Source organism: Cellvibrio zantedeschiae, from assembly GCF_014652535.1.
Lineage (GTDB): Bacteria > Pseudomonadota > Gammaproteobacteria > Pseudomonadales > Cellvibrionaceae > Cellvibrio > Cellvibrio zantedeschiae.
The window spans coordinates 1-57,671 of record NZ_BMYZ01000002.1 but is presented as its reverse complement, the minus strand read 5'-3'; the positions used below and the strand labels follow the sequence as shown (position 1 = coordinate 57,671).

54 protein-coding genes and 1 tRNA gene (1 of these 55 running past the window's edge) are annotated in these 57,671 nt (G+C 45.1%); 28 read left to right on the top strand and 27 right to left on the bottom strand.

Annotated elements, in window-relative coordinates:
* The 3 genes from IE104_RS11065 to IE104_RS19030 form a co-directional block, all read right to left on the bottom strand.
* Nucleotides 1–4, bottom strand: partial view of a PilZ domain-containing protein gene (locus IE104_RS11065; RefSeq protein WP_189418553.1) — the 5' portion only. The gene continues 404 nt to the left of window position 1, outside the view; only the first 4 of its 408 coding nucleotides appear in the window; its start codon is at nt 2–4; its stop codon lies off the left edge, out of view.
* 171 nt (nt 5–175) lie between these two features.
* On the bottom strand, nt 176–1,324 hold the full coding sequence (locus IE104_RS11060) for a serine hydrolase domain-containing protein (RefSeq protein ID WP_189418551.1): 1,149 nt from the start codon (nt 1,322–1,324) through the stop codon (nt 176–178).
* Nucleotides 1,325–1,413: 89 nt separating this feature from the next.
* Entirely contained in the window at nt 1,414–1,929 is a 516-nt protein-coding gene (locus IE104_RS19030; RefSeq protein ID WP_268247523.1) for a YbhB/YbcL family Raf kinase inhibitor-like protein, read from the bottom strand.
* Here IE104_RS19030 and IE104_RS19025 point away from each other — a divergent pair.
* Complete coding sequence (locus tag IE104_RS19025) at nt 1,844–2,185, top strand: hypothetical protein (protein ID WP_229837845.1); 342 nt, start codon at nt 1,844–1,846, stop codon at nt 2,183–2,185. The two genes, IE104_RS19030 and IE104_RS19025, sit on opposite strands and share 86 nt — an antisense overlap.
* A gap of 137 nt (nt 2,186–2,322) precedes the next feature.
* Here the strand turns inward: IE104_RS19025 and IE104_RS11050 are convergent, their stop codons facing one another.
* The 4 genes from IE104_RS11050 to IE104_RS11035 all read right to left on the bottom strand — a co-directional run bounded on the left by IE104_RS11050 (nt 2,323) and on the right by IE104_RS11035 (nt 5,133).
* Complete coding sequence (locus IE104_RS11050) at nt 2,323–3,381, bottom strand: helix-turn-helix domain-containing protein (protein ID WP_189418548.1); 1,059 nt, start codon at nt 3,379–3,381, stop codon at nt 2,323–2,325.
* A 215-nt stretch (nt 3,382–3,596) separates the two neighbouring features.
* Complete coding sequence (locus IE104_RS11045; protein WP_189418546.1) at nt 3,597–4,043, bottom strand: GyrI-like domain-containing protein; 447 nt, start codon at nt 4,041–4,043, stop codon at nt 3,597–3,599.
* Between the two features lie 41 nt (nt 4,044–4,084).
* On the bottom strand, nt 4,085–4,495 hold the full coding sequence (locus IE104_RS11040) for a hypothetical protein (RefSeq protein ID WP_189418544.1): 411 nt from the start codon (nt 4,493–4,495) through the stop codon (nt 4,085–4,087).
* Between the two features lie 71 nt (nt 4,496–4,566).
* Nucleotides 4,567–5,133 carry an alpha/beta hydrolase gene (locus IE104_RS11035; RefSeq protein ID WP_229837943.1) on the bottom strand — a complete coding sequence of 189 codons (567 nt, stop codon included), beginning with the start codon at nt 5,131–5,133 and terminating at the stop codon, nt 4,567–4,569.
* A 169-nt stretch (nt 5,134–5,302) separates the two neighbouring features.
* Between IE104_RS11035 and IE104_RS11030 the strand changes: the two genes are divergently transcribed.
* Nucleotides 5,303–6,328: a TolB family protein gene (locus tag IE104_RS11030; protein WP_189418540.1), complete on the top strand. Its 1,026-nt coding sequence runs from the start codon at nt 5,303–5,305 to the stop codon at nt 6,326–6,328.
* Nucleotides 6,329–6,444: 116 nt separating this feature from the next.
* On the opposite strand, the gene IE104_RS11025 is transcribed toward IE104_RS11030, so the two are convergent.
* The 4 genes from IE104_RS11025 to IE104_RS11010 form a co-directional block, all read right to left on the bottom strand.
* A complete protein-coding gene (locus tag IE104_RS11025) occupies nt 6,445–7,443 on the bottom strand; it encodes an alpha/beta hydrolase (RefSeq protein WP_189418538.1) in 999 nt (332 codons plus the stop codon).
* 113 nt (nt 7,444–7,556) lie between these two features.
* Nucleotides 7,557–8,051, bottom strand: a complete 495-nt coding sequence (locus tag IE104_RS11020) for a YehS family protein (protein WP_189418537.1) — start codon at nt 8,049–8,051, stop codon at nt 7,557–7,559.
* A 110-nt stretch (nt 8,052–8,161) separates the two neighbouring features.
* Nucleotides 8,162–8,569: a VOC family protein gene (locus IE104_RS11015; RefSeq protein ID WP_189418535.1), complete on the bottom strand. Its 408-nt coding sequence runs from the start codon at nt 8,567–8,569 to the stop codon at nt 8,162–8,164.
* 161 nt (nt 8,570–8,730) lie between these two features.
* A complete protein-coding gene (locus IE104_RS11010; RefSeq protein ID WP_189418533.1) occupies nt 8,731–9,756 on the bottom strand; it encodes a GlxA family transcriptional regulator in 1,026 nt (341 codons plus the stop codon).
* 136 nt (nt 9,757–9,892) lie between these two features.
* Here IE104_RS11010 and IE104_RS11005 point away from each other — a divergent pair, with 136 nt between their 5' ends.
* Nucleotides 9,893–10,960 (top strand): class I SAM-dependent methyltransferase, encoded by a 1,068-nt coding sequence (locus IE104_RS11005; protein ID WP_189418531.1) that lies wholly within the window; start codon nt 9,893–9,895, stop codon nt 10,958–10,960.
* A 79-nt stretch (nt 10,961–11,039) separates the two neighbouring features.
* Here the strand turns inward: IE104_RS11005 and IE104_RS11000 are convergent, their stop codons facing one another.
* The 10 genes from IE104_RS11000 to IE104_RS10955 form a co-directional block, all read right to left on the bottom strand.
* The gene (locus IE104_RS11000; RefSeq protein ID WP_189418529.1) at nt 11,040–11,498 is read right to left on the bottom strand and encodes a hypothetical protein; all 459 of its coding nucleotides are present in this window, start codon (nt 11,496–11,498) and stop codon (nt 11,040–11,042) included.
* 63 nt (nt 11,499–11,561) lie between these two features.
* On the bottom strand, nt 11,562–11,927 hold the full coding sequence (locus IE104_RS10995) for a hypothetical protein (RefSeq protein WP_189418528.1): 366 nt from the start codon (nt 11,925–11,927) through the stop codon (nt 11,562–11,564).
* Between the two features lie 15 nt (nt 11,928–11,942).
* A complete protein-coding gene (locus IE104_RS10990) occupies nt 11,943–12,227 on the bottom strand; it encodes a hypothetical protein (protein ID WP_189419685.1) in 285 nt (94 codons plus the stop codon).
* A 99-nt stretch (nt 12,228–12,326) separates the two neighbouring features.
* On the bottom strand, nt 12,327–12,623 hold the full coding sequence (locus tag IE104_RS10985; RefSeq protein ID WP_189418526.1) for a hypothetical protein: 297 nt from the start codon (nt 12,621–12,623) through the stop codon (nt 12,327–12,329).
* Between the two features lie 95 nt (nt 12,624–12,718).
* A complete protein-coding gene (locus tag IE104_RS10980; protein ID WP_189418524.1) occupies nt 12,719–14,179 on the bottom strand; it encodes a hypothetical protein in 1,461 nt (486 codons plus the stop codon).
* Entirely contained in the window at nt 14,176–15,249 is a 1,074-nt protein-coding gene (locus IE104_RS10975; protein WP_189418522.1) for a nucleoid-associated protein, read from the bottom strand. The genes IE104_RS10980 and IE104_RS10975 overlap by 4 nt, the downstream gene beginning before the upstream one ends.
* A 244-nt stretch (nt 15,250–15,493) precedes the next feature.
* Nucleotides 15,494–15,569 (bottom strand) — tRNA-Phe (locus tag IE104_RS10970).
* Between the two features lie 161 nt (nt 15,570–15,730).
* Nucleotides 15,731–16,006 carry an oxidative damage protection protein gene (locus IE104_RS10965; protein WP_189418521.1) on the bottom strand — a complete coding sequence of 92 codons (276 nt, stop codon included), beginning with the start codon at nt 16,004–16,006 and terminating at the stop codon, nt 15,731–15,733.
* Between the two features lie 58 nt (nt 16,007–16,064).
* Nucleotides 16,065–17,120: an A/G-specific adenine glycosylase gene (mutY, locus tag IE104_RS10960; protein ID WP_189418519.1), complete on the bottom strand. Its 1,056-nt coding sequence runs from the start codon at nt 17,118–17,120 to the stop codon at nt 16,065–16,067.
* Nucleotides 17,120–19,297 carry an AsmA family protein gene (locus IE104_RS10955; RefSeq protein WP_189418517.1) on the bottom strand — a complete coding sequence of 726 codons (2,178 nt, stop codon included), beginning with the start codon at nt 19,295–19,297 and terminating at the stop codon, nt 17,120–17,122. The genes mutY and IE104_RS10955 overlap by 1 nt, the downstream gene beginning before the upstream one ends.
* A gap of 222 nt (nt 19,298–19,519) precedes the next feature.
* On the opposite strand from IE104_RS10955, the gene IE104_RS10950 reads away from it, so the two are divergent.
* The 3 genes from IE104_RS10950 (at nt 19,520) to gcvH (ending at nt 22,156) form a co-directional block, all read left to right on the top strand.
* Nucleotides 19,520–20,482, top strand: coding sequence for a transporter substrate-binding domain-containing protein (locus tag IE104_RS10950; protein ID WP_189418515.1), 963 nt, complete (start codon nt 19,520–19,522; stop codon nt 20,480–20,482).
* A 109-nt stretch (nt 20,483–20,591) separates the two neighbouring features.
* Nucleotides 20,592–21,695, top strand: coding sequence for a glycine cleavage system aminomethyltransferase GcvT (gene gcvT, locus IE104_RS10945; protein ID WP_189418514.1), 1,104 nt, complete (start codon nt 20,592–20,594; stop codon nt 21,693–21,695).
* Nucleotides 21,696–21,763: 68 nt separating this feature from the next.
* Nucleotides 21,764–22,156 (top strand): glycine cleavage system protein GcvH, encoded by a 393-nt coding sequence (gcvH, locus tag IE104_RS10940; RefSeq protein WP_189418512.1) that lies wholly within the window; start codon nt 21,764–21,766, stop codon nt 22,154–22,156.
* Between the two features lie 72 nt (nt 22,157–22,228).
* On the opposite strand, the gene IE104_RS10935 is transcribed toward gcvH, so the two are convergent.
* The 3 genes from IE104_RS10935 to IE104_RS10925 form a co-directional block, all read right to left on the bottom strand.
* The gene (locus tag IE104_RS10935) at nt 22,229–22,693 is read right to left on the bottom strand and encodes a hypothetical protein (RefSeq protein WP_189418510.1); all 465 of its coding nucleotides are present in this window, start codon (nt 22,691–22,693) and stop codon (nt 22,229–22,231) included.
* Between the two features lie 82 nt (nt 22,694–22,775).
* A complete protein-coding gene (gene tsaE / locus IE104_RS10930) occupies nt 22,776–23,186 on the bottom strand; it encodes a tRNA (adenosine(37)-N6)-threonylcarbamoyltransferase complex ATPase subunit type 1 TsaE (protein WP_189419607.1) in 411 nt (136 codons plus the stop codon).
* A 58-nt stretch (nt 23,187–23,244) separates the two neighbouring features.
* The gene (locus tag IE104_RS10925) at nt 23,245–24,744 is read right to left on the bottom strand and encodes an NAD(P)H-hydrate dehydratase (RefSeq protein WP_189418508.1); all 1,500 of its coding nucleotides are present in this window, start codon (nt 24,742–24,744) and stop codon (nt 23,245–23,247) included.
* Between the two features lie 244 nt (nt 24,745–24,988).
* Here IE104_RS10925 and IE104_RS10920 point away from each other — a divergent pair, with 244 nt between their 5' ends.
* From IE104_RS10920 to IE104_RS10910, 3 genes are all read left to right on the top strand, one after another.
* Nucleotides 24,989–26,764, top strand: a complete 1,776-nt coding sequence (locus tag IE104_RS10920) for a DUF1631 family protein (RefSeq protein ID WP_189418506.1) — start codon at nt 24,989–24,991, stop codon at nt 26,762–26,764.
* 31 nt (nt 26,765–26,795) lie between these two features.
* Nucleotides 26,796–27,152 carry a PilZ domain-containing protein gene (locus tag IE104_RS10915; RefSeq protein WP_189418504.1) on the top strand — a complete coding sequence of 119 codons (357 nt, stop codon included), beginning with the start codon at nt 26,796–26,798 and terminating at the stop codon, nt 27,150–27,152.
* A gap of 88 nt (nt 27,153–27,240) precedes the next feature.
* A complete protein-coding gene (locus tag IE104_RS10910) occupies nt 27,241–28,635 on the top strand; it encodes a serine/threonine-protein kinase (protein ID WP_189418502.1) in 1,395 nt (464 codons plus the stop codon).
* On the opposite strand, the gene IE104_RS10905 is transcribed toward IE104_RS10910, so the two are convergent.
* From IE104_RS10905 to IE104_RS10895, 3 genes are all read right to left on the bottom strand, one after another.
* A complete protein-coding gene (locus IE104_RS10905; RefSeq protein ID WP_189418500.1) occupies nt 28,632–32,027 on the bottom strand; it encodes an Ig-like domain-containing protein in 3,396 nt (1,131 codons plus the stop codon). The two genes, IE104_RS10910 and IE104_RS10905, sit on opposite strands and share 4 nt — an antisense overlap.
* 84 nt (nt 32,028–32,111) lie before the next feature.
* Nucleotides 32,112–33,608 (bottom strand): autotransporter outer membrane beta-barrel domain-containing protein, encoded by a 1,497-nt coding sequence (locus IE104_RS10900; protein ID WP_189418498.1) that lies wholly within the window; start codon nt 33,606–33,608, stop codon nt 32,112–32,114.
* A 25-nt stretch (nt 33,609–33,633) separates the two neighbouring features.
* Nucleotides 33,634–35,265 carry a caspase family protein gene (locus IE104_RS10895; RefSeq protein WP_189418497.1) on the bottom strand — a complete coding sequence of 544 codons (1,632 nt, stop codon included), beginning with the start codon at nt 35,263–35,265 and terminating at the stop codon, nt 33,634–33,636.
* A gap of 200 nt (nt 35,266–35,465) precedes the next feature.
* On the opposite strand from IE104_RS10895, the gene IE104_RS10890 reads away from it, so the two are divergent.
* The 19 genes from IE104_RS10890 to IE104_RS10800 all read left to right on the top strand — a co-directional run bounded on the left by IE104_RS10890 (nt 35,466) and on the right by IE104_RS10800 (nt 57,438).
* A complete protein-coding gene (locus IE104_RS10890; protein WP_189418495.1) occupies nt 35,466–36,269 on the top strand; it encodes an alpha/beta hydrolase in 804 nt (267 codons plus the stop codon).
* 135 nt (nt 36,270–36,404) lie between these two features.
* Nucleotides 36,405–37,301: an alpha/beta fold hydrolase gene (locus IE104_RS10885; RefSeq protein ID WP_189418493.1), complete on the top strand. Its 897-nt coding sequence runs from the start codon at nt 36,405–36,407 to the stop codon at nt 37,299–37,301.
* A 59-nt stretch (nt 37,302–37,360) separates the two neighbouring features.
* Complete coding sequence (locus tag IE104_RS10880; RefSeq protein ID WP_189418491.1) at nt 37,361–37,951, top strand: DUF7010 family protein; 591 nt, start codon at nt 37,361–37,363, stop codon at nt 37,949–37,951.
* 7 nt (nt 37,952–37,958) lie between these two features.
* Entirely contained in the window at nt 37,959–39,008 is a 1,050-nt protein-coding gene (locus IE104_RS10875; RefSeq protein ID WP_189418489.1) for a sensor histidine kinase, read from the top strand.
* Complete coding sequence (locus tag IE104_RS10870) at nt 39,005–39,724, top strand: LytR/AlgR family response regulator transcription factor (RefSeq protein WP_189418487.1); 720 nt, start codon at nt 39,005–39,007, stop codon at nt 39,722–39,724. Before IE104_RS10875 ends, IE104_RS10870 begins: the two co-directional genes overlap by 4 nt.
* Nucleotides 39,725–39,812: 88 nt before the next feature.
* Nucleotides 39,813–41,321: a sensor domain-containing diguanylate cyclase gene (locus IE104_RS10865; RefSeq protein WP_189418486.1), complete on the top strand. Its 1,509-nt coding sequence runs from the start codon at nt 39,813–39,815 to the stop codon at nt 41,319–41,321.
* Between the two features lie 157 nt (nt 41,322–41,478).
* Nucleotides 41,479–42,597 (top strand): tRNA epoxyqueuosine(34) reductase QueG, encoded by a 1,119-nt coding sequence (queG, locus tag IE104_RS10860; RefSeq protein WP_189418484.1) that lies wholly within the window; start codon nt 41,479–41,481, stop codon nt 42,595–42,597.
* A 267-nt stretch (nt 42,598–42,864) separates the two neighbouring features.
* Nucleotides 42,865–44,319 carry a decarboxylating NADP(+)-dependent phosphogluconate dehydrogenase gene (gnd, locus tag IE104_RS10855; RefSeq protein WP_189418482.1) on the top strand — a complete coding sequence of 485 codons (1,455 nt, stop codon included), beginning with the start codon at nt 42,865–42,867 and terminating at the stop codon, nt 44,317–44,319.
* Nucleotides 44,320–44,507: 188 nt separating this feature from the next.
* Complete coding sequence (locus IE104_RS10850) at nt 44,508–45,167, top strand: hypothetical protein (RefSeq protein ID WP_189418480.1); 660 nt, start codon at nt 44,508–44,510, stop codon at nt 45,165–45,167.
* A gap of 197 nt (nt 45,168–45,364) precedes the next feature.
* Nucleotides 45,365–46,960 (top strand): aldehyde dehydrogenase (NADP(+)), encoded by a 1,596-nt coding sequence (locus IE104_RS10845; RefSeq protein ID WP_189418479.1) that lies wholly within the window; start codon nt 45,365–45,367, stop codon nt 46,958–46,960.
* Nucleotides 46,961–47,052: 92 nt separating this feature from the next.
* Nucleotides 47,053–48,774, top strand: a complete 1,722-nt coding sequence (locus IE104_RS10840; RefSeq protein ID WP_189418477.1) for an IlvD/Edd family dehydratase — start codon at nt 47,053–47,055, stop codon at nt 48,772–48,774.
* A 206-nt stretch (nt 48,775–48,980) separates the two neighbouring features.
* Nucleotides 48,981–49,817, top strand: coding sequence for a fumarylacetoacetate hydrolase family protein (locus tag IE104_RS10835; RefSeq protein WP_189418475.1), 837 nt, complete (start codon nt 48,981–48,983; stop codon nt 49,815–49,817).
* A gap of 220 nt (nt 49,818–50,037) precedes the next feature.
* Nucleotides 50,038–51,348: a GntP family permease gene (locus IE104_RS10830; protein WP_189418469.1), complete on the top strand. Its 1,311-nt coding sequence runs from the start codon at nt 50,038–50,040 to the stop codon at nt 51,346–51,348.
* 714 nt (nt 51,349–52,062) lie between these two features.
* The gene (locus tag IE104_RS10825) at nt 52,063–52,671 is read left to right on the top strand and encodes a gluconate 2-dehydrogenase subunit 3 family protein (protein WP_189418468.1); all 609 of its coding nucleotides are present in this window, start codon (nt 52,063–52,065) and stop codon (nt 52,669–52,671) included.
* Between the two features lie 50 nt (nt 52,672–52,721).
* Nucleotides 52,722–54,458 (top strand): GMC oxidoreductase, encoded by a 1,737-nt coding sequence (locus IE104_RS10820; RefSeq protein WP_189418466.1) that lies wholly within the window; start codon nt 52,722–52,724, stop codon nt 54,456–54,458.
* Between the two features lie 52 nt (nt 54,459–54,510).
* Complete coding sequence (locus IE104_RS10815; protein WP_189418465.1) at nt 54,511–55,371, top strand: sugar phosphate isomerase/epimerase family protein; 861 nt, start codon at nt 54,511–54,513, stop codon at nt 55,369–55,371.
* Between the two features lie 265 nt (nt 55,372–55,636).
* Nucleotides 55,637–56,005 carry a membrane protein insertion efficiency factor YidD gene (yidD, locus tag IE104_RS10810; RefSeq protein ID WP_229837842.1) on the top strand — a complete coding sequence of 123 codons (369 nt, stop codon included), beginning with the start codon at nt 55,637–55,639 and terminating at the stop codon, nt 56,003–56,005.
* Nucleotides 56,006–56,229: 224 nt separating this feature from the next.
* Nucleotides 56,230–56,781 carry a hypothetical protein gene (locus IE104_RS10805; RefSeq protein ID WP_189418464.1) on the top strand — a complete coding sequence of 184 codons (552 nt, stop codon included), beginning with the start codon at nt 56,230–56,232 and terminating at the stop codon, nt 56,779–56,781.
* 252 nt (nt 56,782–57,033) lie between these two features.
* Nucleotides 57,034–57,438 (top strand): hypothetical protein, encoded by a 405-nt coding sequence (locus tag IE104_RS10800; RefSeq protein ID WP_189418463.1) that lies wholly within the window; start codon nt 57,034–57,036, stop codon nt 57,436–57,438.
* The last annotated feature ends 233 nt before the right edge of the window (nt 57,439–57,671 follow it).

Here is a 57,671-nt window from a genome sequence, read left to right as displayed (position 1 = left end):
GCATGGCGACCCCCTCGCCGCAAAGCTTATTTTAATTAGCTGATTAGCCTCTTAAATTCTAAACGCAGCTGGGGATTTCGCTTCGATCGCTTTGCAATCAAAAATAGAAATTAATAGAACGGAATAAACTAAATAAAATTTGCCAGACGACAAAAAACACGTTTAAGCGACACTATTAAAATGGTGTGGTTGAAATTATGGACTTTATAGCGGTGATATGTGCTCCACCAACCGAGCCTGAATTCGTCAATATGATGTAGGCTACATCCTGGGATTTAGTAATTGACAGATCAGTTTGAAAACCATCCCACAATCCTGAATGAACAGCATGATTTCTCGTCATGTAAAAGCCGTAGCCATAATTACCTACAGCACTAGGGCTCCACATTTTTTGCAGGGTTTCCGCAGAGACTAATTTGTTTTCTCGCATAGCGTTAAAAAAATGGAAGAAGTCATCCCTTGAACTGACTTGTGCCATGCTACCTTTAAGGTAAGTAACAATGCCGTAATAAGTACGCAGGCGTGCGTAATTAAGCGCATCACCATATTTAATCGCCTGACTTTCATCGTTGATATATGAGCCTTGCATATTTGCAGGACCAAATATGTTTTGCTGCATATATTCCGGAAAACCAAGACCAGTTTTTCGCTCTATGATTGACGCAAGCAATATGTAACCCGTATTGCTGTAATCATATCGAGTGCCTGGTTCAAACTCCAAATCGGAATGATTGGAAAGATATTTAATCAAGCTTCTCTGGGTCAAACCATTTAAAAAACTCGGCCGCCATTCATCATTAAAAATATCAAAAATTCCGGAACTGTGAGTAAGCAAATGCTCTATATTAATTTTTTTCCAGGATGGAGAAAGCTCTGGAATATAATCCAGTACAGAATCAGAAAGCTTTAATTCACCCCGCTCAACTAATTGCATAATAGCGATAGCTGTAAAAGGTTTACTCACTGACGCTAAACGAAAACCCGTATTGCTTGCAATAGCAACACCAGATGGAATATCTGCCATTCCTCTGCCGCCGCTATAAGCAATCTTGCCATTTTTAACAACTAGCACACTCACGCCAGGAAGATCGACCGCTTGGTTTTCAAGCAAATAAGCATCAATTTTTTTTGTGAGTTCTGATGCGTCTGATGCATTAGTGCTTGAGCTTAGGGATACACTTGAACTCGACGATGTCGATGTCGATGTCGATCTCGATGAGCTTAAGCTTGAAGCATCGCTCCCTGTGGAGTGGTGGGCAGTTCCATTGCCACCACACGCACATAACACGACGAGCGAAGATATAAGCCAAATTAAACGTAACATCTGAACCCCTTGTTACAAGATTACTGACCACACAATTCGATGCGGTCAGCTTGCACTTAGCGCCAATATTTAATAATTAAAAAGATGAATTAACGATAGAAATAGGAACCTGAAATTTCCGCCTTCTGGATAATTGATGCCGCATATTGAGTTTCAAACGCGCTACGTCTCATTGGGCTATTGGTATTGAATACCAAGTCAGATTTATTCAATGCATAAAGCGCAAAGAAATAGTGATGGGTTCCGGTACCTTCTGGTGGGCACGGGCCTGCGTATTGGCGTGTACCATCATCGTTAACGCCTTCTACACTGCCCGCAGGCATAGCGCGAAGTGTTGCGCCCTCGGCAATCTCACGGGTGTATGCCGGAATGTTGAAAATATCCCAATGCACATAGGGGTGACCCACCAATGCAATCGCATCGTAATCCTCCATAATCAGTACAAAACTTTTGATATCGGGCGAGCTAACTTCCCATTTCAAATGCGGGCTAGTCTGCGGACCAAAGCAAGAATATTTGATGGGAATCTTATCGCCTGAAACAAAACTGTTTGAGGTGAGTGTAAATGAAAGTGAAGAGCTGCTGGATTGCGCAGCAGACGACACTGCACTACTCGCAGCTGAAGAACTGACAATTGATGAACTAAGGCTCGAAGAACTGCTTTTACTCGACGATGAGCTCGAAGAAGAGCTAGGGGCTTCGCTACTAGCACTGGATGAGCTAGTTGAAACTGCCGTAGAGGATGCGCTACTCGTGGAAGGAATTGACGTTTTATCTGTACTGGCCCCGCCACCACCGCCGCATCCAACCAACATGACAGACAAAATTACAGACAACACTAACGACGGGAACAACGAATAAAAATCATGTCTCATAATGCAAACCTTGAATTGTCAGGATTCAGAGGCTTGCAGAATAGGGTTATTTGCGGTTACTAAAGTTCCAATTGATAAAAAAGGACTCGATAAATCTATTATTTAACGTGTTTTTTAATGCGATTAGGTTTCCATGGCTTGCGAAGATGTTACCGGCTTGGCTGCCAGTGCATTGTTTCTATATTGGTTGGGAGTAACCCCCAGGCTTTCTTTGAACACACGATAAAAAGAATTCTTGCTGTTGTAGCCCGCCTCAAAAGCAATATCTAAAATCCTTAAATGACAATCTGGATCGGCAAGTAAACTACACGCATATTTGAGACGGTAGCCATTAATGAAATCGTAAAAACTAATGCCGGAATGTACATTCAACAATTCGGACACCTGATGGACACTTATTCCCAAGTGGCCTGCCAAGTCGGGCAGGGACAACTCGTTTTGGCGATAAATGTGTTGTTCTTGCATCAACCGGGTTAATTGCTGAGCCAGGGTTTGTGCCAAACCCAAGTCCAGCTCAAGGTGTCTTTCCTTTTGGTCCAATTGCTCTTTTTGATCTACCTGCTCTTTTTGCTCCGACTGCTCTTTGTGATCCACATTTACGGCAGCCATGGTTTCGGCGATTACCGTATCAGTGCGAGCTTCCTCAGATGGTTCACGAAACAACAACTCGGGACGATAGACACTGAGGAAACCAATCGACAACACGTAAATTGAAAATGCCGGAAAAGCACAATAATCTAACAGGTTGTATGTGTGCATAACGCCAGAAGTCACCAGCGACATCACAATTAAATCAACAGTCACCAGCGTCATGGCTCCGCCAATGACATAAAGCAACCAGTAATAGGCCGAGTTCTGGAATCCGTGCCACACATCGACTAAATATGCCCGCATTTTTATCAAGCGCCACAGGGCGCAAATCAAGTACAGCGTCATGTGCGCCATACCCATAAATATACAGGTCATGGCGTACTGGGGAAAAATCAATGTTGTGACCAGTACGCAGAGCCAAGGCAAGAAGTGCAGAGCATTATTACGAAAACCAGTTTCCCTGCGGGTGAGTACCTTGATAAAAGTCCACACAAACGGCCCTTTCAACCACAAAAAGGTCGCGCCCACCAATGCGAGCTTAAATACACCACCGGGCACTACCTGATTTGCATAAAGATCCATTTGCGGCATAGTTAAAGCCACCAAAAAAGCCGCAAACCAACGGTTTAAAAGTTTATTACCCCGTTTATCCTGTAACAACAAAAACGCAGTCCACAGGGTAATGATGATTGTAGACAGGACAAAAATCTTGAAAGCTTCATGCATAAGGGCAACTCAGAAAAAATGGTGCAAGGCTGCGTTAAAATTGCGCTTCATCGCAAACACCTGTAATGATCCAGGCAGAATTATTTTATGCCAATATAAATTTCAATTTCATTTTGGCTTTTGTAAAACTCAAAATCCGTTAAGTAGGCACGGGTATGGCTGCAATTCGGGCTTGCAAAGTAAGTCCAAATTTTTCCCCAGGTTTCAATCACAATGTGCGGAACTTGCCCTTGGGCGGTAAACACCAAATAATTTCCTTCCTGTATTTTCACCTCAATCAATTCCACGGAAGATGAATCCACCTTATCCGCACCAACTAACACAGAATAGTTTCCCGATACGTCTGATTCATATTCGTGATAAACACTATAAACCCGAGCACCACCGCGGTAATCAACCTGAACATTTGCATCAAATTGATGAACCAAAGGCCCGATTTTTCCAGTACCCGGATTCATCTCATCTTTATTATTGGTGCGCGCACCTAAGCCGACGATTGTTTTTTCACTAACCTGAACAATATTCATATCAAGCTCTCCATGACACGGTTATTTTTGCAATGCTGATTTTATTTATATGCATAAATGCATGTAGTAATCACTACCAATAAGGCTACCACCGCAAACACCAACAGCCCCACTGAACGACCACCGGATTCGTTTGAATAGCCCAATGGCTGCCATTTAAGAGAGGTTTTCCATTCATCAGTTTCGTGCAAATAGCTGATAAATGCAGACAATACTTTTTGAAAACTTAGCGCTTCATCCGCGCACTCGTAATGCCCCTCTTCCTCTGTGCTCTCGCGGTACTCCAACACATAAGTTCCGTCACTGGCCTTACAGGTTTGCATATAGCCCATTGTATCTTTCGATAAAATAAGAAAGGAGTCATCATCACTCTTCAAGGTATTTAGCGAGCTGATAATTATTGCTTCATCGGGTTGTTGCGTAAGCTCAGTTCCGCTTAGTTCTAACTTCATATTCATCCTGATTTTTATACTATTTATTCTATTAGGCTCACTTAAAGCGGAGCAGGTGGAAACGGATATTATCAGTTACCCAATGAAGCTGAAAGTTTTTGAATATCCCTGGTTAACTCCGGCAGTCCTTTTTTAAAACTATGCTCACCGGTATCAAGCTCGCGGACTTCTGCTTGGGGAATTGCCTTCCGATAATAATCCAGGTGACTAAAGGGCACCATGTCGTCATCTTTGCTGTGGTACAAAAATATTTTAAGCGATTTAGGAAGTGATTTAGCAAAATCATCGCGCAATAAAAATTCATCCAGCGTCCAATTTTCACTTCCCCAAAATGGCGCGGCGACAATAAATAAACCTGATGCAGATATTTTATCCGGCAGTTCAGAAAGATATTTAAGTAAAACCGAGCCACCAAGCGAATGCCCTATAAGAATCTTAGGCGAACTTTCACCATGCAAAAGATTTTTCAGCTCGTACTTCCATCGTAAGTAAGACGGTTTGGAGGGAGCAGGCATAATGGGAAATGAGATCTTGTACGCCGCACCAAGATCACGACGAAGCTGTTCTACGAACGGAGCACTGCCCTGCCCTCCGATTTGCAAACCTGCACTGTGAACAAAGAGAAGATCGATTGTCATCAAATAACTCCTATTCCAATACTGATTGGCCCCGGTTTTAATTTTTATTTTTTCTCAAGGTTCATGTTTTTACGCTAAAACAAAAATTTTTGACGTAGCGCAAGTTTATGTAATTTTATTTCAACATAAAATCACTTAAATAGTTGGGGCATTAAGGAGGAATTTGATAATGAAAGTAAAATTACTACGCAAGATAGCAATATTCGGCGACATTAAAACGCGGCAGTTTTTATTTTACGCTGTGAGCTGCCTTTTGCTAAGCACAACTGCTGCCGCACAAACAAACTCCCAAAGCAATTTGCCCGGACGAATTTGGCATTCGTGGCTCGATTTAAATAATCCCGAAGGCACTTACGTGTTAAATCTCAACTCGGGAGTATCGGCTCGAGTGGACGCAAAAGATTGGGGCGCACCTTGGCCAGATGGTGCTCGCTTTGTGTATCGCAACTACACGTCTGACGGTTCAGTAGGTGATGAAACCAATATTGTTGTTAAGCAGGCGAGCGATGGAAAAATATTATCGGAGCAAACTATCGAAGGATACCTGGGTGAGCCTGTTCCTTCGCCTATTGGCGAAAACAAAATATTAGCCGCGTGGGGCGCGACGATTCTTGAACCCAGAGGCATGATCGTTTACGACCTCAACTTGCACAAACCTATTTTTGCAACACAACCCGGCAAAATGTCAGACGCTGTTTCATGGATGCCAGATGGAACTCTGTTGCGCGCAAAATATTCTGGTGAAATTACTCGCATCACTTTAGGAGGTAATGAGCAACCTATAGGAAAAATTAGCTGGCCCGAATCAAGATTCCCGCAAGCGATTTATGTAAGCCCCGATGGAAAAAAAGTATTGGTTCAGCTGGCGGCTTTCCGGGAGACGGGAACAATAAGCGGCGTTGATTTGTGGATGATGAATCTTGACGGTTCAAATCTAAAACGATTCACCAAAAATGATTTGATCGCTCGCGCCTATTGGTCACCCGATAGCAAATACGTTGCCTTCATAAAAGATACTGGCACAGTGTGCACTGAAGCAACTTGTCGCGGCAGTTGCACTGTGTGGTATGCCGAAGCCACGGCCGCAAATGTTGTAGCTGTTGCTGCATCCGAAGATGCCAAGCGATTCACTGTAACGCGACCAAACGGCGACGTGCGAAACCTAGGTTGCCCGGTTGTGGCCTGGAGCCGATAATTCGCTTAGCGCTTATTTAAATTTTATTTAGGAAAAATCGCCGTCGCGAGAACGCGCGGCGATATATGCAACCGTAACAAGTACAACCAAAGAAGTTAACCGACGAAGCATAAAAATTAATTCTTCTTCAAGTTAAGCCAACCATTCGTGGTAAGCCAATCGATGATGGGGCTTTGCCAACGGTCGCGTGGAAGCAGAAAAAAGCCGTGGTCTCCTTTTTCAAAGAGATGCGCTTCAACGGGAACTTTTTCTTTCTTGAGCGCCTCCAAAAATAGAATGGAATTTTTTACATCGACCAACTTGTCATCAACAGCATGCAACAACAATGTTGGCGGAGTATTAGCAGTTACTTGCAACTCATTGGAGAAATAATTAATACGTTCTTTAGACGGCTTTTCACCAAGCAAGGCTTTGCGTGAATCCACATGAGTGACTTTTGAATCCATGCTGATAACAGGATAAACAAGCACAAGAAAATCAGGACGCAAATTAATGTTGTCGGGATTTTCTATTTGAAGTTTATCGAAATGCGTCGCCAAGGTTGATGCCAAGTGACCGCCCGCCGAAAAACCAACTGCACCCATTCGATTCGCATCCAAGCCCCATTCGCTTGCATGTTGGCGAGCAAACTTCATCGCTTGTTGCGCATCCTGCAATGGTCCAATGGATTTGTCCAGCATCCAGGCATCATTTGGAATGCGATATTTAACAACAAATGCTGCAATCCCGTGGTCAACAAAATAGGTTGCTTGCTGAACACCTTCGTAATCAAAAGTTAAACCCCAATAAGCGCCACCCGGAAATATCACCACGCTTGCGCCTGTCGCTTTTACTTTTGCAGGCAAGTAAACCTGAATATAGGGTTGGGAGACTTTTTGTATCCAACCTTTATCCGCACCTATTTCTTCATCAGGCGCAGGTTTTGAATTTGGAATTGCAGCATCGCCGTATAACCTGAAGCTCTGCATTTTAGGAGGAAAAAAATAAGACGGATTATTGGCCGGCTTTTCTGTTTTTTGTTCATGTGCAGCTTTGGTATTTTTTTCTTCTGCAACAACAGATAAAGATACGCACGTCAAGCAAATTGCAATTGTTGTGGTTAGCCATTTGTTCATCGGATTCTCTCCAGATCATTTTTATTTAAAGATTATGTAAGAGTGTAGTTTAGCTATGCTGCCATCACTGAAATTTTGTAACATTAAAATAAGCTATTCGAGCCGCGACTGAATTAAGATTTTTCATCAGCCTGCTCAGGATCAGCTAGATTACCTCGCAGCTTGATTTGCAAGCCTTTCAAAAAATTACGCAAAATTTGCGTTTGGCACTCGCGATAATTGTGGTGATCCTGCCTGCGAAACAGCGCACTCAACTCGTGCTTACTGATAGCAAAACCTGCAAGCTGCATAACCTCTAAGATATTCTCTTCTTTAAAGTCCAATGCTATTTTTAATTTACGAAAAATAATATTGTTATTCAAACGATCTTCGGCCTCAGGTTGAACCCCGTCTTTTTTGCCGCGTCTCTTATTGATAAAGCCATTTAAAAAGGTCGCCAGTTGCTTATCACTCAGCTCTTTAAAGTCTGGCTTATCATCCGTTTTCAACCAGGCACTCACCTGCTCACGCGATGCTACAAAATCCGCCTTTGCGAAGGTATCGATCATTTGGGAATCACTTAAATCAAAAATAAATCGTATACGGCGGAGTATGTCGTTGTTAGTCACAGAAATTTCCAAATATTAAGGGTTAGCAAAAAAAGACACTATGGACTTCGGCTTTAAAAAGTTTCAAGTAGCTCGTAGGCATCATATCTACAAGCGTGGTAAAAGTAGATTTAATTTTTAGTTGCGTGAAACTTCCAACAAACTCCGAATTCATCTTTCAATGCACCGTAAAGCCCGAAGGATTGCTCCACCAGTGCATCTGTTATAACGGCATTGTTTGACAGCGCTGAAAAGATCCTTCCAGTTTCTTCGAAGCTACCGCCACTAATATAAAGCGACATGTTATTTCCCTGCACGTATTGCTCTGATGGCCGCAACCAGTCTGAAGCGGAAATATCAACCACTGCTGACTGCAAACGCGCATTTAACACTCTACTATGCATAAATTCGGGGAACATATCCTTCATTGGCGTTTCACCCACCAAAGAAATACCAAGCTCGCCGCCAAAAATGGATTTGTACAATTCCATTGCTTGTTTACAGTTTCCTTCGAACAACAAGTAGGTTGATAGATTCACTTCATTACTCCACATTATTTATTAAAGGATCAGGGATCGAGCAGGGTTTAGTAGACCGCACAAAATTAATCATATCCGTCTGGTTTGGCAGACTATAGTAACCTTGGTTAAAGCACTGCCTCAACCTTAACTTCATGAATATCGGGATGCTCAATTAACTACTAGCGCGCAAAGGTCGGAATACAAAAACGTTTGCGGTAAGCGCCGGGAGTAAGGCCTGTAGTTCGCTTGAATATACGCCGAAAAAATGCAGCATCTTCATAGCCGACTCGCCAACTAATTTCATCAATTGACGTATTGGTTCGCTCTAAACGACGCTTTGCGTCTTCAACTCTTAAGCGCTGAACATATTCAATCGGCGTTATACCTGTGGCCGCTGTAAAGCGACGCTTAAAAGTACGCTCGGCCAATGACGAATGCGTAATCATTTGATCAACCGCATTCGCCACCGAAAAATTCAACTGCAACCATTGTTGAGCGATTTGGATTTCTGCATCACCGTGATCAAATTTACCTTCAAATACAATATAAGGCGTGAGGCCATCTTGATGCCACTGCAAAGCAAATAAGCGCGCAACTTCTTGCGCAAGAGTAGCCCCCATAAATCGCGCAAATAGATACAACACCAAGTCGTGCCAGCTCATAGACGCGCCAGAAGAAATTAATTCTTCGTGCTGCCCCGAAACGACCAATACACGCTCAGGATAAATACTTACCTTGGGATAAGTAGCCGCAAAAATATCGGCGTAGTTAAAGTGCACAGTCGCGTCTTTATTATCAAGCAGACCAGTTTCAGCCAACAAAAAAACACCAGAACACGCAGAGCAAATAATCGCCCCGCTTGCATGCGTTGAACGCAGCCAGTTAATTAAACGGGGATAACGATTTTTCTCCCATGAACCGCTACTCAATAAAAATGACGGGACAATAACAATATCGGTTTCAGTGACGCTATCAATTGAGCGCTGCACATGAAAAGGAACACCACTCACCAAATCCAGCGGGCCAACCATTTCGCCTACTATGTCCACCTTAAATGTTGTAGCACTCGTGGCCGATTTGATAGCCATTAGACCAAGGCTGTTCATCACATCGTAAATACCCGCCACAGTAGAAATTACTGCATCCGGCAATACCAATAGACTGACGCGATAGACCTTTCCACCAGGCAATAGATCGTTGCTCATTCTTGAATCCTTAAATGCAAAAAAGTGGAAGTGGCACAAACGAACCGATTTTAGGTGATTCCAGCTCTTAATCCTACGCCGGGTTACAGAGATGATGGCTGGGAAATGTAAACCCTCAACTCAAGGAATCAATCTCATGAATGCACCTTCGCTAAGCCACACAAAACTGGAAGCCTTCGTTATGCGCGCGGTTAACGATTTATCGTCATCCTACGGCGGTGTTATGGTTAGTATCGGCAATAAGCTCGGGCTCTACAAATGCATGGCCAAAGCCGGGCCGCTTAGCGCGAGTGAAGTCGCTGCGCGTTCAAATTGTACAGAGCGTTATGTGCGCGAATGGTTAAATTCGCAAGCTGCCGGTGGTTATCTGGATTATCACGCTATAAGTGACACCTACGAACTTTCACCAGAACATGCGCTAGTGCTGGCAGACGAAAATAGCCCGGTATTTATACCTCACGCCTGGAATGCAGCCGCATCCTTATGGTTCGATGAAGACAAAACTATCAATGCATTTCAAACCGGCAAAGGTGTTGCGTGGGGTGAGCATGATGCACGCCTGCATTGCGGTGTAGCCGCGTTTTATCGCAATGGATACAGAGGTAGCCTGGTTGCACAATGGCTTCCGACACTGAACGGAATTGTAGAAAAACTACAAGCAGGAATTCGTGTGGCCGATATAGGTTGCGGCCACGGCCATTCAAGCATTTTAATGGCGCAAGCATTTCCGAAATCACAATTTTTTGGTTACGACGCACATCCAGCTTCCATTGAACAAGCACAAAAAAATGCACGCACTGCCGACGTCGAAGGGCAAGTCAGTTTTGATATTGCAACCGCTGTTAACTACCCTGATCAGCAATACCAACTGATTTGTTTTTTTGATTGTTTGCATGATATGGGCGATCCAATTGCAGCCGTTCAATATGCAGCAAAAACGCTTGCACCTGGTGGCACCATCATGTTGGTAGAACCTTTTGCAAAGGATCACCTCGAGGAAAATCTTTCACCAATCTCCCGCCTCTATTACGCCGGTTCAACAACCATTTGTTGCGCACATGCAATATCAGAGGGAGGAAAAATGGTACTCGGCGCACAAGCCGGTGAAGCGCGGTTAGCAGAGGTATTTCGCAAAGCAGGCTTTACACATTTTCGCCGCGCGACAGAAACACCTTTTAATCTGATATTTGAAATACGCCGCTAAAAAATTGTCAGCCATACCCCTCTCCCGCACAGGGAGAGGAGTAAACATTTAGCAGGAGTTATGAATCAACAAGGAGAGATTACTTACATTTTTCTTTTGGGTATTTGTTTGACGCCAACAATCCGTGGTTACATTCAACGGGGTAGTTTTCGCCTTTATCCACCATCCACACATTGGCTTGTCGTCCATCTTTAATTTCTACATCGGGAAAGTAGGTATGACCAACCTGCAAATTATGTTCGGTTTCTACATAGGCTTCTTTCCAACTCGATACGCGCAGATCATGCCATACGTAGTATTTCAGCTTATGTTTGCCGGGCTTTAACTGCACCTCGTATGTCATAAAGTTTGACGAGCCCGGTACTGGTTGACCGTCCACCTCGGTTAGGCGCAGCGACACTTTCTTTTCACCATAATTTCCAAATACGGAAACAACAGCTGTATCTTTACGCGGAAGTTTTTCACCACTATACATAACCGCGGCATTCATTGAACAGCCGGTTAATAGACAAACCATCATTAATATTATTTTTTTCATTTAATCCTCTTATTTATCTTTATTTTTAAAAATCCAATACGAGTGAATTGAACATATCCTTTGCTAATACTTCGATTTTTTCTTTAGCAAAATCCAGGAACCTACAAATAATAACAAGGGAATGGCGAAAGCCCAGATTATTTCATACTCCCTAAGAAAATTTTCAATCTCTCCCTGAAGCCATGGCCCAATGAATACAACAAGCCAAAGTGCGCCAACAACAATCGATTGCATAAAAGTAGCGAAGCGTTTTTTTACCGACGCAGTGTAAACAGACCAACCCAGATAAAAAAGGAACAGGGCCGCAAGTAATGGAAACCCGACAAATAGTAGAACCAAACCACCCCCATGAGCAAAAGCCGGGGCGGAAAGTAGAATTGCAGGAGCTGCAATTGCGATAGATTTTTGTAAGCAATTCAATTTATGCATTCTTAAATTTGAAATCTATTGTTCTTCAGTTATAACTGTAATTCCGAGCTCATTTATGCGGCAACACCACTTTGCGACAGGATTTGGCTGAAAGGTATTTAAGACTGCAACACCTTCTGCTAACAGATATTCCTTTTCACCATCGTCATAAAGATTGAATTCATATATTGATACGGGCTCTCCTTCACTTAGGTGAATTTTCCGACCTGCTGAATCCTCAACTGCATCTACTTTAGAGAGAAAAACTAAATCTGCTTCCAAAAGTTCATTGAAATCCACTCGAATTCGCGGCTTATCCATCCAAGTCCCCTAGAGTCGAACTCATCAATTTTTTAAGTGCGTATCAATGCTATTAAACTGCAAGATAGCTTTCAATGTTCAAACAAAGCGAGCGCCCAATTAATCTTTAGCAATATCCTCAACAAGATCCCAATTGATTATTTTATTTGTAAACGGCCAAGATTTAACGAGCTTATATTGCCAAGCTACATCTTGTAATAATGCACCCAGTAACACACCTGCGGCCACATAGAACAACACACAGGTTTGTGGATGTTTATTTGCAAGATATATAGAAACACAAATAGCGACCAACCGGAATAAATAGAGTTTCATATTAATTTTTAGAGCCTGACTTAAACTTAAACCGGATGCCCTAAATTTCAACAACGCTAAACTCTGTTGTTTTTCGTTCATATATGCTCCCTATCCGATAGTATAAAAACGCATAAAAGTAAAAACGATTCGTTTTTTACTCTGACCCTAATTTTACTATCGCTACAATTGAACGGTTAAAATTGTGCAAGTAATAGTTGAACAATAAATATTAAGTTCCAAGTAGCCAACGCTAAAATGCCATATAAGCCCCCACATAAACACATAGCAATATTTAATGTCTGTCTTCTTTTTTCCACAGGGATCAAGAAACGCTCATGGATATCATCAAGCGAAGTATAATTCTGCAATACCAAAACCCATTTTTTGCTTTCACCGTATGTTAGCGAAGAATCTCTCCAGCAACTAATCAACTGTAGAGCACAAGAAAATAATAAATAGATAGCTAGCACTTTGGTCAGCAAAGATAATTCGCGACTGTCTAACAACTGATCGATTTTGGCTTGATCAAACTTCCCTATAAACGAGAAGCCCATAAACACTAACACCCCCAAGATGTCTCTCGTAAGGCTACCTATGAGGTCTCTGACTTTTGATGCGTATATATCAGCTTGAGACTTCATATCCTTCATTAGCTCACGCATTTCCTTATGATATGCATCCTTTCTATCTAATATAACAAATGCGTAGGCATCTCGAGCTTGTTGCAGCGCAAATCTTAATGAATCAATCATTCCTGAAATTAACGAATTTCCAGGAGGAATATCTATAGACAATCTATCCATAACTAACTTAAGTCGTGTTTCAGGTCTCTCTGAATACACCCAAACAATCGTGTCCCTTAAAGTTTTTATAAAATCTTTATCTATTTCCTCGGTACCATTTGAAAGAGGTAAATTCAGCCTCTTTGTTCCATTTAACGATACCTCATACTTTTCATTAAAAAAGCGCAAATCGTGCACAAGACATGCTGCAAACACTTTCGAACTCAATGTCATAAATTTTCTTGCGATTTCCGAATCAAAATCACCCCAAGACAATTCATACCATCGAGGTGAAATGCAAATTGCTTTACTTGTTACAACATGAATTAGCTGATGCACATCTATAACATCAGGAAGATTTGTTTTTACGTCTTGACTATGAACCTCACCAATCGGAATAACCCAAGTCAGAGGTCCACCAAAAGGTTCAGACAGTCCATTTATTATAAATGTTGTAGGCGTGTATAAATCTATATAATTGTGATTTGGCTTTTCCAAAGGATCAAATTGATCCAACCATTTAAGAAATTCTTTTAACTTAAAAAAAATAACAGTTTTTTCACTAGTTCGTTTGATTAGCTTTTGAGAAATCTCCTCTTTCCCTAAAATAAATCGCCAGCCGTCTCCACTTAATAAATCGGGATCTGACAAGTCACCCTCCTCAACTACGTCTCCATCGCTGGTTAAAATAGTTGGGCCATTTAAGTTGTTTTCAGCTAAAATTCTTATTATCGCTTGAAGCTCCGCTGCCACACCCTTAGTGATTGAGTGTCCCTCTATTGTTAAACGCATGCATTCTTCTTCTAGACTCGATGAAAAATCACCAAGCCTATCAATATATGAGGCTAAGCTATATATCCAATTCGTACTCATGAACCAACATCCAGTCTGTTTGTCTCAATAATAATGCGTTTTTTTCCATTTCCTCGATCTTCAATACTAATGCCTGCTGCACTTCTTTCCCCTTCATATTCGATAGTAACTCCTTCGAAGGTTCTATAAACTTGTTTTTTATCTTTTCTCTTCAAAGAGTTTGGCTTCGGACTAAATAATTGTCCTGATATACCTGATGCATCCAAAGCGGCTCTCAAAGAACCAATTAATATCCTTTTTCTTTCTGGATCTTCATCGCGCACAACTGCATTGAGGTAGCCATCGGTATCAAAGGTATCATTATCCATTAGATAATTTAATGATCGACCTGAATATGTATTTGCATCCTCCTCTTCAGGTATTTCCGCACGAGACAATTTTTTAGCCCATCTTCTAACTGTGTCGTGCGCACTTTTTGTTAAAACTGAATCTTGAAACCTTTCTACAACCCCTAAGAATGCCTTAAAGTATTCGCCCAAAAGCGGTTTTTTGATTTTATCAAAGGCAAGAACATCCCAAGCAAACTGATTAGATGTATCAATTAATGCACTTTTTTGGATCGCATTTTTTGTTTCGTTTAAGGAATTTTTAACCTCTTCAACTACAGCTATTTTTCTACCGCTCTCTTCTCGATAGCTGTAGGTTATAGATGGCTGTTTATCCATCTTAACCAGGAAAATTAGCCTACCCCAATCATTCGCAGATATTAAATATTTAACGACCGAAACGATAAAGACACCCGCAGACATTTGACCTCGATGCCTACCTGAAAAATCTGCAGTAATTTGGCGTGAAATTTCCAAAAAATCACTTTCTGCAGACATTAGACTTATGCACTTGTCTTTCAAATGCACTGCATTTGGTTGAAATAGATACTGAGTTCCTTCAGCTGTTTCTCTCAACCGATCAAGAAAAAACGTCTTCTGATTCGGCTGTAATTGAACCTCGTCCAGATAAATAACCTTCTCTTCTTCATGCGCATCAGGAACAATAATGTGAAAAATAAAATCTTCAATTTCCAAACTTTGACGCTGAGCTTGCGTTAAGACACCTTCCAATGGAACTGGCATTGTCGTAAATCCTCTAATTATTAATTGTTAACTTTTCTGAACTCAACATTACTCGTACCCTCTCTCCTTGGTGATTACCTCCTCGATATCTTCAATAATAAAAGTTTCTTGATTTGACGCAATTTCACACAATTACACGGATTAATCAGAAAAGGAAGGCGGACGACAAACAGCTAATTGGACGGGATCAAGAAACCACAGACAATAAAAAACCCGATGTTCTTTCGAACATCGGGTTTAAATATGGTGCCCAGACCCGGAATCGAACCAGGGACACGAGGATTTTCAATCCACTGCTCTACCGACTGAGCTATCTGGGCGTGTCGTGCTTGCAGGCTAGGCTGCAAGAGGCGCGTATTAAACCCGCTTGGGGGTTTTGAGTCAATACTCGGTATGAAAAAAAGTCCTTTTTTATCAAGGGTTAATTAATTGCTGAACCGATTGGGTGTTTATTGCGCAACTCTTTATAAGAACTGAACCATTAGGCTTTTGGGGGCGGAACATAGCCATCGGCTTGGTCGTATTCGTCACCCGACAGGAACTTGAGCATTTGCTCGTTGAGGTATACGCGGGTACCCATGTCCATCATGTTCAGGCGTTTTTCGTTGATGAGCATGGTTTGGTGCGCCATCCATTCTTGCCAGGCTTTTTTGGAGACGTTGTCGAAAATATCCTGCCCTTTGGCGCCGGGGTATGGGGGCAAATCCAACCCTTCCAGTTCTTGTTTGTATTTTCGGCAAAAAATGAGTCGAGCCATGGGAATTCCTAGATAAATAATTGCTGGCTATTGTAGGGCGATTAGCGATTGATAGCGATCACCTTAACGGATCTAACTGGCTGAGTTTTTCCAGTAGCTTTTTCACGGGTGCGGCCAAGCCCAGGGCTTCTGGCTCATGCAGGCTGTACCAATGATGGCCGCCGCTGGCAACAGCGCGCGGGGCTTTGGCGAGTTGGATAAGTACGGGCGTGATATCCAAATGGTAGTGACTAAACGTATGGCGATAGCTGTTCCAAACTTCGGCATGCGCCACTTTGCCGAATTGGTCTTGCGCGTGGGTTTCGGCATCGGCATCTATGGCTAATTCGGGAAAGCTCCAGAGGCCGCCCCAAATGCCTTGCGGTGGGCGCTGTTGCAAATAAATTTCGCCATTGGGATTGCGGAACATTAATAGCTGGATAGATTTTTCGGGCAATTCTTTTTTCGGTTTTTTGCCAGGGTAACGCGTTTGCTCGCCTTGCGCGTAGGCGATGCAACCTGATTGCAGCGGGCACTGATCGCATTTGGGTTTGCTGCGCGTGCACACAGTTGCGCCCAAATCCATCATGGCTTGAGTGTAATGATTACTGCGTTTTGCGGGTGTGTATTCTTCGGCAATTTCCCATAACTGATTTAGCGTATCGGTTTGCCCCGGCCAGCCATCAATTGCGCGGTAACGTGCGAGCACGCGCTTGACGTTGCCGTCTAAAATTGCGGCGCGCTTTTGAAACGCGATGCTAACAATTGCACCTGCCGTTGAGCGACCAATACCAGTTAATTCTGCAAGCTCTTCTACAGTGCCGGGAAATTCACCGCCGTATTGTTCAACAACTGTTTTTGCGCAGCGATGCAAATTGCGCGCACGAGCGTAGTAGCCTAAACCGGTCCATAAATGTAAAACTTCATCAATAGGTGCCGCCGCGAGTTTTTGCACGGTGGGGAATTTTTTGGTGAAGCGTTCAAAATAGGGAATCACGGTCGCCACTTGCGTTTGTTGCAACATAATTTCTGACAACCACACGCGATATGGCGTGATGTCTTGCTGCCAGGGCAAATGTTTACGACCGTGTTTATCAAACCACTTTAAAACTGACTGCGAAAATTGAGTTGTCATTATTGAGTTTTGTCTTCTTTCTTTTTAAATAAATTTCTGAGTGTATCTTTGGCTTTTTGCGCTGCGCCTTCGCCGCCGAGTTTTTCATCCAGTTTTTTCATTAGCTCAGATTTCTTCTCTTCGATTTTTGCGCCGTGTTTTTCTTTTAACTTATAGGCAGCATAATCTTTGATTAAACCATTTAATTGGTCTTTATCCGGGCGGCAATCTTTCGCGGGATCCATTTGTGCGTAAGCACCTTTACAACGTAATAAGGTCAAGCTGCGCTCTACCCAATAGTTGCTGGTGACTTTACAGCCTTGCGCGCTGGTGATAATGCTTGTGGGCGTATCCTTTGCGTCGCGGTTCAATTTAAGTGGCAGCAAGAAATCATAACTACCGTTAGCCAAATTAATTGTACCTTTGGTGCCGAGCAATAATTTTTCCACATTAGCACTCACATCTTCCACGGTTACCACGCGTTTAGCGATGGTCGCTTTGCCCGATAACTTTTGTAACTCGGTAAAAGTGTTCCAGGTAGTTTGCGATAGGTCTTCCTGCGTTATCAAGGTTACCGCTTTACAAAATTGCTGCTCCACATTTAGCGGCGCTATGCGTACCTGGTCACCGGAGAAATTAAAATTGCCGGTAAGGGTTTCCAATATTTGATTGCGCGTGTTGCCAACCGATTGGCCGCTAGCGTTGGCGTGAATATGACCAGTAAGCTGCATTTTTTTATCAAAGCCTTTGGCTTTCATGAGCGGTGCAAGGTCAATGGATTTTACGATGGTTTCAAAACGCAGCTGTGCTTTATCGTTGCGTGCATCTACCGTATTTTTTGCGTGAATGCTGCCAGAATAAACATTGGCATTAGCGGTTTGCTGGATAAGCCCCTGCTTGGCATCCACATCATAGAGCACTTTTTCCAGTTGCATTTTTGCGAACACAACGCTGTTAAATGCGACTTTGGCTTGGCCGTTAAGCTTGCGCAATAATTCTACCGGCACCAAGGGTTCATCGCCCGTTACCGCTACGGCTGCAGGTGCCGGTGCATTGCCCGCTGCGTCGGGTACAACTGGTGGGAGCGGCGGTGCGAGGTAGTCATCCACATTTATGGTATCGCCTTGCAAATCTGCATCAATAGCCAGCGCGGTGAAATCGGTAACTGCCAAGCGACCATTAAGGTGGGTGTTATCCACTTTCAGTTTCACATTATTAAAGGCAATTTGTTTTTTTGTGCCAGAGAGTTCGGCTGCAAAATTTATATCTGTTAAAGCTTTTTCATTTGCGGTTTTGTAAGGCACACCAAAAGCTGCGATCAATTGTTTGGCATTTAGCGTGGGTATTTCCAGCTTGCCTTGATAGCTAAGATTATTTTTAAGGTCATTGGCTTTTAGTGAATATTGAATTTTAAGATTGGTGGAATCTTTTGCGCGAATCGCCAATTCCACTTCACCTTTATCCAACACCAATGAATTTAATCCTTCACCAACAGCCACACTGCTGCGCAATTTTGTGTTGATTTGCAGTGGATCTTTCGCCTGTTCATGGTTGGTTTTGGTTTGGTTAGTTTTTGTTTGAGTTAGGAGCGTATCCCACGCGGCATTTACTTCAAAGGGTGAACCTTTGAGATTGACATCTTTCATATCCACGTTGATATTTTTAAGCGCGAGTTGGCTGCCTTTGCCCAAATCTGTGTAAGTAACCTGACTATCGTGCAGGCTGATTTTTTCGATCGATAATTTGAGATCTTTTTTATCTGTTGTTGCTCCCGCAGTTTGCGGGGCGCCAGTGGATGCATCTTTTTTCTTGAGAATATTTTCCCAATTGCCCACGCCCTGTTCGTTAACAGAAAGATTTATCACGGCGCCATCAACCAGCACATGTTTGACTTGTAAATCGCCACCGATCAGTGGAACGAAAGCAACGAGGAAGCTGGCTTTTTTAACATCGGCCAAAATTGCCTGGGGAGTATCGCTATCGGCCACTGAAACTTCATTCACAGCCAAACCAATTGCTGGCCAAAAAGCCCAACGTAAATCACCGCGCATGTTGAGCACTACACCATGCTCAGCTGCAAGCGCTTGAATGCGCGGTTTAAATGTATTGGCGTCTACCACCAGCGCCAAAATAATAATGGTGCCAATTAAAAACGCAAATATAAATCCGGTTATTTTTAATACAGATTTCACTTTCATCTGTGCACTCCTTCATGGGTTGGATGACCGCAGTATACCTTTTTGTCGCTCCGCTTATAGCCTGCAACGCAGCTGCAGCGCTAAACGAAAAAAACGATTTCATTTATTCAATAAACAGACAACAACTACCAGGGTTTAGTGCCAAAACTGATTCGGCTAACATGTATACAAACAGGGGGCTATACTCCTATACACCTTAAAACATTGGTAGAACAATAAACCATGATAAATCCGCCAAGACCATTTTCTTATTTGCGCAGAAGCCTGCTGTTTGCAGCGCTGCTGTCGTGCGTGCTCGCGCTTCCCTGCGCGGCAGCAGACGTTATAGAAGTGGGTTATACCGGCACCGATTCTGTGGGCATTCAGGATGATCGCAACCTGTTCTTTATCGAGCTGCTAAAACAATCACTCGCCCGTTCCGGTAAGCCTTACAAAGCGGTGGTGCGGGTTCGTGGTGCAACTCATGCGCGCCAAATGCAAATGGTGGTTGATGGGTTAATCGACGTACTTTGGGACGCGCCGGGCCCGGAGGTGGACAAGCGTTTAATGGCGATTGAAATACCGATTGATAAGGGACTGATTGGCTGGCGGATTTTTTTCATCAATAAAGAAGACCAGCCGCTGTTTTCAAAAACTACCACTGAGGCCGAACTGAAAAAAATTCCCTTGGGGCAGGTGAAATATTGGCACGACACTTCAATTTTGCGCGCCAATCATTTTGATATAGTGGAGACGCCTACCTACAACGGCACCTTTAAAATGCTCATGTCCAAGCGTTTTAATTATTTCCCCCGCTCCATCTCCGAGATTTGGTCCGAGCAGAAAAACCAGCAATCCATGCTGAGTAATGTGGTGATTGAAAAAAACCTGGTACTGCATTACCCCATTGCCTATTTTTACCATGTCAGCCAAGCCAATAAAGTACTCGCACAAGACATTCAACATGGGCTTGAGGCTATGTTGCGCGACGGCAGTTTTGATAAGCTGTTTGAAGAGTTCAACGGCGAGTTGATTGCGAAAGCCAACTTAAAAAATCGCCATGTTATCCACATTAAGAACCCCTACATGAGCGATGAAACCTATCGCAAATTTGAGCACTTTTGGTTTAACCCCGAAACTTACGACTCAACGCACCCGGATTCCTCGACCTCCGATTCAAAGACTTCTTCGAGCGCGCCGCGATAGCATCCAACCTTGGGATTCTGCCGGATTCAACTGGCAGAAGACCCGCCGCGCCGTTAGAATAGCGGCCTTTTCCCCTCCCCTTCCTATTGAAATTGATATCGAGGCATTCATGGGTTTTAAAACCGCGCTTTACGCCACCCACCAAGCTATGGGCGGCAAGCTGGTCGACTTTGGCGGCTGGGATATGCCTTTGCATTACGGCTCACAAATCGAAGAACACAATCACGTGCGCCAAAACGCCGGGATGTTCGACGTATCCCACATGACCGTGGTGGATGTTAAAGGCGAGGACGCTAAAGCCTACCTGCAGTATTTGCTGGCGAATGACGTCGCCAAAATTGAAGCGATTCCTGGCAAGGCGCTCTACAGCGGTATGTTGAACCCCGATGGCGGCGTGATCGACGATTTGATCGTTTACAACATGCCCCAGAATGCATCGGGAGCTTGGTTTAGGACTGTGGTCAACTGCGGGACCCGCGAAAAAGACCTGGCCTGGATGACCAAAATCGCCGCCGATTTTGACGTTGAACTGACAGAGCGCGATGACTTGGCGATGGTTGCGATTCAAGGCCCAAAGGCCATTGAACTCACCAAAACCGTAGTATCACCAGCGCGCGCTGCGCTTATTGATAGCCTGAAAATTTTCCAGGGTTTGCCGGAAGGCGAATGGTTTATCGCCCGCACCGGCTATACCGGCGAAGACGGTTTGGAAATCATGCTCCCCAATGCAGAAGTCGAAACTTTCTGGAATTCGCTCAATAAAGCTGGCGTACCTGCCTGCGGTTTGGCCGCGCGTGACACCTTGCGCCTGGAAGCCGGCATGAACCTTTACGGCCATGAAATGGACGATAGCGTGTCGCCACTGGCTGCCAATATGGGCTGGACTCTCGCCTTGCAACCGGCTGAGCGCAACTTTATAGGCCGCAAGGCTATTGAAGCTCAAAAAAGTGCCGGTGCAGAGTTCAAATTAGTGGGATTGGTATTGCGCGAACGCGGCGTTATGCGCGCCGAGCAAGTGGTGTCTGTAGACGGCAGCGATCAAAAAGGCGTGATTACCAGCGGGACTTTTTCGCCGACTTTAGGCTATTCTATTGCCCTGGCCCGCGTACCCGCGAGTGTGGGTAGCCAATGCTATGTAGAGATGCGCGGCAAGCAAGTATTAGTGGATGTGGTTGCACCAAATTTTGTGCGCAACGGCAAAGCTCTTGTTTAACGATTCATTAAACTATTTAACGATCTAACGAACAGATCAGAACAATTTTAAAAGCACAGGAAAACATCATGAGCGACATCCGCAAAGAATTGAAATACCTCAGCAGCCACGAATGGGCACGCGTTGAAGAAGACGGAACCGTCACCATCGGCATTACCGACCACGCACAAGAAGCCTTGGGCGATGTGGTTTATGTAGAAACCCCGGAAGTTGGTAGCCGCGTTTCAATTGGCGAAGAAGCGGGTGTCGTGGAATCTGTTAAAGCAGCTTCTGACATTTACTCTTTGGTATCTGGCGAAGTTGTAGAAGTTAACGAAGCACTGCAAGATGCACCGGAAACCGTTAATGCATCACCTTACGACGACGGTTGGTTCTTCCGTGTTAAGCCAGACGATTTGGCCGAATTGGAAGAAGCCCTTGATGCTGCTGACTACCGCGAATTGATTGAAAGCGAAGAATAATTTTTTCGCTTTGCTAGAAACAAAAAACGCAGCCTCGGCTGCGTTTTTTATGTGCACTTATTCGATTAGAGCCTATTGCTCAACAATTGAAAAAGTTTTCAAATTCGCTGCCGCGCGACGCAACACACCCTGATCTTCTTCACCGCGCACACCGCTAAAGGCTACAATCAAGCGTTCGCCGCTCGCTGTTTTTGCTTCAAGCCCACCAAGCCAACCAATAAATTCCGGATGCGGAATTCCAAACTTTTCAGTATCCAGCTCGCCGTTATAAACCAACTTTTCGTAAGCGCCCGTTGCATAACCGGTTAACCAAACTTGCAGCGCCTTTTTTGTGGCGACCTGTGCAACCTGACGTTGGCGAATCGGGTTTGTGCCGTACATGCGCGTAACTGTATCACCCGCAGCATTCATCACGCACAGCACACAATTGCCGTTAGCGATTTGTAATTCTTCCGGAACTTCTAAAATTTTAGGCAGCAAGCGCCCAACTTCATCAGCAATGCTGTTCGCAAGAATTTGGAATTCAGAAATATTCATAGGAGAGCCTGGATTAAATGATTGTTGCGCAATTTATACAGAAGTACGGCGCGGCAGCACAGCAAGGAATTGTTTATATTGTTTAAGCTAACGCGAAATTAGTTTTAGCCTTAAGCTGAATTTTACGCCCCGCCCCTTGTACGCTTACATCAATCAAGAGATCGGATTCAGGTAAAATTCCCTTGCCACGTTCTGGCCATTCCATTAAACAAATACTGCCGTCAGAAAAATAATCGCGAATACCCATGTATTCCAATTCTTCCGGGTCACCTAAACGATACAAATCAAAATGATATACGCGGCGCTCGGCAAATTCGTAAATTTCTACCAAGGTATAGGTGGGACTTTTCACTGCGCCAGTGTGGCCGAATGCGCGCAAAATTCCGCGCGATAAAGTTGTTTTGCCCGCGCCCAAATCACCGTTTAAAAATACGCATTGGGATTTGGGTTGCGCGCGTAAACTGCGGCCAATGCGCTCGCCAAACGCGACCATATCGTTTTCGTTATCGATATAAAATTCTTGCGTAAATTCTTGGGAAGTCGATGACACTTTATTCGCTCAGCAATTGCGCCACATAAGGAATGATATCGGTTGCCAACAGACCGCGCTGGCCGGTTTGTTCTACCGCTAAATCTGCAGCACTCGCGTGTAGTACAGCGCCCAATTGCGCAGCTTCTTCTACCGATAAACCCTGCGCGATAAGCGCACCTAAAATGCCGCTCAATACATCGCCCATACCGCCGGTTGCCATGCCCGGGTTGCCCGCTGTGACTATGCCAGTAAGACCGGACTCGCCCAACACCAGGCTTCCTGCACCTTTTAAAATTACCGCACCACCGAGTTTTTGATGCAATTTGGTCACAGCAGAAAAACGGTCTTGGTTGATGATGGAATTGGTCGTGCCGAGCAAGCGCCCTGCTTCACCGGGGTGCGGCGTGTAGAGCCAATTTTCTTGCGGCGCTAAATTGGGAACGACCCGCCCTTCCGCCAGTATGTTAAGCGCGTCAGCATCTACCACCATAGGTAGGCCAGACTTGGCGGCCACTTGCAGCAACTGTTCAGACCAGGGTGAACGACCAAGACCGGGACCAATCACCAACACAGTGGCGCGCGCCAACAGGGGCTCCAGTTCCTGGCCAGACACTACACCGCGAGCAATAATTTCCGGGCAGCGCGTAAGAATTGCAGGCACATGTTCAGGGCGAGTCGCCACACTGACCAAACCAGCGCCGCTACGTGCGGCAGCTTCCGCAGCCATAATGACTGCACCGCCGTAGCCGTGATCACCACCAATTATCAACACATGACCAAAGTGGCCTTTATGGGCGTCGGCATCGCGGGGAGGGAGAGACTCCAACAAATCAATCAGATGTAATTGCTCAGTTTGAACAGCCTCTTGTTCGTAGATTTCGGCTGGAATCGCCAAATCGGACAGCACAATCTCACCGCACACGGCGGGGCCACGGCCTGTGAGCAAGCCACGCTTAATTCCAATAAAACTAATGGTGACGTCCGCATTAACCACTGCGCCGTGACTCGCACCTGTATCGCCATCAAGGCCAGAAGGAATATCCACGGCCAGAACCGGCAAACGGCTGGCATTGATTTGAGTGATGGCGGCAGCGAATTCGGGACGAACATCGCCTTGCACACCAATTCCCAGCAGGGCATCCACAATCACGCCGGAAGTTGGTGCAGCAACTTGCGCGAAGTTAAGGATAGAAACCTGTTCCTGTACCGCAAACTCGTATGCCGCGCGGGCTTCGCCCGTTAATTTATCGCCAGGGGTCAATTGAATAACCTGTACCGGAAACTTGCGCTGGGCAGCCAAGGCGGCCAATACATAGCCATCCCCACCGTTTTTGCCCGAGCCGCAGTAGACACTGATGAGTTCCGGCGCTGGAAAGCGCTCGGTCAACAAATCAAAGGCCGCACGGCCTGCGCGCTTCATCAACTGGATTCCGGGAATACCGCTGGCGATGGCAGCGGCGTCCAAAGCGTAAACCTGGGCAGTTGAATAAAGGCTGGAATTGGGCGCAGTAATTTTCATAGGGAACTCAAAAATAGCTAGCTCAAACAGAGCGGAGCTTAGGGACAATTGTGGCCGGCGATTATACGCAAGTTGGCGGTGCTATCGAAGCTGGAATTTAATCTCCCTAAAGTTCGCGGGGGGGACCAATTAAACCTATAGTTAGGCAATATGGTTAGGCAAATGCCTGGATCAGCTCACTACGGGGAGCCAACTTCAGCGGAGAGCCAACTTTAGCCCCTTCGACTTTGTGATACACGATTAAATGCAACCAAACTTTAGCATTCAAAACATTCTGCAGGGAAATGTTGCCGAGCTGGAACAACTACTTCGCTCAGCCGCTGCACCATCACCCGTAGCAAGCTTGCGCACTACCACCGCTGAAAAACTGTGTAGTTTTGTGTTGAAAGGCGATCAATTTGATTTGGAACTCAGCCATCAACTTATCGCACTGCAACACGCATTGAGCCCGCAAATTGCGCAGGACGATGCATTCTATTGCAATCCCGATCACCCTCTGCGAAGTGCCCTGCAACTTATCCTTAGCCGCGCCAATATTTGGTATGCGCGCGACTCTAAAATCAGCCAGCAATTTTTAGAAAAATTGTCGGAATTTATTCAAGTATGCGTACGCGGCGATCTGCATAACTTGCGTACTGCGCAACAGGAATTCCAACGCTGGCTCGATAGCGAAGATAAACGCGCCGCCATGCTGGAAACCCGCCTGTGCGAAACAGAAGTTAATCATTTTAAAATGATGAGCGCTGAAGCGCGCGTGCTGGATTTAATTAACGCATCGCTAGCATTTAAATTATTCCCGCAGGATTTGAGCGCAGGTATTGCAAACGTGCTCAAGAGCGAATTGTTGCACTCCTATTTCACCGCTGGTAGTGAAAACCCTTTCTGGAAAAAATGGCAGCGCTTGCTACCCATGTTGGGCAAAGTATTTGTCACGATTAATTTACAAGAGCGCAGCGAAGAAGATGAACAATCTCTATACCGCACAATTCCCGCGCTTTTAAACGAACTGGAAACCAGCCTTACACTTCCCACCAGCAACCCCGATACTTATCGCCAATGGGTTGAGGGGCTATCGGAACAATTGATGCTGGCGATTAAAAAGCAAAGCATTCAATGCGAAGCCTTTGTTGCCTTAAGTTATCCCGAAGGCCACAACAACTTGAACACGCGCGTCACATCCGATTTACTTCAACAAACGCATAATTTGGTGGAAGGTGACTGGATTTTATTTAGCGGCGAACACGGGCAAATGATTCGCTGCAAGCTCGCAATGAAAAGCACAGAGATAGATCAACTGCTATTTGTTGACCACACTGGCCGCAAGGTCATGAATAAAAGTGTTAAAGATTTTGCGGTTTGTCTTTCTACCGGCATCGCCAAAAAGTTAGCGCCAATTAGCATTGAAGAAACTATTGCAAAAATCCTGCAAGCACTGGTTGATCTTTTTCAACACAAACAAACCCAATTGCAAGCTCAGGAGCAAGCGCGACAAGCTAAAGAATTAGCCGATGCAGAACTGCAGCGGCAAGCAGAAGAAAAACGTAAGCAGGAAATAGAAGCCGAAACCAAACGCCAAATTGTTGCAAAACTCGCAGAGCGACAAGCCGCTGCCCAAAAAGCACTAGCGGAAGCCGCTGCATTGGCTGAAGAGCGCGCACGCCGCGCCGCAGAATTAAAGCTGGAACAGGAACGTGTACGCCTGCAGTTGGAAGCTGAGCAAGCAGCCGAACACTTACAACGTGTGCAATTGGCCAACATTAATATCAGTTCATTAAATTTAGGCGCAAGGGTAGAGTTAATTATTAATAACGAACCCGTGCGTTGCAAGCTGGCGGTAATTATTGCCGCCAGCGGAAAATATATTTTTGTCGATAATCTCGGCCGCAAAGTTGCTGAATTACAACGTGAGCATTTAGTGCAAGCGATTCTCGACAACCAATTAAGCTTGCTCAATAACGGCGACAGCTTTGATGATCAGCTAGTAAAAGTTATTCGCGGCTTACGTAAAGATATTTCCTAGTCACCACAATAACAAGCACAGAGAAATTCACATGACTAATGAAGAACAGCGCCAGGAATATCGTTTGGAAACGCAGCTCGTGGTTTTCCTTGAAGTAGGCGACGAACATGGCAACGAGCCTGTCATAGTAGTTAGCCGCAGCCTGGATATTTCAGCCAATGGCTTGCGTATTATTACCGACCGCGAACTCACACCGGGCAGCATTCTACGTAGCTGCATTCAAAACCAGGATGCCACCCAGCAATTCACGCTTATCACTGAAGTAAAATGGTTGCAGGCCTGGCAAAATCCCAACGAATATTTGGTCGGCCTGGCCCTGTTTGAATCAGAAGATTCCAATATCGTTGAGTGGAAAGAATTTATTGCGCGCGAATGCGGGGTTGAATAAAACTTGTTGGCAACGCGTTCCTTGCCGCTGGATAATTTAATGACAGGTGATTAAACTCTGCTCAAAATCACTAGCCCGTAAAACAATAATGACAAACGATCCTACCCTTATTAATAGCACGTCACCAGACGCAACCCTTGTTAATAACGCATCATCAGATGCGACTGTTATTAATTCTTCCGCGCCCAATATTGAAACTGGCAATGCGGCCGCAACGCATAACTACCACACAGACGTACAAACCCGCACAACAAATAATACTGAGAAAAGTCCAGACATTGGCGATGTTATTAAAGCGCGTTTTGTGCTGGACGAACTGCTAGGCAAAGGCGGTATGGGATCGGTCTATCGCGCGCTGGATTTACGCAAAAAAGAAGCGGGAGATAACAAACCTTACGTTGCACTAAAATTATTGGGTGACGAATTCAAGCATCACCCGCATGCACTGGTAACCCTTCAACGCGAAGCGCGCAAAACACAGGAGCTTGCACATCCGAATATAGTCACCGTGTATGATTTTGATCGGGATGGTGATTTAATTTACCTGACGATGGAAGAGCTCAAAGGCAAATCGCTCGACGAGTTTATTGAAAATTCGAATACTTCCCTGTCGCTCGCCCAAAAGTTGGATTTACTGCAACAAATTGCGCAGGGCCTCTCCTATGCACACAGCAAAGGTATTGTTCATTCAGATTTAAAGCCCGCCAACATTTTTGTCACTGACAAAAATACGGTAAAGATTTTGGATTTTGGTATCGCACGGGCAGCGAACAAAGAAATCTACGAAGACAATTTTGATGCGGGCCGCTTGGGTGCGGTAACTTTTGCGTATGGCAGTTTGGAAATGCTTAATTTCGATTCGCCTCATCCTAGCGATGATATCTATGCGCTAGGCATTATCGCTTGCGAATTAATTGGTAAACAGCACCCTTATCAGCGCCACAATGCGCAACAAGTCTTAGCCGATGCCATAGTTCCCGAGCTACCGCCGCTGAAAAATCCCTTGTTACGCAAATTATTACTGCGCAGCATTGCCGTAAAACGCACAAACAGAATCCAGACCGCGCGCGAATTCCTAAAACAATTAAAATTCGCACGGCGCGGCATTAAAACGCTTGGCAGCATTGCTGCTTTACTCATTGTTGCGCTCGCCGGCAACTTTGGTTACTGGCATTACTTTGGCAAACACGAAATAGCTTTTGCGGATTTACCTATTGCTTCGCAAACATCTTTTAACCAATACCTGCAAGAAGCAGAACTGGCAATGAGTTTTAACGATTTACAAGGCGCAGTGGTTAATATTGACCAGGCTTATAAAATTCATCAAACCCAAGCGCAAATGCTGAAACTGCGCGACAAAGTAGTTGCTATTATCAACGAGAATTTAGCAACAGCAAATAACGACGAGACGCGCAATTTTTATCAACAACAGCTGCAGCAATTACACGCCTACCCCGCTTTCGCAACCGTTAAGACGCGCTAATTATTTAGCCCGCCCTCTTCAACCCAGGTCAAAATTGTTTGACCAAAGCCATTCAATTGATCCACTGAGGAAGGCGACACACCACCCATATCGGAATTGCATAAACGATTGCCGCCTAAGTGATTAGGATCACCGCATGCATAGGCAAAAAACGATGAGCCCAATCCTCCAGCGCGTGATGAAAAGGTTGAATACAACCGCCAATTGGGACCAAGCGCACTGGTGTTAACGCGATGACACGCGGGGCAGCTTGAATCGATACTTGCGCTAATGGAGGAAAAATTAACTTTGGGGGTTACAGTTATTGAGACAGTACCCTCACTCATTTTTTTGGTAAAGGAATTGTCGCGAATGCGGTAATTAAAGGAATCTGTACCCACATAACCTGACGGAGGAGTATAGGAAATAAGTCCATTATTTACGCTCAGGGTTCCACCTTTTGCGGAGATGGGATCAACAGAATCTAATTTAAATACTAAACCTTTAGCCGCATAATCATTCGCAGTTGGATCAGGGCAATTGGCGGAATTAAACACAACAGGAAATTGTGCATTATTGACCGAAGTGCGCGCAGACAAGCTACATGTATCGGGTCCGCCAATCGTAGGCGCAGCAAGCGAATTGACAATGACACTCACTTTTTTAAATTCAGATTGATCACCAAAAGAATCTTTAATAGCCAAGGTAAATTCAGCATCGCCCGCCGTTTTTGCTTCGGTTGATTGGAAAGTAAGATTGCCACTTACCACATCCACATTTTTAATCACACCGTGCTTAACAGAATCACCAATTAGAATCGTCGGCGTTTTACCTTTTTGAATATCGCCAAACACATCGCGGCACGCCTTGTCATCAACAGCTGCATTGGGGCACAGCAATAAATACAAATTCATAGTAACTTCTGCACCTTCAATAACTGACTGCGTTGGCAGGTCGGCAATATTTGGTTTGTGGTCAGTCACTGCTATGCGCCTGATGGTAGCTGGGGATTCTCCATCGCTGCTCGCAACTTGCAAACTCAGCTTATGATTTTCGCCCGGAGTCTTGGCGATAAAATTATATTTTCGTGCAGTTCCAGCCGACCGATCATCCAGCATCCATTTATAGGTTTCACTAAATAGACTTGTAGTACCGTCGAAAGAAATTGTTTCATCAAAATCGATTTGCACATCGGCAGGCGCACTGGTATTTGCGTCAGGCAAAATGATAGCGACAGGAGCCCCAGGCACTAATTTTTCAGATACGTCATTCGCAGAACTGGCATCGCCATTTAAATGCTCACGTAATTTTTTTGCAGCGGAATCGCCACCGTTAAAATTTAGCCAAAACCTGTCCATTGTTAAACGCGACATGGGCATAAGGCCGCGCTCGTAAACATAATTTTTTAAGGAGGGATGATTTACAAACTCTGCATAGTTATCAAAATCGAATTTCACATTTGGCGTAAATAAATGACACATACGGCAGTTACGCTCATAGACATCCGTGTACAAAGCCTCTTGCGATTTATCGCCACGCCATGCGGCTGGAATATAGGAACCATCAAACTTTCCACCTGGCAAAGTTTTTAACTTTTGTTGCAGTGCAAACAAATCTTCCGCGGGTAAATTTTTGCTGTCACCACCAAAATTCAAAGCCTCTACTGCCGAGCGCTCAGCCGTATCGCCATACCATCCATGCAATTGTTTAATGGCTTGGGCGTGACGCAAAATGCGATTGGCGTTTTCAGTCATGGTGTGCAATACCATTTGGTTTTGCAGCTTGAATGAAGCCTCTTGATTTTCCCTGCTGTATTTATCTTGCTCTGCCGTTGCAATTCCAGCGCTTTTGGCAAAGGCCGCATAAGCGGGATCTACCAGTCGCGCATTGCCCGCCTTGGTGTATAAAAATGCATCCAGATCCCAGGGCATAAAGCCGGATTCCAGGTCAGCATTTTCGGCAGATATTTTCCCTAAGGAATTAAATTCTTTCGTGTGATTGTTACCAGAGTGGCAAGCGGTACACACACCAGGTAAATATTTTTCGCCGCGTCCGTCAAAATTCATGGACTCCGCACGAATATAATCGCCATTTTTTTGATCAGGGATATATGCATAAAATTTTACGATTTTTTTATCCGAACTTGCAGCACTTACATCGCCACATACACCTGAGGGTGCCGGGCTATACTCCATAACGACTATGGCAAACTCATTGCGATTGCTCAGCGTATTTTCCAGGGTATTGTAATTAGTCACATAAGAATAAATATTGCCGCTGGAATCCTTGCGCATGTGCATATCCCGGCCGAAGCCAAGATCATAATTGTTAATGTATTTGGTATTTACATCACCATCGTCTTTGCCGGTAAAACCAGCACTCGCCAGCCAACCAGAAAATGTTTTGGCTTTTTCTTGCGGATCTATACATTGATAATAATTGTTCGCGCTAAGCTTGGATTCCAAACCCAGTGCCTGGCGTAAATTTTCGACATCAACTAAAACCGGAGCAGCACCACCGACGGTGACGGGTTTAAACATTTTTTTGTTGGATGGATTTTCGGATAGCTTTTGCTTAACTGAGGACACGTCCAGCACCGCTGCGCCATCTATATCGGTTAAATAAACACTCAGCGTGGCGCCACCCGTCTGCTGCAACTGAATACTCAAGGCGATTTGCGCTTCTTGCAAGTGTTCAAATTCCAAACGAGCTAAACGCGACTCTCCCTTGAATTGTTTATTGATTTCATCGAGGTTGAGTTCTGGCAAGGGAATACTAAATGACAAATTATTGCTGCTATTAATCGCTTCTACTTTTCCGGCGGGAACAGTGCCGGAAAAACGTTTGCTCATTACAATAGCGTCATGGTTATTCCCGTCGCGTCCCGGCCACTTTGCAATAGCATCTACCTGCAAGACTACTGGAATATCACTAGCGATAAGATCATCTTTTTGCGTAGTGATGTATGCCTGGATTCTATTTTCAACACCGGGTACCGATAAAAAATGGTTGGAATCTTTAATTGATTGCACAAGCGTTTCAATTTCATTAGTCGCTTTAACACCATCGGCATCTGTAATCGTTAAACGAAATTTAAGTTTTACACCTTCGGTATTACTGAGCGGTATAGAGGGTGCTGTGAAAGCAACAGTGTTAGTTGCACGCTCGTAGAGTTCAACTTTAAAACCGGAGTTATCAATTTGCTGCCATTGATATTGTAAAATAGGATCATCAATACCTTTGCTATTGACTCCTGTTAGCACAACATCTGACCCAGAGCGAACATTAACAAGCCCGCCACTAAGACTTGCACCCAAAACTTCTGCTACTGCAACAGGTGCTGCATCTGCAGGCAATTCCGCTTTACCACTTCCTCCGCCGCCACAACTCCACAATACCAACACAGGAAACACTATTATCATCCTGGAAATTATTATTTTTATGCTCTTCATTGCCGACTCAAAACCTTTCAAATTATTTATCAATAAGGGTAAAAATTAAAATTCGTAACGTAAGCCGAGCTCAATAATATCGACCTTATAGTTATCAAGATTTTTTATCTGCTTGTATTGCACGAAACCTTGCACGCCACCAGCAACCACACCATCAACAGTTTTTTGATGCCCACCTACAAGCACAGCAGAAACACCAAATGTATTTATGTTGTAGGCATCGTCGATCACATCTGTAGGCACTGCAAACGTATTTGCCTGACTTGCTGCATTTACATAGCGGGCAGCTATGGTTCGTTGCTCATCCTGGCTTTGCTTAACCAATTCATAACTTAGGTAAGGCGTGATAACCGCAAAAGATGGGGTAAAGGTATAGCGTAAGCTCGCACCCAGGGTGCTTGTGGTTGTATTAATGCTTTGGTCCGCCACGACAAGATCAAATGCAGATTTTTTTACATCTCGCTCAACAAACCTGTCAATTTTTATTTGCGTTGCATTGATATTAACAAACGGCTCCAAACTAATATTTTTGTACGAAAAATTGTAGCCCGCGCTCAAAAATAACGAGGTGTTTTTAGCATCGGTTGACGCAACAGTTTCAGTATTTGGACTGGGAATATCAGGGTTTAATGACGGGTAGCGAATAGCGCGCAAGCTGTCAAAATTTAAAGCTTGATAACCTGCAGACGCACTCGCGTAAAAATACTCGCGCTGGTACATAACAAAAGGAAATACACTAAAACCAGAGGCTTCAACATTCCCCGACACTGTACTTTTGGAGCTATCAAAGTCTACACGCTGATCAAGATAACTGACCAAACTACCAACCACCCACCTGGAATTAATTCGGTAATCCAACCCGCCATTAAACTGATTACCTTTGAAACTAAAGGCATCTTCCAAACTCGTAGGCGCCTTGGCTCCTTTAGCAGCGGAATAATTTATAAAGCCGCCCCAGGGACTATAGGCTTCTACAGCATCACCTGCACCACCGCCTTCGATCATTCCATTATTTTGTGCAAAACGGGACTGATCATCGTAAAAGCCGATTGCATTCAAATGAAAACCTTGGGCACCAAAACGCAGGGCAGTTAACCGCGAACTTAAACTGGAAATTTGCCCACGCAAATAATCTCCGGATAAAGAACCGTGCGCGGAATACTCTTCTGCTGCATCCCAACGTAGCGCTAAACCTAAGCCGCGTTTATCCAAACCTAAACTAAATTGCGTGGGACCATCGTTCGTTAATTCGTTAGCGGTATGCACAATAGCGCGAACGTTTTTAAATAGTTGATAGCTTTGCCCCGTGCAGCTTGCTGTGGGTGTTGTATTACCATTGGCGCTGACGATTGCCGGAGCGCGCATTGCATCGAAACAACCGGCATTGGCAATAAGATCTTGATAGGTTTGCAAAGCAGCTCGCGCACTGCGGTTTTCAAGTTCGTTAGAAAAACTGTCAATTAATTGCGCTAATCCAGCATGGGCTGGTGCCGAACAAACCCCAACAGCGACGAGCGCCAAACCTTGTGTTATTTTTTTCATGGTAGTGAATTGTCTTTTTAGTTATTTATTTATGAACAAAGAAGAAATCGCCAACTTCGTGACCAGTGCCTTTAATCGCCTTAAATTCTGGCAACTGCACAAAATTGATCGCTTTGGCGCGTTCGCTGACCTGATCTTTTATTTTTAAAAATAATTCTGGTCCGCTCACAATGCCTTTGGTTGAATCCAGGGCATCGAGAAAGGCGCGCGCAAAAACTGAATGACCATTACCAGCATTGTCTAATACAGGTAAGTCACCACCAGAAGACAAAAGTAGACGAGATTTTTTAGGGAGCTTGTAGCGAATATAATCTTCAGTGAAGGCTTGTTTGTCGCCCATAAATAAATAACCGGGTTCAGAAGACAACAAACCGGCGTAGCAGGAATCGGCAACCACCAACACACGCTTGGCTTTTAAATGGGCGAGGTGACGATTTACAAATTCATTGGAAACCCAAAAGGTATCATCTGGCGGTGGCGTAGCATTACTGGGCAACCAATAACCAGTTTCTATTCCACCAGCTTGCACGCGGCTACCGTGGCCCGCGTAAAAAATTAGTAGATTATCGGTATCGCCTAATCGCGCATCCATATCATTAATTGCACGCATAACAGTGCTATTGTTTCCATCCAACACCATAGTGACTTCAAATCCATACTTGTCCTCTAAAATTTGTTTTGCGCGCTTGGCGTCTGCGTGGGGAGTTTTTAAACTATCTAGATGCTCATACTGCTGATTCGCAATAATCAATGCATAGTATTTTCCAAACTGTAAATTGCCTTTTTTGACTTCAGGTGCATTATTTTGGCTTGCTGTTATCGCAGCCTTATTAATTTGCGGTTCGCGAATTTGCGCCAAGGTATTTATTTCTTTTATAACCTTGTCGCGTTCACCATCAATACCGGTTATCCATTTTTTCAATTGCGCCATTTCCGCCTGACGTTTGGCTTCTTCATCGATTTTCTTATTGTTTGCGGCCAAAGTTTGCAGTTGTTTATTCAGCAAACCAATTTGCGTATTTTTTTCGTCGAGTGTTTTTTGCAGTTGCTCGCGCACTTCTGCCTGCGCGTTGTTGGCCGCAGATTGATAAATCAAATTATCCTGGGGAATGCCCCAAGCCTTGCGATACCAATTCAACGCCAATATTTTATCTTTAGCGACGCCAAGCCCCTGCTCGTAAAGCGTGCCCAAATTAAATTGCGCGCGGGCATTACCTTGATCAGCCGCTTTTTGATACCAAATCAACGCAGCAGCATAATTGGGCTCGCCACCTAAACCACGCTCGAAAATTTCACCAACGTTGGCTTGCGCTTCGGCATCGCCCTGCTCCGCAGTAGGCAACCAAACCTGCAGCGCAGTTTTGTAATTAGCCCTGTCATAAGCTACATATTCACCACCACGGATACGGCAATCGGCCGCCGTAGTTAATATGGGACGACGCGGTGTGAGGTAGGTACCGCCACCTAATTGCCGAACCTGACCGGGCAAGAGGCAATCCACAATATATAAATCAGCGGTAGTGGGTGCAGGGCTAGCTTTAGTAGAAACAGCTTTGATCGGCTGGTTTGAATTACAGGCAGCCATCGCAAAAACGGCTAAACATACTGTGATAACACAACCAAACCGAGCCCAAATTAGAGATAAAACGTGATCCATGGTAATACCTGTTAATGCTATTGTTATTTAAGAGCGAGGAGCTTCCTTGATATTGGCGCCTAAGACTTCATTATGATCAAATTTTACACACATGATGCCTTAAATGACAGCGCAGTCATTTTGACGTACGTCTAACTTTGGAAAAGAAACCCAGAGTTAATTTGGCTTTAAAGTGAAGAAAAAGGACGAACAATAAAAATATGATTCAACGCTATCTAATCCTAATCGCCAATATAGTCTTGCTTGCCGCCTGCCAGACCTTACCGCAACAACCGTTCACGGCCCCGCAGGGAGCCTCGGTTATCAACGCGAACTTCAAACATTTCGCCCTTAGCCAACCAGGCACTTCAACAAGATTGCATGTTTATATAGAAGGCGACGGCGTGCCCTTCCCAAGTCGATTCCAAATAGCCAAAGATCCAAGCCCATCAAATCCCATGATGCTTAAATTGATGGAACTCGACACTAGCAAAGGTTTGTATCTCGGCCGACCCTGCTATTTTTCCCGTTCTCTGCCGGCATTGACAGACGAACAGTGCGACTCGAAATTGTGGACAAGCGCGCGTTATTCAGAAGAGGTAGTGAGCAGCATGGTCCTGGCGCTGCGCCAGTATTTACGCGAACATCCGGCACAGGGAGTTAGTTTGATCGGCCACAGCGGTGGCGGTACTTTGGCAATGCTTATGGCCGCACGCATGGGCGAGGTGGACCAAATCGTTACCTTGGCAGGTAATTTGGATATAGATGCCTGGGCGCGCTTACATCACTACACGGCCTTAAAAGATTCGCTTAACCCGGTAGAGCTGCCGGTTAATGTGTTACCTCGCAAGCAGCTCCATTTCGGGGGCGACAAAGACGACAACATCCCTCCTGAAATCACCCAAGCCATGCTGGCGCGCAAGGGATTGCAGATCAAAATCATCAAAAATGCTGACCACAACTGCTGTTGGCTTGCGAATTGGGGGGAAATACTCGCGCAAATCAACCAACAGACCGCTCCTTAAAGCCGCCGCTCGCCAAAGACTTCCGCCACTCGCCATGGAATTCCGGCCATTCTCACGAATTATGAAACTCATTGCGAACCGCCGCTTTAATCTACAACCTCATTCAACACACCCACAGGGTAAAAGGAGCGCAACATGTTTTGTAAAAAGAATGGCGGTTTAATTGCAGTGATTATCGCGGTAGCGGTTTCTATGTCCGTGGCTAACAAATCCAACGCCGAAACTTTTGAAGGTCTTGATGCAAAAGTAGAAGGTAAAGGTGCAGCCGTAGTATTTATCCCCGGGCTTAACAGCGGCGCGAGTGTTTTCAACGATACATGTAACGCGATAAAAGCGACTAACCAATGCCACCTGCTGCAATTACCCGGCTTCGCCGGATTAGCGCCACTGCCAGCAAACGATAAAGATTTTTTAATCAACATGCGCGACCGTGTTGAACACTATTTGCAAACCAAAAAATTAAAAAAGGTAAGCCTGGTAGGACATAGCCTGGGTGGCACACTCAGTTTAATGATCGCGCAACATTCACCAGACCTGATTAGCAAAGTAGTGATTGTTGATGCACTGCCCTTTTATTCTGCAATTCAAAATCCGGCAGCGACTGCCGAACTTATGAAGCCGCAAGCAGAGCAAATGCGCAGCATGATGCTAAATCAACCACGCGAAGACTACCTGAAATACGGTGCGCAAAATCTTATGGGTATGAGCAACAATCCTGAACGCCTGCCTTTGCTTACCGAATGGTTAAAAACCAGCGACAGCGCTACAACGGCGAACGCAATGTATAGCATGATGGTGACTGACTTGCGCAAACCCATTGCCGACATCAAAGCGCCAACACTCGTGCTCGGTGCATGGGCAGCGTACAAATCTTTTGGAGCGACTAAAGAATCCACTAAAGCTATTTTTACAACGCAATATGCAGAATTAAAAAATGTTGATGTACGCATGTCTGAAGCGGGTTACCACTTTTTAATGTGGGACGATGCAACTTGGGTAAATCAACAAATCAAAGATTTTTTAAGCAAATAATTTCACCCAGCGCAAGGACGCGCACTTTCAAACTTCAAGTCGAACAGGAAATAAACTTCATGGACACGCCAACAATCACCCTTGACCAACACCGCGAAGAATTTTCACAACGTCGATATCTAGCTGTACCACTTGCAGGCACACTTTGCTGGCTCGTCGCTGGCATCATTAATATCTTTGTAACACCGCAAGTTGCAGCGCTGGTGTTGTTTATTGCAACCGGCAGTATTGTCTATATGGGCATGTTGTTATCTCGCGTTACCGGTGAGGATTTTTTCAGAAAATCCAAACCTAAAAACCCCTTTGATAATTTATTCTTACGCTGCGTAGCAATGGCTCTGCTCGTATACAGCATAGGAATTCCTTTTTTTATGGTTGACCCACGCTCGTTACCACTCAGCCTTGGCATTTTAACGGGTTTGATGTGGTTGCCTTTCTCGTGGATAATCCAACATTGGGTGGGCACTTTCCATGTACTAAGCCGTACCATTCTTATTGTCGCGGCATGGTACTTGTTTCCGCAGCACAGCTTTGTTGCAATTCCAGCGGTTATCATTGGTGTTTATGCTGTAACTATATTTATCCTGGAAAACCGCTGGCGGAAAATTAATAATTTGCAGGCCGCACATAAAATAATTACTAATGAATAGTAGAACTATGGAAAAGTTATCAACCCAATACATTCGCGCGCAAGTTTTATTCTGGAGCGCCTACCTTATTTTGAATCTGCTTTTTATGAGATTGTGGGGCGCACACTTAACGCCATTTTTGATCGGAATGTTTTTTGGGCTCTCCGTGGTGCTTGGGCTTATCAGCCACGGATTTCGGTACCTTTATAAAACTTACGCAAAAAATAGATCGCTGCTCAACATTAGTTTACATCTCATTTGGTTAATTCCCGTCGCAGCCCTGCTTGCTCAAATTATTGTTTCAGGCTCTATGTTTTTGATGGCCGAATTTACCCCGAAAATCATGTCGGGAGCACAACCCGTAAGCACAGGTGGACTTCTGGGTTTCACTATCAATTATTGCATTCTAATCGGCCTATGGTGCACCATTTATTTACTGCGTGCCGAATTCCAAAAGCGCCGCAACTCAGAAATAGCTCACTGGCAATTGCAAGCCCAACTTAAAGAAAACGAATTGCAATTTTTACGTAGCCAGATTAATTCTCACTTCTTGTTTAATGCCATCAATAATTTGCGAGCAATGGTAAGAGAAGATGCCGAACGCACACGTACGGGGCTTACAGATTTATCCATTCTTTTGCGCGGCTTGTTGCAAAACGACGGACAACAATTGGTCACCCTGCGCGATGAACTTGAATGGGTGCGCGGTTACCTCGCACTTGAAGCATTACAATTTGAAGACCGTTTGCAATTTACGATTAATGTAGATGAAACCCTGCTCACCGCCAAACTACCACCCATGATTTTACAAACACTGGTAGAAAATGCCATTAAACACGGTATAGCGGCACGTCGCGCAGGTGGCGCTTTGCAGATAGATATTGCACGAGTGAACGATGAAAGCTGGCAAATTAAAGTTCAAAATCCACCTGCTGAATTTCAAACCAGTCATCAAGGCAACAAGATTGGTGTACGCAATGCGCGTGAACGTTTGCAACTCGCCTTTGGTGAAAAAGCTTATTTAGATTTGGTAATAGGTACAGATATTGTTACCGCGAAAGTAGAGATGCCCTTATGAATATTTTAATCGTTGATGATTCGCGCCTCGCGCGTAAAGAGCTGGTTGAACTCACATCCAGTATTCCCGGCATCAATATTGTGGCGGAAGCCAGTGACGTAGCCAGCGCGGTTGCTGCAATCAATCAACACAAACCGGATTTGGTGCTGTTGGATATACACCTGCCCGATGGCGATGGCTTTGACGTATTGGAAAATATCGATCACGTTCCCCAGGTAATTTTCACTACCGCTTATGAGCAACACGCCGTACGCGCCTTTGAATTTAACGCGCTGGATTATTTGCTGAAACCTATTGAGCAAGATCGACTTACTCCGGCCATTGAGCGCTGCGTAAAAAAGTTGCAACGTATTGAACCCGTGCCGGAAATTAAATCACCAAAGAGCCGAAGCGATCAAATTTTCGTGCGCGATGGTGACCACTGCCATTTTATTCGCCTGAGCGATTTGCGTTTGGTAAATGTGGAAGGCAATTACGTGCGTTTATTTTTCCTCGATAAAAAAACCATGCTCGCTCGCTCCATGAGTTATGTGGAAGAGCGTTTGGACCCCAGCGTATTTTTTCGCGCTAACCGCCAGCAAATTATCAACATGGATTATGTAGCCTCCATCGAACAATGGATTAACGAAGGCCTGATGGTAAAAATGCAGGATGGAACCGAAGTGGAGGTATCGCGCCGCCAAGCGAAAGAGCTGAAACAGCGGCTGGATTTCTAAGCGCTCCTTATACAATTTTGTTGCGCACGTAGATTCTGGCGAAACTCCGATTATACTTTCCAGCTGAATGCCCCAAGCCGGATCAGCCATGAAACTACGCACCCGCATTACCCTCTCCATGCTTACCACCAGCCTGCTTGCCGTGGGCGTTGTTGGCTTCGTGGCTGACCAGCGGTTAATGAGCAAATTCAACGAAGAATTTGCCCAAGCTTCCACCCGAAATTTCCGCGCCGATGTCACTGCCTATATTGATAAATGGGGAAGCTGGGAGGCCGCTGTCGCCCATGAGGATTTCCGCAATTTTTCCGAGCAGCGCCGCGATAAGCATAATCGCGCTCCAACCATCGGCTTGCCCACTACCGAATTCAAAGATCAGCAAAACGGTGAAGACCTGAATATCACGGTGGACCGTAACGCCGTGGAACCAAGACCATCCGATCAACGCCCACCGGAAGAAGCCAGAGAGAAGAATCGGGGTCCTGAAGGCAGACGCCCTCCACCGCATGAAATGCGCGATCACCCGCCCGAAAACGATATGGGACGCCCACCACGCAACGAACGCCCCGGTGCAATTATCCAAACCAATAATGGTGCGGTAGAAGTTCCTTACGGCATGGTGCGCGCGCCTTTTCGTTTCACCTTGTTTAACACTGAAGGCAAAGCGCTCATGGCAATTGCGCCTTATAAAGTGGGTGATATCGTGAGCCAAGCCGACCGCAAGGGCGCAATTCCCATTGAAGTAAAAGGTAAGATTCACGCCTATTTATTACCTAAAGCCGGCGTAAATTTTTCTGATCTGGATTTAGGCTACATGAGCGCCATGCGCGAATCTTTATTGATTGGCTTAGGCGCTGCAGCGATTCTGGCCTTAGGATTGGGAATTTTATTAGGCAATTATTTATCATCCAATTTGCAGCGACTAACGCAAGCAATTCGCCATTTGCAAGACGGCGAATTAGGCAAACAAATTGATATTAAATCAACGGATGAAGTGGGAGAACTGTCGCAAGCCTTCAATCATATGAGCGAAGAATTAGCGCGCAGCCACGCAGACCTGAAAGCCTCCAACCAAAAAATTGCAGAGCAAGCAGAAGTATTGCGCGAATTAAGTTTGCGCGATGCACTTACACACTTACACAATCGTCGCCACTTTGACGAGCAAGCCGGAAAATTATTTATCCACGCACAACGCAGCGCGCGCCCACTCACAATTATGATGGGCGACATAGACCACTTCAAACAAATTAACGATAAGTTTTCCCACGCGATTGGCGATAAAGTATTGCGCAAGGTTGGTGAAATTTTACGTGCGCAAACACGCTCGTCAGATTTGGTGGCGCGCTACGGCGGCGAAGAATTTGTGATTGCATTTGTAGATACACCACTCGAACAAGCCCACCAACTCTGCGACAAATTGCGCACTTATATTGCCAACCAGGATTGGAGCGAAATCCATCCACAGTTGTCGGTGACTATCAGTATCGGTGTTGCGCAACTTGAACGCGGCCAACATCTGGACCAGGTTATGCAAATTGCCGATGCGCAACTCTATCGTGCAAAATCCAGCGGCAGAAACCAGGTGTGTAAGGTGGCCTAGATAATTTATGCGCACACCATCGAATTGATAGTCAAACCTCGTCACCCCGCAAGAATCCAGTGGCCTTATAAAAAGCATAAGGTCACAATTGACTCTTCACTGATTAAACCAGGCATTTCTGGCAAAATATCCATTCGCCCACTTCAAGTCAGTTTCCATGCCCAACTCCCTCGACTTAAACAAACTCGCTGCCGACATCAAAATCTGGGGACGCGAGCTTGGCTTTCAGCAGGTGGGCATTACGGATATTGATTTATCGCAAGCGGAAGTGCGTTTGAAAGAATGGCTCGCTAAAGGCTATCACGGCACCATGGAGTGGATGACGGCACACGGCAACAAGCGCTCGCGCCCTGCGGAATTATTGCCCGGCACGGTGCGGGTGATTTCGGTGCGAATGAATTATCTGCCCGGCGACACCAACCAAATCGCAACGCTAAAAGACCCTACCAAAGCCTACGTATCGCGCTACACCTTGGGGCGCGATTACCACAAACTTATCCGCAAACGTTTGAGTGTTCTCGCCAAACAAATTGATGATGCCCTGCCCGAGGATTATCCCTTCAAAGGCCAGAACCGTGCATTTGTAGACAGTGCCCCGGTGATGGAGCGCCCGCTCGCTGAAAAAGCAGGTTTAGGCTGGACAGGAAAACACACACTTATCATTAATAGCGATGCTGGCAGCTGGTTTTTCCTGGGCGAGATATTTACGTTTGTCCCACTGCCCGTTGATACACCCAACCAGCCCAATCAGTGTGGTGAGTGTACGGCCTGCCTGAAAGTCTGCCCAACGGATGCCTTCACCCAACCCTATGAATTGGATGCACGCCGCTGCATCTCTTATCTAACCATCGAAAACAAAGGTGCAATTCCTGAAGAATTCCGCGAGCCCATGGGTAACCGCGTATTCGGCTGTGACGATTGCCAAGCCATTTGCCCTTGGAATAAATACGCGCAATTCACCACTGAAACAGACTTCCTCCCCCGCCACGGCTTGGCCGACAGCGATTTGACGACCCTGTTTAATTGGACAGAACAGGAATACCTCGACAACACCGAGGGGTCAGCCATTCGTCGGATTGGCTATGAAGGCTGGCTGCGGAATCTGGCAGTGGGGCTAGGAAATGCACCGCAGAGCGACCACATAATTACCGCTTTAAAATCCAAGCGCGAAGGCGTTTCCGAGCTGGTAAAAGAGCATATTGACTGGGCGCTGGAGCAACAAACCAAACCCAATTATCGAAGAAAGCGGAAGATTAAACGGGCGACGCATGAATAAAGTTGCCCTCTATTATGAAAAACAATCGCTTTCATAGCCCCAAGTCACACGATTTTCACTAGGCATTTACCCGCTAAACGTGAATAATAGCGCCCCCAAAAGAGCGTCGCGCCGCCCCAATTATCCATTTAAGGTAGCGAAGCCACATACAAAGGGTGTTTAAAACCTTGCCAACACAGCCAAGCACTGGCGCGCAAGAATTAAGCTTCGGTCGCACCCAAGTTAAAACCCTGATGTATCAACCACAGACGATAGGCTACGAATTTTATGAAACCTCTTTCCGATATAGGCTTGGTTGGCCTCGCCGTTATGGGCGAAAACCTCATCCTGAATATGGCCAGCAAAGGCTACACAGTTACTGCTTACAATCGCTCAGTAGACAAAGTTGATAGCTTTATTGCTGGCCGCGCTGCTGGCAAAACCATTCGCGGCGCTCGCTCGATTGAAGAGCTGGTGGCATCTCTCGCCAAACCACGCAAAATTATGTTGATGGTAAAAGCGGGCAAACCGGTTGACGATTTTATCGAGCAATTAATCCCTCATTTGGAAGCTGGCGATATTATTATCGACGGCGGCAACACACACTTCCCGGATACTGACCGTCGCACCGCTTATTTGGCGAGCAAAGGTCTGCGCTTTATCGGCACCGGCGTTTCTGGTGGCGAAGAAGGCGCATTGACTGGCCCATCTATCATGCCCGGCGGCTCACCAGAAGCCTGGCCATATGTGAAAGATATTTTCCAAAGCATCTCTGCCAAAGTTGATGATGGCAGCCCCTGCTGTGACTGGGTTGGCGAAAACGGCGCTGGCCACTTTGTAAAAATGGTTCACAACGGTATCGAATACGGCGACATGCAATTAATTTGCGAAGCCTATCAATTGTTGAAAGAAGTTGTTGGCTTGAACGCTGATGAAATGCATGAAGTTTTTGCAGAATGGAACAAAGGCGAGCTCGATTCTTATCTGATCGAAATTACTCGCGACATTCTTGCGTATAAAGATGAAGACGGCACTGCACTGGTTGAGAAAATCCTCGACACCGCTGGCCAAAAAGGTACCGGTAAGTGGACTGGTGTGATCGCATTGGATTTGGGCGTACCGCTCACTCTGATTTCTGAAGCTGTATTCGCACGCTGCTTGTCATCGCAAAAAGCTGAACGTGTTGAGGCTGCAAAAGTGATTAAAGGCCCAGCCGTGAATTTCACTGGCGACAAGCAAGCCTTCATCAACGATTTGCGCAACGCAGTATTCGCTTCAAAAATTATTTCTTACGCGCAAGGTTATTTGTTGATGCGCGAAGCCGCGAAAGAATACGGTTGGAACCTCAACTACGGCGGCATCGCATTAATGTGGCGTGGCGGCTGTATCATTCGTTCATCATTCCTCGGCAATATCAAAGAAGCTTTCGACAAGAATGCTGAATTGAAAAACCTGTTGTTGGATGATTACTTCGCGAAGACTGTAGATGCAGCACAAGCTGGCTGGCGTCGTGTTGCAGCGGCGGCAATTGTTAACGGTATTCCTGCACCAACAATTACCTCTGCGCTGACTTACTTCGACGGCTATCGCACTGCACGCTTACCAGCAAACTTGCTGCAAGCACAACGCGATTACTTCGGCGCGCACACCTACGAGCGCACTGACAAACCACGCGGTGAATTCTTCCACACCAACTGGACCGGTCGCGGTGGTAATACAGCATCTTCTACTTACAACGTGTAAGCAGCCGATGTGATACAAATAAAAAGGCCGGATCAGAAATGCTCCGGCCTTTTTTGTTATCAAAAATACTTAATCAGGCGATGGCTTTGCATAAATAAAGTTTTTATTTTTTAGATTTTTCGTCTTATAAACACTCTGTATTTTCTTGCAAAAACTTCCAATCAACCCACTAGAGTTAAGGAGAAACTGTGAACATACCATGTAGATTTGCTTTTATATTCATTGCCGCCTTATCAAACATCACACATGCTGATAATGCAAAAAATCCATTGCAATATCTTCCGCGCGAACTGGAAATTGAATTGGCATTAGCAGCGGGACCAGAACCTATCCGAAAAGAAGCTTCTGTTTATATTTTCGGAAAATCCGGTTACGAAAAAGTGCGTGATGGGAAAAATGGTTTCACCTGTTTTGTTAACCGCGATGGTCATCAAAATGGTGATCGCGCGCTCAGACCAACGTGCTGGGATCCCGAAGGTAGCGCTACGATTGTGCCGGTCATGCTTCGTGTTGGGGAATTGATTGCCCAGGGAAAATCCGCTGCAGATATTAAAAAAGATGTTGATTCCGGTTTTGACAGCAAACGTTTTCGCAGTCCGCAGAAAGCGGGCATCGCCTACATGCTAAAAGGCGATGTAGTATTTGATGAGAAACTACAGCAAATCTCCAAGACATTATTCCCGGGGCATTACATGTTCTATGCCCCAGGTGTTAGCAACAAAGATCTGGGCGTCGACCAGAAAGCGATTAATCCATCGCTACCATTTGTTTATGATGGTTACTCAGGTGGAGCCCGTACGGCTTATATCATTGTGCATGCATCAGAAAGCACAGGTCATATTCATTAAAGGTAAGTATTTCACCATTTCGAACCCTTACCTTCGGCTGCTTCTGTCTGCATAAATTGAATGTTTATTAGACGTTTTTCCAGATGACTGCTACCTTGAAGTCATTTTGACAATATATCTCTGAGTAGGGCTTCCTTTGTGCCGGAGACCGGCATATACTTTTCATACAATATGATTGCGCAATCTTTGGAGCAACTATGAGCATTTTCGGAAAACTGTACTTTGATGGCGAATGGCATCAAGGGCAGGCTGGAACCTACAACGCGGTTGATCCATCGACAGCAAAAAACCTTGAACCAGCCATGGGCAAAGCTAGCAAAGCGCAGGTAGAAGCCGCTGTAGCAGCCGCTCATCGCGATTCCTTGTCCTTCGCCAAAATACCAGCGGCCAAACGCGCAAACTTCCTGCGTGAATGCGCCACCCAAATTGAAGCTCTGGGCGATGAACTCACCACTCGAATTACCCTTGAAACTGGCTATCCCAAAGGCCGCGGTGAAGGCGAGCGCGCTCGTACTTGCGGGCAATTACGCATGTTTGCCAATTCGCTGGATGCGGGCGAGTTTGTGGACGCCCGTATAGATACTGCCCAGCCAGATCGCACCCCAGTTCCCAAACCCGACTTGCGCTTTATGCAGCAAGCAATTGGCCCTGTAGCGGTATTCGCGGTTAGCAATTTTCCACTCGCTTATTCCGTCGCCGGCGGCGATACAGCATCTGCTTTGGCGGCGGGCTGTCCGGTATTGGCTAAAGGCCACTTATCTCACCCGGGAACAGGTGAATTGGTCGCGCAAGCCATAGCGAAGGCCATTGAAATTTGCCAAATGCCCAAAGGCGTCTTTTCATTTCTGATGGGTGATGATGCCGAAGTAGGCGCAACCCTGGTACAAGCAGCACCAGTGAAGGCTGTTGGTTTCACTGGCTCAATTGCCGGCGGCACAGCCTTGATAAAGCTAGCCAATGCACGCCCAGAACCCATTCCGGTATTTGCAGAAATGGGTAGCGTCAACCCGGTTATCCTCTTGCCAGAAGCCTTGAAAACCAACGCCCCAGCTATCGCAAAAGGCTTTGTTGCATCACTCACATTGGGTACTGGTCAGTTCTGCGTAAACCCCGGTTTGGTGATTGCTATAGACTCGCCGGAGCTGAACGAATTTATCCAGGCCGTTCGCGCAGAATTGGGCAACGTGGCTGCGGGCGTTATGTTAAACCAGCGCATTTGTACCAGCTATCAACAAGGCCTTACGCGCTTCACCCATGCTTCTGGCGTTGCTTCCCTGGCGCAAGGACAGGCAGATTCGGTAAATGAAGGGTTCCGTGCGCAAGCCTATTTGCTAGGTACTAGCGGTAAAAACTTTATTGCCCAGGATGCCATCCATGAAGAAGTTTTTGGCCCAGCAGCCATGCTTGTTACCTGCAAAGATTTTACTGAATTGCAGCAAGTGCTCGAAGTGCTTGCTGGTCAGCTAACCGGTACCTTGCATGGTACTGAGACTGAGCTGCTAGCGCATTCAGCATTGGTAGATGTGCTAGCGCGCAAGGTTGGCCGCGTGGTTGTGAATGGCTTTCCAACCGGTGTTGAAGTCTGCCCATCCATGGTTCATGGCGGCCCTTTCCCGGCGTCATCAGACCCACGCTTTACCGCGGTAGGTACCGCTGCGATCCAGCGCTTTCAACGCCCCGTGTGCTACCAAAATTTTCCCGATACACTCTTACCCGACGCACTGAAAAATAATAATCCGCTAGGGCTTACACGGCTGGTGAACGGCACTCCCTCGAATGCCGCACTGGAGTAATACAAGCAAAGCGATAACCAACAAGGTTGTACCTTCGTTCAAGGACGACCGAACAATAACAACGACACTGATCAACCAAATCGGATTTCAACATGAAAAAGCCAGTAAAGCTGCGTAGCCAGGAATGGTTTGGCGGCAAAGATAAAATGGGGTTTGTGCATCGCTCATGGTTGCGCAACCAAGGTTATCCCAACGATTATTTCGAAGGCAAACCGGTCATAGGCATTTGCAATACCTGGTCAGAATTGACCCCTTGCAATGGTCATTTTCGCGAAGTTGCGGAAATTGTAAAACGCGGCGTGCTTGAAGCCGGTGGCGTACCCTTTGAATTTCCGGTGATGTCTCTGGGCGAGACAATCATGAAGCCTACCTCCATGCTGTTCCGCAATTTAGCGAGTATGGATGTGGAAGAAAGCATTCGCGCTAACCCGCTAGACGGCATTGTACTGCTCACCGGCTGCGATAAGACCACACCATCACTCATCATGGGCGCCTGCTCGGTAGACTTGCCAACACTCGTAGTTCCCGGCGGACCAATGCTGAACGGCAAATTCCGCGGCGGCGAAATTGGTTCTGGTTCTTTCAATTGGCAAATCAAAGCCAAACAAGATACCGGTGAATTTTCTGACGCCGACTTACAGGAAGCGGAAATTGGCGCAGCACGCAGTGCCGGTCACTGCAACACCATGGGCACCGCATCAACCATGGCGACCATGGCGGAAGTTTTGGGCTTAACCTTGGCTGGCGCTTCCTCGATTCCAGCGGTAGACGCGCGCAAAAAAGTCATGGCGCAATTGTCTGGCCGTCGCATCGTGGAAATGGTGCGCGAAGACATGAAGCTGTCGCAAATTTTAACGCGCGAAGCCTTCGAGAACGCGATTAAGGTAAACGCAGCAGTTGGTGGTTCCACTAATTTTATTATCCATCTTCAAGCGATTGCGGGTCGTATTGGCGTGCAGTTAGAGCTGGATGATTTCGACAAGTTAGGCAGCCAAATTCCTTTGCTGCTTAACCTCATGCCTTCAGGAAAATATTTGATGGAAGATTATTACTACGCAGGCGGTTTAGGCGTAGTAATTAAAGAGCTTGGCGATTTATTGCATCAAAATATCTTAACGATTAATGGAAAAACCTTCGCCGAAAATTATGCAAAAGCTGTGTGCTATAACCACGAAGTTATTCGCACTCGCGCCAATCCGTTAAATCCTGCTGCAGGCATTGCGGTACTAAAAGGCAACCTCTGTGAAAACGGCGCGGTCATAAAACCTTCTGCTGCAACACCGGCATTAATGAAACACCGCGGTCCAGCCGTTGTATTTTCCAGCATGGAAGATTATCACGCGCGTATCGACTTACCTGATCTCAACATCGACAAAAACAGCGTCATTGTTTTGCAAGGTGTTGGCCCCAAAGGTTACCCAGGCATGCCCGAAGTGGGCAACGTTGATCTACCTAAAAAATTAGTGCTGCAAGGCGTAACCGATATGGTGCGCATTTCTGATGGCCGCATGAGCGGCACAGCTTACGGCACGGTGGTATTGCACGTTTCTCCTGAGTCATCTGTTGGCGGCACGCTCGCCCTTGTACAAGATGGCGATGAAATTGAATTGGATGTTGAACGCCGCCTTTTACATTTACACGTGAGCGACGAAGAACTCGCAAAACGTCGTGCTGCATGGAAAGAACCTGACCCACTTGCAGAGCGTGGTTACGTAAAACTTTATATAGATCACGTAGAACAAGCGCACTTGGGTGCAGATATGGATGTACTGGTCGGAAAATCCGGATCCGTCGTAGAGCGTGATTTGCATTAAGGTCGTTTAATTTTTCGCATCAAATTAGAAAAAAGGGAATCGTCATCCTCGCGTAGCGGGGATCCAGTAGCTCTATGCTTCAACCAAAAGCTGGATCCCCGCTGCGCGAGGATGACGACTCCCAGTGAAACTAGATACACATGAAGCCGAAGATCATTTGTTTTAACGTGCTTCATAACAACCCATAAAAAATGCAGGTGAGAGAAATGAGAATTTATAAATTAACCAACAGCATCCTGATTGAAAACAACAACCAGTTCTACAAAGTTGATGGCAGCGATTGGAACAGTTTTATCAACGATGACGAACTTCACGCAAAAGCGACTCGAACTATTGCAAGCTTAACGCCGGTTACAAACGCGCAGGAATTAATTGCAACTCAATTGGATGCACCTATGGCGAGCCAGGAGTTGTGGGCAAGCGGCGTTACTTATTTCCGCAGCAAACAAGGCCGTCAGGAAGAAAGCAAAAGTTCGGGCGGCGCAGATTTTTATGCACGCGTGTATGAAGCAGAGCGTCCCGAATTATTTTTTAAAGCGACTCGCCAGCGCACCGTTGGCAGCGGCGGTTTAGTACGTATTCGCAAAGACTCAACTTGGGACGTGCCCGAACCTGAATTGGTTTTGGTGATGAGCAGCAGCGGAAAAATTATCGGCTATACCATTGGCAACGATATGAGTTCGCGCAGCATTGAAGGTGAAAATCCGCTCTATCTTCCCCAGGCAAAAACTTACGATGGTTGCGCTGCTCTCGGCCCATGCATTCTGGTCGCTGAACAACCACTCCCCAAAGACACCAAAATCGAACTGCAAATTAATCGTGCGGGCAAACAGGTTTTCGCTGGGGACATTGAAATTAATCAAATCAAACGTGGCTTTGAAGAATTAGCTGGTTTCTTGTTTCGCGAATGCTCATTTCCAAATGGCGCACTGCTAATGACGGGTACTGGTATTGTTCCAGATAGCAGCTTCACTTTGCAGTCTGGCGATGAAATTGTTATCAGCGTTGCAGCCATTGGAACGTTGGTTAATAAAGTAGCCTAGCAAACGATTTACTTAAAAATTTTATTATCTCAGGAGAATCTTTTCATCTAGCACTGCACGACCTGTGATTAGATCAGGATCCCGTTAAGTGACGATGGTGAGTGTCATATAACCTGTATTTAATATTTCTAGCGGCTTGAGTGCACATCACTCAAGCCGCTTGCACCATGCTTAAACATTAGGCTTGTCCATAATAATTTTAGTGAGGACATCTTGTATCATGGCAATTATCGCAATTTTGGTCGCTATTCTTTTACTGATCATTTTAGTCGGTTGGTTTAAAACCAATCCGTTTTTAGGTTTTTTGGCCGCCGCAATCGTAGCCGCTTGTTTATCCGGTATTTCGCCCGAAAAAATTCCTAGCGTACTTGAAGCTGGTATAGGCTCAATGCTCGGCTCACTCGCCATTATTTTGTGCGTGGGTGCCATGTTTGGAAAATTAATTTCGGAAACAGGTGCTGCACAACAAATCAGCCGTACACTTATTGCCGGTTTCGGCCAAAAAAATATTACCTGGGCATTAATGATTACAGGTTTTATTGTAGGCATTCCTTTGTATTACAACGTTGGTTTCGTGTTACTGGTGCCACTGGTGTTTTCAGTTATGCATCAATCGAAATTACCCGCCGTGTATTTAGGTATTCCTTTACTCGCTGGCCTATCAACCACACACGGTTTTCTACCCCCACATCCATCGCCCGTTGCGCTTATACCGCAATTTGGTGCGAGCATTGGCGCCACTTTGTTTTACGGCCTTATCATCGCTATTCCCACTGTCATTGTTGCCGGGCCTTTATTAGCAAGCCGCCTCAAACATATTCACGCCAATCCGATCAAAACCTTTTGCGCGCAACCATTGCCAGACGAATCTTTACCGAGCCCATTCAATAGCTTTTTTTGCGCTCTTCTACCCGTTATTTTAATTGCTGTTGCTAGTTTGCTTCCCGTGATTGCACCCGGTATTGCCAACAATACCTGGGTGCTTTTTTTTAGCAATCCTTCCATCGTATTGCTTTTGGGACTAATGGTTGCGACTTACAGTTTGGGTATCGCACGCGGCCTGCGAATTGAAAAAATAATGCAATACTTTACCGATGGCCTTAAAGATATTTCCATCATCGTATTAATCATTGCTGGTGCAGGCGCATTGAAACAGGTTTTTGTAACGAGCGGTGTGAGCGATGAATTAGGCTCACTTTTAAAACAAATCCCGCTGAACCCTTTGGTGCTCGCGTGGTTAATTGCAACGGTTATCCGCATTGCACTTGGCTCTGCAACGGTTGCAGGTTTGACTGCAGCAGGAATTGTGGCACCGCTCGTCATTAGTTCCGGGGCCAATCCAAATTTAATGGTACTCGCCGTAGGTGCAGGTAGCTTGATGTGCTCTCACGTAAATGATTCCGGTTTTTGGATGTACAAGGAATATTTTAATTTGAGTTTAAAAGATACTTTTAAATCCTGGTCACTAATGGAAACCGTAATCGGCGTGATGGGCATTATTGGTGTGTTGATTTTGGATGCGTTTATTTAATAAATCTTGCGGTCTTATTTTAAAGATTAAAATTTTAATCGTTTATGTTCAGAGATGGCAAAAAATAAACATATATGAAAAATGTGGTGGTATTTTTGATCACCACTTTTCAAATACATCACTGCGGGCCCACCTCCAAATACTTACCCGCCAACGCAAAAAAAGACCAATCAGATAACTTACGTCTAGTTCTGGATCTGCGTGTTTTCATCGCAAATAATCTTCAATACTGAACAAGCAACTTCTGACATAAAAACAGTACGTGATGATATGTTTAATGTTTTGTAAATGTGCACATAAAGCGCGGGTTCTGGGGTAGCATTAAGGCCACTCAAGCCATTGCTAGTTGCCAGATTTTAACTAGATGTAGTGGACTGGGTTATTTGATGAGAGGTTGGCTGCGGCTGCGTAAACGCAACGAATAACAGACTAAACAACCCCATACTTCCTGACAGTAAACCTAACATAGAGCTTCCTAAACCAGACCGATACAGCTAGACGCTGTCCCTCGTTCTCGCTATAGTGCGCCCAAATGTAACCGTTTACATTGCTGTATTTCTACCATTTAAGCGAGCTTTACAATAACCAATGCTGCTTTGCACTGCTTAACAGCCAATAAACTTACAAATCAACTTTAATGACTATTAACTTTAATAACGATCAAATTTAACGACTATCAACCAATTGCCTACTGTTCATTTATCGGAGAAGACTATGCCGCATAACAATAAGCTCGCGGAAACCACGGGGCTTGAAGCCGAAAACCCACGCCGCGCAGCCCTTAAACAAATGGCACTGCTATTCGGCTTGTCGCTCTCAGCGCAGTCGCTCGACGCCCTGGCTGCAACCGTCAAAGGTACTATGCCCCATGTAACCAAATTCCTGAGCCCGGATCAGTTGCAAATGACCGGTGAAATTGCCGATTTAATTATTCCAACCACTGACACTCCGGGAGCCTTGGCAGTAAACGTACACGGCTTTATGGATAGCTATCTCGCTGAATGCGTAAGCAAAAACGACCAGAAAAAATTTCTGGATGGCCTCAAAAAAATAAATAAGGTTGCTGAAGATAAATTCGGAAAAGTATTTTTAGCCTGCAGCCATAAACAACATATTCAATTACTAACGGCAATTGAAAAATATGACTTGGGCTTTACCCCCGAAGACAAAGATTTTTTCACGCAATTTAAATCGCTCACGCTTTTTGGTTATTACACATCTGAAGTTGGAGCAACCCAGGAACTTGCCTACCTCCCTATTCCCGGTGGTTACAAAGGTAATTTCCCTTTTGCCAAAGTTGGCAAAGCCTGGGCATTGAACTAAGCAATTATTTTCGAGCAAAAAAAGTCTCCAGCGCATAACAGGTATGAGTAATGGATAAGAATTTTTACATTAAAAAATCAGCACAAGTATTCGACGCAATTGTTGTAGGCTCAGGCATCACTGGCGGCTGGGCAGCAAAAGAATTAACAGAAAAAGGCTTAAAAGTATTAATGGTGGAGCGCGGTAAACCTGTGGAGCACCGTCAGGATTACCCCGGCGAAGGCGTGCAAGCCTGGAAGCTACCCTTTCGCAACGCTATGAATTATCAATTGGTGGAAGATCAATATTATATTCAGCGTCAATGCTACGCCTTCGGTGATTCATCTAAACAATTTTTTATGAATGACCGCGATTACCCCTACAGCACACCAGAAGGAAAACCTTTCAGCTGGATTCGCGGTAACCAACTGGGTGGAAAATCTTTATTGTGGGCGCGCCAGTCATATCGTTTAAGTGATTACGATTTCAATGCAAACCTGGCCGACGGCCACGGTGTAGATTGGCCTATTCGCTACAAAGACCTTGAGCAGTGGTATAGTTATGTAGAGCGCCACGCGGGTATCAGCGGCTCTAAAGAAAATATTCCCGTACTGCCAGACAGCGAATTTTTACCGCCGTTTGAATTTAACAATGTTGAGTTGGCGCTCAAGAAAAAAATTGAAGCAAAATTCCCAGATCGCAAAATGATTATGGGACGCTGCGCGCACTTAACCCAACCTGCACCACATCATCTTGAACAGGGCCGATTGCAATGCCAGGCACGCAATGAATGCCATAAGGGTTGTTCATTCGGCGCAAACTTTTCTACCCAAAGCTCAACCTTACCAGCGGCACTTAAAACCAACAATTTAAGCATCGCAACCAATGCAATTGTGCACAGCGTTATTTATGATCCAAAAACCAATCGCGCAAAAGGCGTGCGGATTATTGATAGTGAGACCATGGAAACGCGCGAGTATTTCGGAAAAATGGTATTCCTGTGTGCATCAACATTGGGGACAACACAAATCATGTTGAACTCAATTAGCGAGCGTTTCCCAACAGGCATCGCCAATTCATCCGGTGTGCTGGGGCACTATTTAATGGATCACCTATACGGCTCTGGTGCTGTAGGTCGCATCGATGGTTTTGAAGATGAATATTATTCTGGTCGTCGCCCAACTGCACCTTACATTCCAAATTTTAGAAACGTGAAAGAAAAACATCCGAATTTTTTCCGCGGTTATTCACTCTCCGGCAGTGCATCGCGTGAGAATTGGGGGAGTTTTGCCAAGAAAGATGGTTTTGGCGCCGATTTTAAAAAGCAAATTCAAAATGCAGGTAGCTGGTATTTTAGCTTACACGGTTCAGGCGAAATGTTGCCACGCTACGACAATCAGGTTAGCCTTCACCCAACACTAAAAGATAAATGGGGCATGCCGCAATTACATATTGAAGCAAGCTTCACCGAAAATGATTATAAAATGAATGAAGATATCGCCAACACAGCAGCAGAAATTCTGGAAGCTGCAGGTGCCAAAGATATTGTTAAACATGTAATTAGACGTAATGAAGATCGTCCTTTCGGCTTGTCCATTCACGAGATGGGTACAGCGCGTATGGGGCGAGATCCAAAAACATCGGTACTTAACGGCAACAACCAAACGCACGATGTACCGAATTTATTTGTGACTGACGGCGCCTGTATGACATCCAATGCATGGCAAAATCCATCGCTCACTTATATGGCAATCACAGCCCGCGCTTGCGACTTCGCAGTCAAACAACTTAAGCTCGGCAAAATTTAACATCAGCAAAGCAATTAACTCTTAACGAATAACTCCATTAGGAATGAAAATTATGAAATTAAAAAAACTCGCAATTGCACTGGTTTCCACTGCCGCTATTATGGCTAGCTATTCGCACGCCGCACCAACTCAACCACAATTGAGCGTGCAATTGTGGTCCGTTAAAGACGCTGTTAGCGCCGATTTTGAAGGCACCCTAAAGCAACTTAAAGCTTACGGTTTCCAAGGCGTAGAGTTTGCAGGTATTTTTGGTAAATATGCTGACGACGCCAAAGGCCTCAAAGCATTTTTGGATAAAACCGGTTTAAAAGCATCTGCAGCACACGTACCTTTTGATAAATTGTCTGCTGAAAACTTTGAAAAAACCGTGGCATTTTATAAAGCAATTGATTGTCATTATTTGATCATCCCTATGGATAAACGTGCCTTCACTCCAGAAGGTGCAAAAGTAGTTGCTGCAGAACTGGAAGCCATTGAGAAAAAACTCGCACCGCACGGCATGCACACCGGCTACCACAACCACAAGCCTGAAATGTTGGGCGAAGCCGGTAAGACTCCATGGGATGTTATTGGTACAAGCACCTCTTCAGGTGTGGTGCTGCAGCAAGATGTAGGTTGGACAGAAGTAGCAGGCAAAAATCCAATCGATATTATTAAAGCCTTCCCAGGCCGCACCATCACCACTCACTACAAAGCTGCCGCACCGGATGAAGGCAACAAAGAAAATCCAATCATCGGCAAAGACACAACCGATTGGAAAGCCTTGATTGAAGCCAACCGTACCATTGGCGGCACCCTGTGGTTAACTGTAGAACAAGAAGTTTATCCAGCAGGTATGACACCAATGCAAAGTGTTGAAGCTTCATTGAAAGGACTACAAAAAGAGCTCAAAGAATTAGATAAAAAGAAATAATCTAATCTCGCTGTAAAAAAAGCCAGTGCACATGCACTGGCTTTTTTGTTTAGGGGCCAGAAAAATTAATTGAAGAAAAGGAGTGATCACACGAACGGCAGGCTCACAAAGAAAATTAAATTCAAAAAAATATTTATTCCCCGTCTGCCTCTTTTTCAAATCACAACTACACACGTAATCCAGTGTAATTCCTATTAGCGTCCTATTCATTAATATCTTCCCTTTTTAAAAATAAACCAATAACAGTCAAGCTATGGAGAAATCCGTGGATAACTTCAATATCGACGCAATGCAGCTCAACGTAGATGAAAAGCTACGCCCGTCACTAGAGCGAAAGTTAACAGGCACAACCCGCATGGATGCGGCCATAGGACAGCTCCCAATTCCCAAATCGCCCCTACCCATTACCATGGCAGTAATGCTCCTGCGCGGCTACCGCAAACTCCGCCCCAAAAGTATCGGCAACCGCTGTGTATTTGAACCCAGTTGCTCGCACTACAGCGAACTTGCCATCAGGCAAAACGGACTGGTAAAAGGTGTGCGATTAACAGCAGGCAGACTTTTAAGATGCCGCCCCAACGCTGGCGGCCTGGATTTATCATGTCAAAAGGAACAATCATGCAATACAAAATAGAACCCATAGGCGCGAGCGTTAAAAAAATAATTAAGAGCGCTCATTGCTGTATAACTCCAAAATTAATTGGGAGAGTTATTTAATCTTTTGATTAATCTATGGTTTTTTTACACTCGATGAGACGTTTAATTGGAGTTATACAGCGGAACCACAAATTAATTGGCTTTTTATTTTGCGGGTTATATAGTTGGCGCTATCTAATAAACTGTTACATAGGGAAAATTATGCTCCACCGCATTTTCAAGATAATATTCCTTTTACCATTGTTGAGTGTTTCGTGCGTACAGAATAGTTTTGGCGCTACCGATATTGGTAACCCTATTTTTCCGATTCAATACGATTCACATGCCATAAAATATGAAAAATTAAATGGTGACTTAATAAAAAAGGTCTATCTTGAAAATAACTCCACTGTAAAAGAAGCCTGGGTTTTTGCGAAATATGAAAAAGGAAACAAAACGTATTATGTGTTGAATGGACTATTTAAAAATAGCGATGGAATGATGGAAGAAGATAATTACGGCTGGGGCTTATTGATTAGCGTCACCGCTGGTAAATGTGAAATCTTAGGTAGTCCATCGGGGTACGAATCTATTCCGCAAATAACACGTGAAGAAATGGAGGAAATAATAAAGGACGCAATTAAAAGAGCCATCGAAGTTCATGGAGATAAAGAATTTAGAGCTCTTCTTTTGGTAAAACCTCCTGAGAATGGAGAAATGACTTCTCTTGCAAAAAAAGTGCTTAGCGCCCAAGGTTTTAAATATTATCCGTAATTTTTAAAAATTAATGGTGACTATTGTGCTTTTGAGCGGACAAATTATATGTAACAAGTCGTTGCATCACCGCTCCGGCACTTCGTGCCTACGCTGGACAGTTTTTAAGTCGCGGGTTTATGGTTTTGCTGCGCAAAAGTATTCCATAAAACCACAACTTAAAAACTGCCGCTGAACTCGGCGTTACAAAGTTCGAGCAGTACATTACCGTTATAGCTAAAACTTAGAATTGGGCATGGAGCTAGATTTTTAATGATATTTCTACTTACTATCGAGTTGGTACTTTGTTTCTTTTTCCCCGTTGTAGGGTGGTTATTTTTTCTATTAGTTATAGTAAAAGAATTTGATGACATGAATATTATAATGTTGTCCTTAGCGCCAATGGGTGGTCTTGGGTTGTATGGAATTTTAAAGCTGTACTTACATCTAATGAGCTCAAAATCTTACGAACAAGGCATTTCCCCGTCAAAAATTACTTATGCATGTGTAGGAATCGCAATAATACCCGCTTCGTTGGCGGTATTAGCAATGTTGGACATAGGCAAGGCAAGCCCTGTGCAATATTTTATTATGGGGTCTCCTTTCGTTTGTGCTGTGCATTTTGTTTTGCTATCTCTATTAAGGTCAAGAAAACCTAGAGCAGTAGAAAGTTTGTAACAAGTCGTTCCAGCATCACTACGGCGCTACGCGCCTTCGTTGGACAGCTTTTAAGTCGCGGCTTTTGTGGTTTTGCTGCGCAAAAGTATTCCACAAAGCCGCAACTTAAAAGCTGCCGCTGAACTTAACGTTAGGCATAAGCAATGAAATACATTTTCGCCATCATATTATTCATATTTGGTTCGCTAGCAAATGCGAGTCAAGATTTATACGCGCCAATTTCAGAATTACAA

Bases quoted from the DNA above. Each gene is read 5' to 3' on its own strand.
- IE104_RS10990 (WP_189419685.1), bottom strand. From the start codon at position 12,227: ATGGATAAGCCGCGAATTCGAGTGGATTTCAATGAACTTTTGGAAGCA.
- IE104_RS11025 (WP_189418538.1), bottom strand. From the start codon at position 7,443: ATGAACAAATGGCTAACCACAACAATTGCAATTTGCTTGACGTGCGTA.
- IE104_RS11035 (WP_229837943.1), bottom strand. From the start codon at position 5,133: ATGACAATCGATCTTCTCTTTGTTCACAGTGCAGGTTTGCAAATCGGA.
- IE104_RS10950 (WP_189418515.1), top strand. From the start codon at position 19,520: ATGATAAATCCGCCAAGACCATTTTCTTATTTGCGCAGAAGCCTGCTG.
- IE104_RS10825 (WP_189418468.1), top strand. From the start codon at position 52,063: ATGCCGCATAACAATAAGCTCGCGGAAACCACGGGGCTTGAAGCCGAA.
- IE104_RS11045 (WP_189418546.1), bottom strand. From the start codon at position 4,043: ATGAATATTGTTCAGGTTAGTGAAAAAACAATCGTCGGCTTAGGTGCG.
- IE104_RS10895 (WP_189418497.1), bottom strand. From the start codon at position 35,265: ATGGATCACGTTTTATCTCTAATTTGGGCTCGGTTTGGTTGTGTTATC.
- IE104_RS11040 (WP_189418544.1), bottom strand. From the start codon at position 4,495: ATGAAGTTAGAACTAAGCGGAACTGAGCTTACGCAACAACCCGATGAA.
- IE104_RS10965 (WP_189418521.1), bottom strand. From the start codon at position 16,006: ATGGCTCGACTCATTTTTTGCCGAAAATACAAACAAGAACTGGAAGGG.
- mutY (WP_189418519.1), bottom strand. From the start codon at position 17,120: ATGACAACTCAATTTTCGCAGTCAGTTTTAAAGTGGTTTGATAAACAC.
- gcvT (WP_189418514.1), top strand. From the start codon at position 20,592: ATGGGTTTTAAAACCGCGCTTTACGCCACCCACCAAGCTATGGGCGGC.
- IE104_RS10995 (WP_189418528.1), bottom strand. From the start codon at position 11,927: ATGCATAAATTGAATTGCTTACAAAAATCTATCGCAATTGCAGCTCCT.
- IE104_RS10870 (WP_189418487.1), top strand. From the start codon at position 39,005: ATGAATATTTTAATCGTTGATGATTCGCGCCTCGCGCGTAAAGAGCTG.
- IE104_RS10815 (WP_189418465.1), top strand. From the start codon at position 54,511: ATGAAATTAAAAAAACTCGCAATTGCACTGGTTTCCACTGCCGCTATT.
- IE104_RS10920 (WP_189418506.1), top strand. From the start codon at position 24,989: ATGCAACCAAACTTTAGCATTCAAAACATTCTGCAGGGAAATGTTGCC.
- IE104_RS10925 (WP_189418508.1), bottom strand. From the start codon at position 24,744: ATGAAAATTACTGCGCCCAATTCCAGCCTTTATTCAACTGCCCAGGTT.
- IE104_RS10830 (WP_189418469.1), top strand. From the start codon at position 50,038: ATGGCAATTATCGCAATTTTGGTCGCTATTCTTTTACTGATCATTTTA.
- IE104_RS11060 (WP_189418551.1), bottom strand. From the start codon at position 1,324: ATGTTACGTTTAATTTGGCTTATATCTTCGCTCGTCGTGTTATGTGCG.
- IE104_RS11010 (WP_189418533.1), bottom strand. From the start codon at position 9,756: ATGAGCAACGATCTATTGCCTGGTGGAAAGGTCTATCGCGTCAGTCTA.
- IE104_RS10820 (WP_189418466.1), top strand. From the start codon at position 52,722: ATGGATAAGAATTTTTACATTAAAAAATCAGCACAAGTATTCGACGCA.
- gcvH (WP_189418512.1), top strand. From the start codon at position 21,764: ATGAGCGACATCCGCAAAGAATTGAAATACCTCAGCAGCCACGAATGG.
- IE104_RS11005 (WP_189418531.1), top strand. From the start codon at position 9,893: ATGAATGCACCTTCGCTAAGCCACACAAAACTGGAAGCCTTCGTTATG.
- IE104_RS10875 (WP_189418489.1), top strand. From the start codon at position 37,959: ATGGAAAAGTTATCAACCCAATACATTCGCGCGCAAGTTTTATTCTGG.
- IE104_RS19025 (WP_229837845.1), top strand. From the start codon at position 1,844: ATGGGAATCTTATCGCCTGAAACAAAACTGTTTGAGGTGAGTGTAAAT.
- IE104_RS11000 (WP_189418529.1), bottom strand. From the start codon at position 11,498: ATGAAAAAAATAATATTAATGATGGTTTGTCTATTAACCGGCTGTTCA.
- IE104_RS10935 (WP_189418510.1), bottom strand. From the start codon at position 22,693: ATGAATATTTCTGAATTCCAAATTCTTGCGAACAGCATTGCTGATGAA.
- IE104_RS10805 (WP_189418464.1), top strand. From the start codon at position 56,230: ATGCTCCACCGCATTTTCAAGATAATATTCCTTTTACCATTGTTGAGT.
- IE104_RS11050 (WP_189418548.1), bottom strand. From the start codon at position 3,381: ATGCCGCAAATGGATCTTTATGCAAATCAGGTAGTGCCCGGTGGTGTA.
- gnd (WP_189418482.1), top strand. From the start codon at position 42,865: ATGAAACCTCTTTCCGATATAGGCTTGGTTGGCCTCGCCGTTATGGGC.
- IE104_RS10890 (WP_189418495.1), top strand. From the start codon at position 35,466: ATGATTCAACGCTATCTAATCCTAATCGCCAATATAGTCTTGCTTGCC.
- tsaE (WP_189419607.1), bottom strand. From the start codon at position 23,186: ATGGTCGCGTTTGGCGAGCGCATTGGCCGCAGTTTACGCGCGCAACCC.
- IE104_RS10845 (WP_189418479.1), top strand. From the start codon at position 45,365: ATGAGCATTTTCGGAAAACTGTACTTTGATGGCGAATGGCATCAAGGG.
- IE104_RS10915 (WP_189418504.1), top strand. From the start codon at position 26,796: ATGACTAATGAAGAACAGCGCCAGGAATATCGTTTGGAAACGCAGCTC.
- IE104_RS10975 (WP_189418522.1), bottom strand. From the start codon at position 15,249: ATGCCAGTTCCATTGGAAGGTGTCTTAACGCAAGCTCAGCGTCAAAGT.
- IE104_RS10800 (WP_189418463.1), top strand. From the start codon at position 57,034: ATGATATTTCTACTTACTATCGAGTTGGTACTTTGTTTCTTTTTCCCC.
- queG (WP_189418484.1), top strand. From the start codon at position 41,479: ATGCCCAACTCCCTCGACTTAAACAAACTCGCTGCCGACATCAAAATC.
- IE104_RS10980 (WP_189418524.1), bottom strand. From the start codon at position 14,179: ATGAGTACGAATTGGATATATAGCTTAGCCTCATATATTGATAGGCTT.
- IE104_RS10985 (WP_189418526.1), bottom strand. From the start codon at position 12,623: ATGAACGAAAAACAACAGAGTTTAGCGTTGTTGAAATTTAGGGCATCC.
- IE104_RS10910 (WP_189418502.1), top strand. From the start codon at position 27,241: ATGACAAACGATCCTACCCTTATTAATAGCACGTCACCAGACGCAACC.
- IE104_RS10865 (WP_189418486.1), top strand. From the start codon at position 39,813: ATGAAACTACGCACCCGCATTACCCTCTCCATGCTTACCACCAGCCTG.
- IE104_RS11030 (WP_189418540.1), top strand. From the start codon at position 5,303: ATGAAAGTAAAATTACTACGCAAGATAGCAATATTCGGCGACATTAAA.
- IE104_RS10880 (WP_189418491.1), top strand. From the start codon at position 37,361: ATGGACACGCCAACAATCACCCTTGACCAACACCGCGAAGAATTTTCA.
- IE104_RS10885 (WP_189418493.1), top strand. From the start codon at position 36,405: ATGTTTTGTAAAAAGAATGGCGGTTTAATTGCAGTGATTATCGCGGTA.
- IE104_RS10900 (WP_189418498.1), bottom strand. From the start codon at position 33,608: ATGAAAAAAATAACACAAGGTTTGGCGCTCGTCGCTGTTGGGGTTTGT.
- IE104_RS10835 (WP_189418475.1), top strand. From the start codon at position 48,981: ATGAGAATTTATAAATTAACCAACAGCATCCTGATTGAAAACAACAAC.
- IE104_RS10955 (WP_189418517.1), bottom strand. From the start codon at position 19,297: ATGAAAGTGAAATCTGTATTAAAAATAACCGGATTTATATTTGCGTTT.
- IE104_RS10840 (WP_189418477.1), top strand. From the start codon at position 47,053: ATGAAAAAGCCAGTAAAGCTGCGTAGCCAGGAATGGTTTGGCGGCAAA.